The sequence below is a fragment of the Mycolicibacterium sp. XJ870 genome, assembly GCF_053483975.1.
Map to the genome: position 1 here is coordinate 57,672 of NZ_JBEFTI010000002.1, position 57,102 is coordinate 114,773.

Here is a 57,102-nt window from a genome sequence, read left to right on the forward strand (position 1 = left end):
CGACAGGCCGGGGATGTCGCGCAGCATCCGGACCAGATAGGTGGCGGTGGCCTCGCCCTCGGTGTTCGGGTCGGTCGCGATGATGACCTCGGCGACGTCGACGCCGTCGACCCGCTCCCCTATCCGGTTGAGCAGCTCACGGATGCGCAGTTGCTCGGGCCCGATACCGGACAACGGATCCAGTGCGCCGCCGAGCACGTGGTAGCGGCCGCGGAATTCGCGGGTGCGCTCGACGGCCTGAACGTCCTTGGGTTCCTCCACGACGCACACCAGCGACGCGTCGCGACGCGGATCGTTGCAGATCCGGCACCGCTCGTCGTCGGAGACGTTGCCGCACACCGCACAGAACGTGACGCCGTCCCGCACCCGGCCGAGCACGGCCGTCAGCCGGTCGATGTCGGGCGGCTCGACGGAGAGCAGGTGGAAGGCGATGCGCTGCGCGCTCTTGGGCCCGATGCCGGGCAGTTTGCCCAGCTCGTCGATCAGATCCTGGACGGGGCCTTCAAACATTGCGGTACAACTCAGACCCCTGGAATGCCGAAGCCACTGAGCCCGCCGGCCAGCGGACCCAGCCGGCTCTGCGCCAGAATCGTCACCTGTTTCGAGGCGTCGGCCAAGGCTCCGACGATCAGATCCTGCAGGGTTTCGACATCGTCGGGGTCAACGACCTTGGGATCGATCGCGACCGCCACCACCTCGCCGCTGCCCTTCACCGTCACCTGCACCAACCCGCCGCCGGCCTGACCGTGCACTTCAGTGTTGGCCAGCGCCTCCTGCGCCTCCATCAACTGCTGTTGCACCTGCTGCGCCTGTGCGAGCAGGGCGGACATATCGGGCGTGCCTCCGGGTTGCATGACTGGGTCCCTTCACGTACTTGTTGCGGCCGGGTCTCGACTTGGTTGCTCTCGCCCGTCGGTGGCGGTTTGGCCTTTCAGCGTAGTCGGGATGCGGGCTACGGTGGCGGCCGTGCGACTCCCAGCCTGCCTGCGTGTCGGCGCCGCGGTCGTGAGCAGTGTGCTCATCGCGGTACCCCTTGTCGACAGCCCACCCGCCAACGCCGCCCCGAACCTTGCCGGCATGATCGTGTTCCTCGATCCCGGGCACAACGGCGCCAACGACGCCTCGATCAGTAAGCAGGTCCCGACTGGTCGCGGCGGCACCAAGAACTGCCAGGAAAGCGGCACCTCGACCGAGGACGGCTATGCCGAGCACACCTTCACCTGGGACACCACGCTGCGGGTGCGCGCCGCGCTCAACGCGTTGGGGGTCCGCACGGCGATGTCGCGGGGCAATGACAACGCGCTGGGGCCGTGTGTCGACGAACGCGCCGCGATGGCGAACTCGCTACGGCCCAACGCGGTGGTGTCCATCCATGCCGACGGCGGTCCGGCCAACGGCCGCGGATTCCATGTGCTCTACTCGTCGCCGCCGCTGAACAACGCGCAGGCTGGACCGTCAGTGCAGTTCGCAAAAGCCATGCGGGATCAGCTGTCCGCCTCCGGGATTCCGCCGGCCACCTATATCGGTTCGGGTGGGCTGGATGCGCGTTCGGACATCGCGGGGCTCAACTTGGCGCAGTTCCCGTCGATCCTGGTGGAGTGCGGCAACATGAAGAACCCGGTCGATTCCGCCCTGATGAAGTCGCCGGAGGGCCGGCAGAAGTACGCCGACGCGATCGTGCGCGGCGTCGCCGCGTATCTGGGATCCCAGACGGCGACGCCGGCCCGTTAGCTAGCTTGCCTCGACCTGTTTCTTGAGGTTGCCCAGCACCTCGTCCTGGATCTTGCGCAGGCCCAACGGTGCGAATGTCTTCTCGAAGAAGCCCTTCACCCCGCCGGCACCGGTCCAGCTGGTCTTGAGATTGACCGTCGACCCCGTGCCTGCCGGCGCGACCGTCCAGTTCGTGACCAGCGTCGAATTGGCGTCCTTCTCGATGACGGTGTGTCCCGCCACGTCGACAGTCGCCTTGACCTCACGCACGCGGGACTTCGTCGCCTGAAGTTTCCACGTGGCGACGGTGCCCGCACCCTGGCCGCCCTCGAGTACCTGATACCCGCTGTAGTGCGACGAAAGGATCTTCGGGCGCACGGTCTGGTAGTCGGCGATCGCGGCGAGCACGGCGGCCGGCTCGGCGTTGATCAATACGGTGCTGACCGCGCTGACCTGTCCCATTGGTGAAAACTCCTTCAAGTGAACGTTTGAGTGGTTCATCGGTGTATTACCCGTGTCTGCGGTCGCATCCGATGCAACCGCCGACTAGCGTATATGTGTGTCTGTTGTACCGACTGACGCATGGGCTGTACACGCTGCGGGTGTGCAGCGGCTTCTAGATAGTTATCGCGCTATCCCGCCGAGCGCGACGGTGCGCCTTGCCAAACCGACATCCAACCTCTTCCGGGCCCGCGCTCGCAGCACCGCCAAGGGCCTCGACACCTCGGGCCTGACCGGTGTCATCGAGGTCGACGCAGCGGCGGCCACCGCCGACGTCGCCGGCATGTGTACCTACGAGGATCTCGTTGCGGCGACGCTGCCATACGGGTTGGCGCCGCTGGTGGTGCCGCAACTCAAGACCATCACGCTGGGTGGCGCGGTCACCGGCCTGGGCATCGAATCCACGTCGTACCGCAACGGTCTGCCGCACGAAAGCGTGCTGGAGATGGACATTTTGACCGGTACCGGTGAGATCGTCACCGCGAGTCGGGACCAGCACTCGGACCTTTACCATGCGTTCCCGAATTCCTATGGCACCCTTGGCTATTCAACGCGCCTCAAGATCGAGCTCGAACCCGTCACGCCGTTTGTCGCGTTGCGCCATCTACGTTTTCACTCGTTGGGCGACCTGATCGGGGCGATGGACCGCATCATCGAGACCGGCGGGTACATCGACGAACCGGTCGACTACCTCGACGGCGTGGTGTTCAGCGCCGACGAGAGCTACCTGTGTGTCGGGATCAAGACGAAAACCGCCGGCCCGGTCAGCGATTACACCGGCCGACAGATCTACTACCGCTCCATCCAGCATCCCGAGGGTGAGAAGCACGACCGCCTGACCATTCACGATTATCTCTGGCGTTGGGACACCGACTGGTTCTGGTGCTCACGAGCGTTCGGCGCACAGCATCCGGCGATCCGCCGGTTGTGGCCCCGTCGCTACCGGCGCAGCAGCTTCTACTGGAAACTCATCGGTTACGACCAACGGTTCAACATCGCCGACCGGATCGAGAAGCGCAATCTTCGTTCGGCCGGCCGCCCACTGCGGGAGCGGGTGGTCCAGGACGTCGAGGTACCGATAGAGCGTTGCGGGGAATTCCTCGATTGGTTCTTGACCAATGTGCCGATCGAACCCATCTGGTTGTGCCCCTTGCGTTTGCGTGATGACAGCAACAAGGGGTCGGCCTGGCCGCTGTATCCGCTGCGCGCTCACCACACCTACGTCAACATCGGCTTCTGGTCGTCGGTGCCCGTCGGCCCCGAGGAGGGCCACACGAACCGCCTGATCGAACGAAAGGTCGCCGAACTCGACGGTCACAAATCGCTCTACTCCGACGCGTACTACTCGCGCGAAGACTTCGACGATCTGTACGGCGGCGAGGCCTACAAGACCGTGAAGAAGATCTACGACCCCGATTCACGTCTGCTTGACCTGTATTCGAAGGCGGTGCAAAGGCGATGACGACGTTCAAGGAAAACCCTACGCATGCCGTGACCGGCAAGCTGAGCCTGGCCGAGATTCTGGAGATCTTGGCAGCAGGCCAACTGCCCCTGAAATTCACTGCGTACGACGGCAGCTCAGCAGGACCAGAGGACGCCACGCTCGGTCTGGACCTGAAAACCCCGCGCGGCACCACGTATCTGGCCACCGCACCGGGCGATCTGGGGCTGGCCCGCGCCTACGTGTCCGGCGATCTCGAAACCCACGGCGTACACCCGGGCGACCCGTACCCGTTGTTGTGCGCGCTGGCCGACAAGATGGCGTTCCGGCGACCTCCGGCGCGGGTGCTCGCCAATATCGTGCGGTCCATCGGTGTCGAGCACCTCGTGCCGATCGCGCCGCCGCCGCAGGAAGCGATGCCGCGGTGGCGCCGGGCGGTGGAAGGGTTGCGGCACAGCAAGGCTCGTGACGCCGAGGCGATCCACCACCACTACGACGTGTCCAACACCTTCTACGAGTGGGTGCTTGGTCCGTCGATGACCTACACCTGCGCCTGCTACGCGACGCCGGACGCCACCCTGCAGGAGGCGCAGGACAACAAGTACCGGCTGGTGTTCGAGAAGCTGCGGCTACAGCCCGGCGACCGGTTGCTCGATGTGGGCTGCGGCTGGGGCAGCATGGTGCGCTACGCGGCCCGGCACGGCGTCAAGGCCATCGGTGTCACGCTGTCGAGGGAGCAGGCGACCTGGGCGCAGAAGGCCATCGCCGAAGAAGGACTCGGCGACGTGGCCGAGGTACGGCACGGGGACTATCGCGATGTCGTCGAAACCGGCTTCGACGCGGTGTCCTCGATCGGGCTGACCGAGCACATCGGCGTACAGAACTACCCGGCCTACTTCCGCTTCCTGAAGTCGAAGATGCGGACCGGGGGGCTGCTGCTCAACCACTGCATCACCCGCCATGACAACCGGTCGACGGCGGTTGCCGGCGGCTTTATCGACCGCTACGTCTTCCCCGACGGGGAGCTCACCGGCTCAGGCCGCATCATCGCAGAGGCCCAGGATGTGGGCCTCGAGGTTCTGCACGAGGAGAACCTGCGCAACCACTACGCGATGACGCTGCGGGATTGGTGCGCCAACCTCGTCGAGCATTGGGACGAGGCGGTCGCCGAAGTCGGGCTGCCCACCGCGAAGGTGTGGGGGCTGTACATGGCCGGCTCCCGGCTGGGCTTCGAGACGAATGTGGTTCAGCTGCACCAGGTTCTGGCGGTCAAGCTCGACGAGCACGGCAACGACGGCGGGCTGCCGCTGCGGCCCTGGTGGAGCGCTTAGATCTGCAGTCACAGCTGCCACACCAGCCCCGCCTAGGGAACATGTAGGCGGTTTGAAAACCTGATACCACCGGCGATACCAGGTTTCGTGATCGACTATGCAACGCGCTGCCTGAAGCGCTAACTGTCGATCTTTCGGGCGCCGAGTTCGCTTTGCAGCAGTTCCAACGCCGCTTCCTCCGGGTCTCGGCGCGGCACCGCTGAAGACGGCTCCGCGGTCGCCTCGGCGAGCATGTCGTCTTCCTCGGCGCGGGCAACCTCGACGGGATCGGGTGCGGTCGGTGCGGGTGCGGCAGCAGGCGGTGGCGGCTCGGCGGCTCCGGTGACGCACCGGACCTTCCAGTTGACCCCGAGCGCATCCTTGAGTGCCTCGCGGATCACCTCAGAGTTGCGTGGCTCGGTCAGCCGTTTGGCCAGCGGACCCGACTCATGGCTGAGCACAAGCGTGTCGCCTTCGACGGCCCTCACAGTCGCACCCGACAGCATGACCTCGGTGGTGCGGCTGCGCTGACGAACCTTTTCCCGGACCGTCGGCCACATGCTGCGCACCGCGGCGGCATTGGGTTCCCCACTGGGGGAAGCGGTTTCGGCCTGGGGCGGAATTGTGGGCGGCAAGGTTTCCGACGGCGGAGCTACGGGCGGCGGAGCTTCCGGTGCCGGCTCCGGTTTGGCAGCGGCAGCCGCGACCGAAGCGGACTGAGGTTTCGGCGCAGGGGTCGGCTCGGGTTCTGCAGGCGCAGGCGGCGGCTCCGGCGGCTCCGCGGCCTGACTGCGCCGCGTGAACGTTTTGCTCGGCTCGGCGGGCCGCACGGCTGCCTGGGCTTCGCCCGCCGGAATCGACATATCCAGCCGGGTTTCGATGCGTTCGATGCGCTGCAGCAAGGCGGATTCGGTGTCATGCGCCGACGGCAGCAGCAGCCGCGCACACACCACCTCCAGCAGCAGCCGTGGTGCGGTGGCCCCGCGCATCTCGCCGAGCCCGGCATGGACCACCTCGGCGTAACGGGCCAGCGTCGCCGAACCCAGCCTGGCCGCCTGATCGCGCATGCGCTCGAGCACGTCGGCGGGGGCATCGACCACGCCGCGGGTGGCAGCGTCGGGCACCGCCTGCAACACGATCAGGTCGCGGAAACGTTCCAGCAGGTCGGTGGCGAACCGTCGCGGATCATGGCCGGCGTCGATCACCGCTTCCACGGCACCGAACAGGGCGGAGGCGTCACCGGCGGCCAACGCTTCGACGGCGTCGTCGATGAGCGCCATGTCGGTGGCGCCGAGCAACGCCAGCGCACGCTGATAGGTGATGTGGTTACCGTCTGCCCCGGCGAGCAGCTGATCGAGGACTGAAAGGGTGTCGCGCGGCGAACCGCCACCCGACCGGATCACCAGCGGGAACACCGCGTCGTCGACGACCACACCTTCTTGTGCGCAGATGCGCTCGACCAGGCCACGCATGGTCTTGGGGGCCAGCAGCCGGAACGGGTAGTGGTGGGTTCGGGACCGGATGGTGGTGAGCACCTTCTCCGGTTCGGTGGTGGCGAACACGAAGATCAGGTGTTCAGGCGGCTCCTCGACGATCTTCAAGAGGGCATTGAACGCCTGGGGCGTCACCATGTGCGCCTCGTCGATGATGAAGATGCGGTAGCGGGACTGCGCCGGCGCGTAGAAAGCGCGATCGCGGAGCTCGCGTGCGTCGTCGACGCCGTTGTGACTGGCCGCGTCGAGTTCGGTGACGTCGAGGTTGCCCGGACCGTTGGGCGCCAGCGATACGCAGGAGTCACACACCCCGCACGGGGTGGGTGTCGGGCCCTGCTCGCAGTTGAGCGATCGCGCCATGATGCGCGCCGAGGAGGTCTTGCCGCAGCCGCGCGGTCCGGAGAACAGGTAGGCGTGGTTGATCCGGCCCGCGGTGAGCGCCGTGGACAACGGCTCGGTGACGTGCTCCTGCCCAACCACTTCCGCGAAGGTTGCCGGGCGATACTTCCGGTAGAGAGCCACGTGAGAAGGCTACCGATCGGCTCCGACTAGCCGGGAACTCAGTCCCCGCTCAGCTGGGACTCGGTCGCCGCCAGCAGCGCACAGGTCGCCAGGCCGTCGATCGCCTCCCGCACGTCGGGCAGTGCCGGGAAGGTCGGGGCGATGCGAATGTTCTTGTCCTCGGGGTCTTTCCGGTACGGGAACGCCGAGCCCGCCTCCGTCACCGCGATGCCGGCGTCCTTGGCCAGCGCGACGGTGCGCTTGGCGGTGCCGGGCCAGACGTCGAGGCTGACGAAGTAGCCGCCCTTGGGATCGGTCCACGACGCGATCTTGGACTCCCCCAGCCGCTCTTCGAGGATCTCGGCCACGAGGGCGAACTTCGGCGCGATCAACTCGCGGTGCCGCTGCATGTGCAGGCGCACGCCGTCGGCGTCGCCGAAGAACCGCAGGTGCCGCAGCTGGTTGACCTTGTCAGGCCCGATCGACTTCTTGCCCGCGTGTTGCAGATACCAGGCGATGTTGCCCAGCGACCCGCCCAGGAAGCTCACGCCTGCGCCGGCGAAGGTGATCTTGGAGGTCGACGCGAACACCAGCGGGCGGTTCGGATTGCCCGCCGCCTCGGCCAGCCCGAGCACGTCGACCTGGCGGGCGAAATCGTGTGTCAACGTGTGCACTGCATACGCGTTGTCCCACATCAACCGGAAATCGTTTGCCGCAGTGCGCATCTGCACCAGCCGGCGGACCGTCTCCCAGGAAAAGGTGGCCCCGGTCGGGTTCGAGTACACCGGTACGCACCACATGCCCTTGATGGCCGGGTCGGCGGCCACCAGCTCCTCGATGAGGTCGACGTCGGGACCGTCCTCGCGCATCGGCACCGGGATCATCTCGATGCCGAACGATTCCGTGATCGCGAAATGCCGGTCGTAGCCGGGCGACGGGCAGAGGAATTTAATGCCGGATCGGCCAGCTTCCTCTATCCACGGCCGCACCGAGTCGACACCGCCGTGAAGCAGCGAGAACACCACCACGTCGTGCATCATCTCGAGGCTCGCGTTGTTGCCCGCGATGAGGTTCTGCACCGGAATTCCGAGCAGTTCGCCAAAGATCGCCCGCAGCTCCGGTAGCCCGTGCAGACCGCCGTAGTTGCGGGTATCGGTGCCGGCACTGTCGCGGTAGTCCTCGCCGGGCAGGCTGAGCAGACCGTTGGACAGATCCAGTTGCGCCGGTGCCGGTTTTCCCCGGGTGAGATCGAGGTTCAACTTCTTGGCCTGCAGCTCCGCATAGTTGCGTAGCTGGAGTTCGTATTGCGCGCGCAGATCGTCGCGCCCGAGGGACTGGAACGACACCGCGCGCCTTTCACGGAAGCTGAACATTAAGGGGACCCCGCGCACCCGCCAGAGCCCGTTGACCCTTGCTGCCTTCCAGCCCTGGGGGAGTTCACAGGTTGGACGCCGCGCGGGGTCCATGGGTGAGTGTAGTACCCCGTTCGGAGGGCAGGAGCGCAGCGACCCGGGAAACAACCCAGCACCCCCGACTTGACGGGAGCGGTTTCGGAGTCGGTTACCATGGCCGACGGAGGATTCGCCTAGTGGCCTATGGCGCTCGCCTGGAACGCGGGTTGGGTTAATAGCCCTCAGGGGTTCAAATCCCCTATCCTCCGCACTCAGGGTCCCGGGGTGCGATCTGCCGATCGCGGCGTATCGCACCCCGGCCCATAGAAGTACCCAAGGAGGAGTATGGGCCGCACCGTCGCGGTGATCTGGCATGCGTCGTTCTCGATCGTCGCTGCAGCCCTCTACTTCTTTTTCGTCCTTCCGCGCCGGCCGGAGCTCATGGGCGAGACGTCATCCACCCTCGGCTTGGTGCTTCGGATCGCCACCGGCGTGCTCATCGCGCTGGCCGCGCTGCCCGTGGTGTTCACCCGATTGCGCACCCAGCGGCCCGAATACGGCACCCCCGAGTTCGCGCTGCGGCTGCGGACCGCCTCGATCGTCCTGCACGTGCTGGCCGGGGTCTTGATCGTCGGCGCCGCGATCTCCGAGATCTGGCTGTCCCTGGACAGCGCCGGGCAGTGGTTGTTCGGCGTCTATGGCGCCGCAGCGGCGATCGCACTGCTCGGAATTTTCGGCTTCTACCTGGCCTTTGTCGCCGAGTTGCCGCCGCCACCGCCCAAACCGCTCAAGGCCCGCGAGAAGAGCACGCGTCGCGGCCGCGGCACGGCCGAAGAAACGGCAGAGGAAGCGGACGAGACCGTGGATGCTACCGAAGCAGAAGCAGAGGCTGAGGCAGAGACCGCCGACGCGGAGGCTGACGACGACGCCGAACCCGAGACAGCGGAATCCGAAACCACGGAATCCGAGACAAAGACCGAGACAGAGACCGAAACCACCGACGACGCACCTGCCCAGGTTGCCGCCGATGAGCCGGACGCCTCGGACAGCAAGCTGCGTAACCGTCGACCCGCGAATAAAGGCGGAATTTCCCGGCTGCGGCGGCGTTCCCGCGGTGGCGTAGCGGTCGAGGACTGACATCCGCGTCGACAGCGGACGTTCTCACAGCCAAGATGGGTTCATGAGCAAACTGCGCTCAAGACCGTTCATGTCAGTAATCCTGGCGGCACTTGCCGCTGCAGCCGTCCTGGTGATCCCGGCGGCGCCGGCCGGTGCCGCACCGGTGGGCGATCCGGTTGCCGCCGCAGCGCAGGTCGAGCCCGCTGTGGCCCGCATCGACACAGTCGTGGACTACCAGCAGGCATATGGCATCGGCACCGGCATCGTGCTGTCCCCCGGCGGTGAGGTGCTCACCAACTACCACGTTGTCCAGGGCGCGAACTCGATCAACGCCACGGTCGCCGGCCAGTCTTTCGCCGCCGATCTGATCGGCTACGACCGCCGCAACGACATCGCGGTGCTGCAGCTGCGTGGCGCGGGCGGACTACCCACCGCGCCGATCGGTGATTCGCGCACGCTGGCCGAGGGCGAACCCGTCGTCGCGCTCGGGAACGCCGGGGGCACCGGCGCCCCGCTCACCCGCGAGGTGGGCACCGTCACGGCCTTCGGCCGCACCGTCAACGCCGAGGACGAGCTGACCGGCAGCACCGACGAGCTCAACGGTCTTATCGAGTTCGCCGCACCGGTCCGGGCCGGCGACTCCGGCGGCCCCGTGGTCAACGGCGCAGGCCAGGTGGTGGGGATGACGACGGCTGCGTCGGTCAACTTCCGGATGGGTCCGGGCGGCAAGGGCTTCGCCATCCCGATCAACGATGCGATGGGAGTCGCCGGGCAGATCCGGTCGCGCGCCCCGTCGGACCTGGTGCATATCGGACCGCCGACGATGCTCGGCGTCGGTGTGCGCACGGCGCAGCGGCAGGAAAGCGGAGTGATCATTCAGGACGTGCTGCGCGGCGGCCCGGCCGAGGCGGCGGGCCTGGCGCCCGGCGACCTGCTGATGGCGATCGACGGCACACCGCTGGATTCCGCGCGCACCCTCACGATGGTGCTGGATCGGCACTATCCGGGTGACGTGATCGACCTCACCTGGCTCGATCGGTCTGGCCAGGAGCGCACCGGCAAGGCCACGCTGACACCCGGACCGTAGGTCTTAGGCTCGGTCCGTGGTCACACTGGACCGGTTGATCAACGTGCTGGGCGGCTACGGCGTACACCTGCGGTACTGCTCGACGCCGCGATCCACCGAGTTGCGCAGCGTGGTGATACACGAGCCCGGCCCGGTGATCGGCGATGTACTGCTGGCGGTCGGCGCCGGCTCGGTCGCCGAAGCGATCGAATGGGCGGTCGCCGCGCGGGCTGTCGTGGTGCTGATTCGCCGGACGGAAGACCAAGTTCCCGGCGAGCCCGATCGGATCGCGGTCATGACGGTGGAGCCGGAAGTGTCGTGGAGCGATCTGGCCGCGGTGGTGTACGGCCTGGTGCTCGAAGGACGTGAGACCGAATCCGGCCGAGGTCCAACGGATTTGTTCGCATTGGCGGACAGCCTTGCCGAGGCGGTCGGCGGTGCGGTCACCATCGAGGACAGACATTCGGCAGTGCTGGCGTATTCGCGGCTGCAACAGCATGCCGATGCCGCGCGGGCCGAGACGATTCTGAGCCGTCAAGCGCCACAACGGCTCCGCGCGGTGTTCACCGACCGCGGCGTGTTCCGGCACCTGGCCGGATCCGACGAACCGCTGTTCGTCGCCGGTCAATCCGACCTCGGCTTGACCGGGCGGACCGTGGTGGCCGCCCGCGCCGGCCGCGAACTGCTCGGGTCGGTGTGGGTGACGTGCGCATCCCCGCTGCCCGACGCGCGACAGGCCGCGTTGGCCGACGGCGCTCGCATGGTGGCCATGCATCTTCTCCGATCGCGGGCCAGCGCCGACTTGGAACGGCAGGTCGAGTCCGAGTCGGTGATCCGGCTGTTGGAGGGCGCGGCCGACGCGACGACGGTGGCCAGCCGGCTGGCCCTGCCCCAGACTCCGTTGCGGGTGATCGCCGTGCGGGCCCACACGTCCGACGAACGGCACGCCGCGCTGCTACTGGCATTCGAGCGGGCCACCGCCGGGTTCGGTTGGTCGCGGCCCGGGCGCAGCGCCCTGGCCGACAACACCGTCTACACAGTCCTGCCCGGCGCCGAAGCCGCCGCTGCCAGGCGTTGGGTGTCCGGGTTGCGCACCGCCCTTCCCGAGCCGATGACTGTCCGGGCCGGGATCAGCGGCCCGGCGACCGTGGCCGAGTTGGTGATGGCCCGCCGCGAGGCCGATGAATGCCTGGCGCTGCATGAGGTGCGCTCAAGCGGTTCGGCGCCCGTTTACGACGAGGCCTGGGACGACATCCTGCTGCAGCGGCTTCGGGTCGCGGCGCAGTCCGGCCGGGCGCCGCAGCGTGGACCGGTCGCCGAGCTTCGCAATCACGACCGGGCGCACGGCACGGAGTATGCGGTGACGCTGCGGGCCTGGCTGGAGGCCCAGGGTGATCTCGGCGAGGCCGGTCAAGCGTTGGGCGTGCACGAGAACACCGTGCGGTACCGACTGCGCAGGATGGCCGAGGTGACGAGCCTCGATCTATCCGACGCGCGCAAGCGGCTCGCGATGATGATCGAGCTTGCCGCCACCGAAGACCTGTCGTAAACCGACAACCACGTACGGCCTGATTGTCGAGCTTCGACAAACCGTGCGCAAGTATCCGGTCGCACCATGGAGGTATCAGGGAACTTCGAGTGTGGAGGTGGCGTCATGGTCGGCGTCGAACGGATTGACGGCGGACCGCGGTCGGCGGTTGTCGTGGGTGCGGGCATCGTCGGCCTGTCGACAGCGTGGTTTCTGCAGGAACGCGGCGTCGAGGTCACCGTGGTCGACCGCACCGGCGTGGCCGCCGGTGCGTCGTGGGGCAACGCGGGCTGGATCGCGCCGACGTTGACGATTCCGCTGAACGACCCCGCGGTGCTGCGTTACGGCCTGCGCTCACTGGCCAGTCCCAACGCCCCGCTGCATATCCCGATGACCGTTGACGTCGGCCTGTGGTCGTTTCTGGCCCGCTTCGCCGCGAACTGCCGGCTGTCGACGTGGACCAGGGCCGCGCGGGCCAACCTGCCGCTCAACGAGGAGTGCCTCGAGGCCTACGACGTGCTCACCGCCAACGGTGTCGAAGCGCCGACCACCGACGGTCCGATCACCGCCCTGTTCGAAACTGCGAGCCAGGCCGAGCACCTCATGACCGAACTGCGCCGGCTCGCTGCGGCCGGGCAGACGGTGACTGTGACGGGCCTGTCCGGCGCCGCGCTGCGCGAGCAGGCACCGCTTGCCTCGCCCGCGATCACCGCGGGCATCAACGTCGAAGGCCAGCGGTTCGTGGATCCCGGCCGGTTCGTACACGCACTGGCTGACGCCGTCGTCGCCCGGGGCGCCACGATCCGTACCGACGAAGTCACCGACGTGCAGCCGTCCGGCACGGGCGTCGCAGTCAAGCTCCACGGCGATTCACTCGGCGCGGACGCCGCGGTGATCGCCACGGGAGCGTGGCTGTCGCGGCTCGTTGGCCGCCGGGTCCACACGCCGGTGCGGGCGGGACGGGGCTACTCGTTCACCGTGCCGGTCGACCGCCCGGTGCCCGGACCGATCTATCTGCCCGACGCCCGGGTGGCGTGCACGCCGTATCAGGGCCAACTGCGGGTCGCCGGGACCATGGAGTTCCGCTCCCCCGACGCGCCGCTGCAGCAGGCCCGGATCGGGGCGATCATCGCGTCGACCGCTCCACTGCTCGAGGGCGTGCGATGGGATGAGCGCACCGACGTCTGGGTCGGGCCGCGTCCGGTCACGCCGGACGGACGTCCGCTGATCGGCGAGGTTGCCCGTGGCGTATACGTCGCGGGTGGGCACGGAATGTGGGGCCTGGCGCACGGCCCGGTTACCGGCCGGCTGCTGGCCGAGCACATCACCACCGGCAAGCAACCCGAAGCTCTGCGCGAATTCAACCCTCTCCGTTAGGGATTCGCTGCACGTCTGGCCCCATGCGGGCCACCGCGTCGTCAGGGGCGGCGCATCGTCCCGCCCCTGACGACAACTCTGCGTCCACTGAGGAGAACGAAAATGACCACCATGCAACGTGTTTGGATGTCACCACAGGCACATGACCGGTTGCAGGACGAGCTGTCCGCCCTGCGCGAATTGCTCACCAGCGAGGCCGCCGAGGACTCCGACGAGAACCAGGTGGCGATCCAACGCGCCCGGCAGGCACGCATCCAGCACATTCACGACCTACTGCTAAACGCCGTCGTGGGCGAGGATCCGCCGGACGACGGCGTGGCCGAGCCCGGCATGGTGCTGACGGTGCGCTACGAGACCGGCGACACCGAGACCTTCCTGCTCGGCGTGCGCGGCGCCGAATACGGCGACATCGAGGTGTACTCGGTGCACTCCCCGCTGGGCGCCGCGATCGTCGGGGCCCGCCCCGGCGAGCAGCGGGACTACCAGGTTCCCAGCGGCGCACTGGTGCCCGTCACGCTGGTCAGCGCGGTTCCGTTCGGCCTGCACGTCACCGGGTGACGAGCAGGTACACGTGCTCGGTTTCGCCGTTGGCCTCGATCAAACGCGACATCCAGCTCGTCGCGCACGGCGATAGGACTAGTTGTCAGTGGTCACCTCTACGGTTGTCGTGTGGGCAAGATCGACCACATGACACCGACGCCCGTTGGGGAGTCGGCGAGTAAGCCCCGTGCGCGTCAGCGCCCGAAGGGCGCTCCCACGCATGTGCGGTCCTGGCCGCTGCGGCCAGATCCCAGTCAGCGTCGCGTGATCGGGATCCGATTCTTTACCGGGATGCGGGTGTATAACGCGGTGCTCGGCGAGTTTATCGCCCGTAGCCGCAAGGTGAAATCGGATCCACAGTGGCAGGCGGCACGAGAAATGCCGCGGCGCACGTCGGCCGACCGCACGCATCGGGGTGCAGCGTTGCAAGCAGTTGAGCAGGCGCATCGTTTCACCGCAAATGCGGCGCAGTCCTACGCGTCGTCACTGCGGAAATCCTGGGTACGGGAACACCTACCGGCCCAGGAGACCCAGAACCTGGGCGCGCGGGCGTTCAATGCCGTCGTGCAGTGGCATTTCGGAAGGAAAGGCAAGCCGCGGTTCAAGTCGAACATGCGGGGCCTACATTCGTTGTCTGCCAACGACAGCAAAGGTGCGCTACGGCCCAAGACCGATCCCGCAGGCCGGTTGGTCGGGTTGCAGTGGGGCGCCGGGTTCGTAGTGCCGATCGCTGCGCCAGCTCATACTGGTCGGCGCGGCGAGGAGCAGCAGGCCGAGCTGGCCGAGATCGAGGAACTGGTCGCGGCCGGGAAAGTGCGCTCCACCCGAATTGTGCGCGCGGTGATCAACGGCCACGACACCTACCGCCTGCAACTGGTTTGCGATGGGCATCCGACACGGCGACACCCGATCGGTGACGGCCGGGTGTCGTTCGACCTAGGGCCAAGTCAGATCGCCGTGGTCGTGACACACGGTGATGGCACTTGGTCGGGTTGGGTCGAGCCGTTAGCCGCGCAGATTCGCCTAGACACCGCGCGGTTGCGCCGCCACCAGCGCCGGCTCGATCGTGCGCACCGCGCCGGCTCACCAGACTGTTTCCACTCTGATGACACCCATAAGTCTGGGCGATGCCGCTGGCGACGTTCGCACGCCGCCGAGCGGACAGCCAATCACGTGGCGGAGCTGTATCGCCGGCTGGCCGCCCACCGCACAACCCTGCACGGGACGCTGGCCAACCGTCTGTTTTGTCACGGCGCCGATATCGCCTGCGAGAAAATCGATTACGTGTCGTGGCAGAAGAACTTCCCGCGCAGTGTGCGCGACCGGGCACCCGGGTTACTGGTCGAGATGATGCGCCGCAAGGCTGAAAGCGCCGGCGGGCAGCGTCTCTACGAGTACAACCTAACTACGACAGCCTTGTCGCAAACCTGCCTGTGTGGGAATCGGGAGAAAAAGCCGCTTTCGCAACGGATCCACCGCTGCGAGTGCGGCATCAAAGAAGATCGGGACCTGTTTTCGGCCTATCTCGGACTGCACGTCCGACCCCAGGTCGATGGGTCTGATCGGCTGGACCTGGAGGCAGCCAACCACGGCTGGCTCCACCATCAGGACGTCGATGGGTCGCCGAAGTCCAGCCGCACTACACGAATCAAGCGGCGAGGCCGCAGACATCCGCCCTCGCGGAGGTCTGTGGCGCGCATCAAGGCCAGGCGCGAAGCCAAAACCGCGATGCGACAGAGCCGCTCGGCGCGAACCTCCACTACCGACCAGCCCACGGCGATAGCCGCATGACCGCGTCTATCGAGACAGCACGCCGGCACGAGGAATCCCGCAATTCATTGCGGAGATGACGTCAAAGGAACTGCCTTCCGTCACAAAAAAAGAAAAGAAGGGGGCCGGCCAACCTCGTAGCTGGTCGGCCGTTACGGCGACCATCCTGCTCTGAATCCCTTCATGGTCAAGCAATTCCGCCTTGTCGATGCCACGCAGATGCGACAAGGCGGAGCGGTGTCGCGGCACTTCACGCACGGTGATCGTGACATAGCCGTGGCCGCGAATGCTGATCGGTACTCGGCGAGGGGGTATCGCAGTCGATCAGGTCGGCCAGTCGGTCGATGACGGTCGTCCCACCCGCCCCCCTGCGGCGATAGCGCGCCCGATCAGGTGTTGGTCCGACAGCGGACTGGCCGGGATGACCAGAGTGGAGATGTCGTATGCAAGGCCCGGCAGGTTGTCGCATGTCCACCGTGTCCGATCAGCAGCGAGCACTTTGGCATCAGTTCGCCGTGGTCGGCATGCCCGAGAACACCGCATGCGGCGCTCGGCAGGGTGTCAGGATCGACCACCCCACCTGTTGTCACCACCGCACGAACCGGCAACGTGGCCAACGCGCCGATCACTCGTTCCAGCGTGCAGCGTTGCCCTCGAAACCCATTGGTGGACATGCTGACCAGTACGAGCGGTAACTCGTCGAACCGCTGCAGATCACTCGCCTGAACGACCGGTCCCACCCACCGGACCTTGTCCGGCTGTGCCTGTCGCGATTCGGGGTCGAGCCATCGCACCGTAGCGACGATATTGAGGCCCGCCGAGTTCCACATTCTGGCGATGCTATAGCCATACAACCGCGCAGCAGTGCCAGCACCGAGTCTCTGTATGCCATTCTTGTAGCCGCGAAACGTATGGGTAAAGACCGCGTGAGGTATGTCGGCCTTCTGCACGGCCCGCAGGGCAGGAAGAAGCATGCAGTCGACCACAGCGACGTCCGGTTTGTCCCACGCACAGACCAGTCGGGATTTCGGCCCCGATGTTCGTGTCATCAAGCTTTGGCATATCTGCGGCACGCTGCCGCCAGCATCCATCGTCACGAACAATACGTCGGCCATCTCGGGACAGGCTATCGCTCCGCTGATCCTGTTACTTGACGGCCGGTGCACCCTACTCTGATCGGATGGCAAGCGAGCGCAGAGACGCGTCCGGCAACTTGACCGCCGACGACTGGCTGCAAGCGGGCTACGAACTACTGGCCACCGACGGCATGCGGGCGCTGAAGATCGAACGGCTCTGCGAGCAGGTCGGCGCGACCCGGGGCAGCTTCTACTGGCACTTCACCGATATGAAGGGCTACCGGGCGGCGCTGGTGGCGTCGTGGAACAGCTTCCTCGAAAACGACCGACGCTCGCTGGCCGAGATCGAGGACCTGCCACCCCGCGAGCGGTTGTCCAAGATGATGGAAGCCCTCGTCAGCCCGCAACACTGGACACTGGAACGCGCGATGCGCGAATGGGCGCGCTCCGACGACGTGGCGGCGGCCAACGTGCGCGCCGCAGATCACCGGGTACTGGTCGCGGTCGGCAAGGCCTACCTCGATTACGGGTTCAGCGCCGAGGAGGCCCGTCTTCGGGCCGAATCGACATTCGCGGCCGGGATCGGGTTATTGCACCTGATCGATTCCACCGCGCAACTCACGACGACGGACCGCCACGAACGCTTCCTCGATCTGATGCTCGGGACATAGTTGCTGATCAATCCTGCGCCGCATATCGCGAAAGCTCAACAAGACTGCGCTCCCGCAAGGGTGCCGTTGCGCTGTCCGGCAGGCCCAGCACGCGCATACAGGCATCGGCAACGTGGTGGGGCAGTTCGGAACGATGGTGCCCGGGGGGCGTGGACCACATGTTGACCAACGACTCCACCAACCGGAACGGCAGGTCGGCGGCCGCCTCGTGCACACCCGAATCGGCGGCGATCGTCTTGCTCAGCGCCAGGTAGTGGAGCCGTAACCGCTCGCGGTCGGCCCAGAAGCTGGACACTCGCGCTTCGCGTAGCTCGGGTTGCAAGTACAGCGCACCCAGGTTCCAGCGCCCGCTGAGCAGCTGATCACCGTCGAACACCGCCAGCGCGTGCAACTGCTCGGCAGCGGTCAGTGCCGGATCGGCCGAAGCCAGGGCGGGGATGAACGCCAACGTCGGCTGCACGGTCTGACCGAGCAGTGCGCACAGGATGTCGTCTTTGGTGTTGAAGTAGTGGTACAGCGAGGCCTGCCGGATGCCCACGGCCTCGGCGATAGTCCTCGTCGAAGTCCGGGTGTAGCCCGCAGTGGTGAAGAGTTCCCCTGCAGCGTCGAGGATTTCGTCGCGTCCGGTGGTGCCCGGCCGTCGTTGGTTGATCAGCCGTGGGCGGCCCGCACGAGTGATCGACATCGTCCCATCGTTGCCCACTGACTGCACGAAACTCCAAGCGGCGCTGTTTCTGTCACGCGACAGAAACGTACGACATCGATCGGTTACGCGCCGAATTGCATTGGTTACTCCAGCGACACCAACGGAGACGCTTCGCGTTGAAAACTGTCAACCGACAGGCCGCCCCAGCAGGAGATTCAGATGAGTAGCGCAATCACCGACGCACCTCGCGTCGCATCGAGCGAGGCACCGGATCGAGTGCCGGTCGCCTCTGTGCGCGACCTGCATGTCAGTTTTCGCCGTGGGGGCCGCGACGTGCGCGCGCTGCGCGGGGTCTCGCTAGACATCCCGCGGGGCGAGATCCTCGGCCTGGTAGGCGAATCCGGTTCCGGCAAGAGCGTGCTCGGTTTCAGCATGCTGGGCCTGTTGCCCGCACGCACCACCACGCATGGTTCGGTTCGGGTGTGTGGAGCCGACATGCTGAGCGGCGACGGAAAGACATTACGGCGAGTGCGGCGGTTGGACCTCGGGGCGATATTCCAGGATCCTATGACGTCGCTGAACCCGACGATGCGGATCGGCAAGCAAGTCGCCGAGGCGGCGGGCAGCACCGAACAAGCGGTTGAACTCCTTGCCGCGGTCGGTATTCCGGATGCGAAACGACGCATGGGAGCTTACCCGCACGAGCTGTCCGGGGGCTTGCGTCAGCGGGTGATGATCGCCATCGCCGTCGCAGGCAACCCGGATCTCATCATCGCGGACGAACCCACCACCGCGCTCGACGTGACCGTGCAGGCGCAGGTGCTGCGGCTACTGCGCAGGCTGCGCGACGACATCGGCTGCAGCATCGTGCTGATCACCCACGATCTCGGGGTGGCAGCGCAGATATCCGACCGCATCGCTGTGCTCTATGCCGGGCGGATCGCCGAAACCGGCTCTACTGCAGCAGTTCTCGACAAACCGGCGCATCCGTACACGTACGGCCTGTTGCGCTCGCGGCTGACCCTGGACACTCCGCGGCATCGTCGGTTGACGTCGCTGCCCGGGGCAGTGCCCAGCCCGGTCGACCCGCTACCCGGCTGTGCCTTCGTGCCGCGTTGTGCACTCGCCACTCCCAGCTGTGACGTATCACCGCCCGACCCGGTGATCGTCGGCTCCGGCCGGGTCAGCGCGTGCCTACTGCCGCTGGAAGCGGTGTCGTCCGAACACGGCGCAGGGCCGGGGTTCGTGGCCGACGAATCGCCACCGCAAGAGAAGCCGTCCGCCGAGGCTGCCGTCGCTCTGAAGGCGGTGACCAAGACGTTCACCGTCAAGCGCCGGGGAAAACTGCATGCGCTGCGCGGTGTTTCGCTCACCGTCGGACAGGGTGAATCCGTCGCCCTGGTCGGTGAGAGCGGGTCCGGCAAGTCGACTCTGCTGCGGGTGATCGCCGGGCTTGAGAAGCAGACAACCGGCACCGTGAAACTGGCCGGCCACATCGGACCGCAGATGGTTTTTCAGGACGCCGGTGCGTCGCTGACCCCGTGGCTATCGGTCGGTGAGCTGATCGCCGAACGCCTACGCGGAAACTCCCTGTCCCGCAAGGCCCGTCACGTCAAGGTGGCCGACGTGCTGGAGCGGGTCGGCCTGCCCGCCGACATCGCGAAGTCACGAGCCGGCCAACTTTCCGGTGGGCAGCGGCAGCGGGTTTCGCTGGCCCGTGCCACGGTGGTGCCGCCGCCGGTACTGCTGTGCGACGAGCCGACGAGCGCGCTCGACGTCTCCCTCGCCGCCTCGGTTCTGAACCTGATCGGTGAGCTGCGCCAAACCCTCGATATGTCGGTGGTTTTCGTGACCCACGATCTGTCGGTGGCCCGGGTGGTCGCGGACCGGATCGCGGTGATGTATCTGGGCCGGATCGTCGAGATCGGCCCGGCAGACGACGTCATCAACCGTCCTGCACACCCGTACACCCGTGCACTGGTCGACGCCATACCCGACCTCGGTCGGGACACACCGGTGCTCGCGGGCGAACCCGCGAGCCCGTTGTCGCCGCCGGACGGCTGCGCCTTCCACCCACGCTGCCCGATCGCGATCGACACGTGCGCAGACCGCCTACTCGATGTCCGATTGGCAGGCACCCCCGGCGGGCCGCACCAGGTGGCATGTATCGAGCGGAAGGTGAACTGATGTCGATTGCGATACCGGCAGGCACCTGGCAGCGGACCGGACAGCGACGCCTGACTGCCCCGAGTATGCCTGTCGGACTCTGGAATTGGGTAGCCGTCGCGTCGATTCTGATCGTCACCGTCGTGGCGGTGGCAGTGCCGGTCATCGCGCCGCACGATCCCCTGGTTCCGGCGGGCGTGCCGTTGCAGGCACCGGGCTCGAGCGGATTCCTGCTCGGCAGCGACAGCATCGGCCGCGACGTGCTCTCGCGGGTGCTCTACGGTGCCCGCGCGAGTTGGTTCGCGGCGCTGGCGGTCGTGGCGGTCGGGTTGCTCATCGGCGGGCTGATCGGGCTCATCGCCGGATCGGTCGGCGGCTGGGTCGACGCGCTGCTGATGCGGATCACCGACGCCTTCCTGTCCTTACCGGCCCCAGTGTTGGCGATCGCCGTGGTCGCCGCGCTCGGCCCCGGCTTCGTCCACACGCTGATCGCGGTGTCGATCGTCTGGTGGCCCTTCTACGCCCGCCTGGTGCGCGGCGAGGTGGCCCGCCTCGCGGCCCGCCCGCACATCGAAGCGGCCAAACTTGCCGGAGTCGGCCCATTGCGGCTGGCGCGTCGACACCTACTGCCCGGGGCCCTTCCCAACGCGCTGGTGGCTGCCAGCCTGGACATCGGAACCCTCATCCTGACCCTGGCCGCCCTGTCGTTCCTCGGACTCGGACAGGCCGCGCCGGCGCCGGAACTGGGTGCCGATGCCGCGAGGAATCTCAGTTACTTCCTGCAGCAGTGGTGGATTCCCGTCATGCCGGGCCTCGGTGTCATGGTGCTGGCGCTCGTCGCCAACATCGCCGGAGACGGCCTGCGCAATTTGATGAAGACGAGCTGAGGTGGCAGGGATGCGAGCGTTCGTCCTATCCCGGCTGGCTGCCATGGTGGCGATCCTGGTGGCGCTGACGGCAGTGCTCTTCGTGTTGCAACATGTCTCGCCGCTGGACCCGGTGAAAGCGCAGTTGGGTGCACAAGCCTCGGCGTCGGCCGTAGCTGAGCGCCGCGAGGCGCTGGGCCTCGACGACCCGGTCCTGGTGCAGTTCTGGCATTACCTGTCCGGCGCCGTACAAGGCGATCTCGGCACGTCCTACCGCACCCGCCACGATGTCGCCTCAGACCTCGGAACGTTCTTCCCCGCCACCCTCGAACTGGCGCTGTTCGGGATCATCATCGCGCTGATCCTGGGCGCATTGTTGGCGGTGGGAACGACGCTGAAGTGGCGCGGTTCCGGTGTACTCCGCGCGGTGCTGTTCGCCGGGGCCGCCGCGCCGATGTTCCTGCTCGGCATCGTCGGGCTCATCGTGTTCTACCAGCAGCTGGGATGGGTGCCGGCCAACGGCCGCAGCGCCGTCGCCAACCCACCGACCGGGCCGACCGGACTGCTGACGGTCGACGGCCTGCTGCGCCTGAGGTTCGACGTCATCGGTGACGCCCTGCACCATCTGCTGTTGCCGGCGACAGTGATCGCCCTCGGCCCGGCGGTCGCGATCGGCCGGGTGCTGCGCTCGAGCCTGGTGACGGACATCGACAGCGACTACGCGAGAACCGCACGGGCCAAAGGGCTTTCCGAACCATGCATCGTGCTCGGCCACGTGCTGCGCAACTGTGTCGGCGCCACGCTGTCCATGACCGGCCTGCAGATCTGCCTGATGCTCTCGGGCGTGCTGGTCGTCGAGCAGGTCTTCGGCTGGCCCGGTATCGGGCAATACATCGCACAGAGCATCCCGGTGGCCGACTTCCCGGCCATCGCCGGGGTGACGCTCGTGCTCGGCGCGCTTTACGTCGCCATCAACACCGCAGTCGACCTGCTGCAGGCAGCAGCAGATCCCCGCATCGCAATAGCAGGAGGTTAGGTGCCGTGCCAACACAACCAATAATCGTCGGTAACCCCGTGCTTGTCGTCGTCGACATGCAAGAAGGCGGCGCCATGACCGCCGACCAGGCGGGCATCCCGATGATGCCCGGACACGCCGAACGCGTCCATATCGCCGAACAACTCGTCGCCGCAGCCCGAGCCGTAGACATACCGGTCATCTTCTTCCAAGAGGTGCACCGACCCAGTGGAGTGGACTTCGGGCGGGAACTGGACGGCACCGAAGGTGTGCACTGCGTGGAAGGCCTGCCGGGCACTGATCTGGAGCCGTCGTTACGGCCGGAACCCGGCGAGATACACATCGTCAAGCGGCGCTACTCGGGTTTCATCGGAACCGATTTCGAAATCGTGCTGCGGGGTTTGGACGCGTCGACGCTGATTCTGATCGGCGGGCTCACCGACGTGTGCGTGCACTACACCTTCGCCGACGCGCATCAACGCGACTACTACGTGCGGGTGGTCTCGGACTGCGTGGGCGGCTCGTCGCAGTACCGCCACGACGCGGCGCTGGACGCCATGGAGTACCTGCAGACCGGCGCGATGCGCACCAGCGACGAAATCCTTGCGGCCTTCCGCGCCGCCGCCAACCCTGTCCTCGAAGGAGCCGTACTGTGACCCGTCGCTTAAAAGCCTCCAAAGTCGTTGCGGCCATTGGCGCTGTGGCAGCCCTGGCGCTGAGCGCCTGCGGCGGGTCCGACTCGTCCAACGGCGCACCCAGCGCGGCGCCCACCGACAAAGTGCTGCACCTGTCGTTCCTGCAAGACCCCGGCCAGCCGCCGGACCCCGACATCTTCTACGCCAGTCAGGGTCTGCTGCTCACCACCAACACGTACGAGGGGCTGCTGCAGTACAAGGCCGGCACCAACAAAGCCGAACTGGAACCGTTGCTGGCCACCGAGTGGACCGCATCGCCGGACAACAAGGTCTACACCTTCAAACTCCGGGAAGGCGTCAAGTTCCATGACGGCACGCCGTTCACGGCGGCAGCGGTGAAGGCGTCGTTCGACCGTCGGCTCGCGGTCAACCAAGGCCCCGCATACATGGTCCAGGATGTGGATTCCGTTACCGCACAGGGTGATTACGATGTTACGGTCACACTGAAGGAGCCCAACTCGGCATTTCTGGACTACCTCGCGTCGCCGTACGGGCCGCGTATGCTCAGCCCAACCGGACTGCAGCAGAATGCCGGAAGCGATCATGCTCAGGCATATTTGACGAGCCATGATCTGGGCACCGGTCCGTACGTGCTGACCGATGCTGCGGTCGGCTCGCACTACGGACTCGCCGCGTTCCCCGACTACTGGGGCGCCAAACCGTATTTCGAGAAGGTCGAGATCCCGGTCATCACCGACGTCTCGGCGCAGCAGCTGCAGTTCAACAATGGCCAGATCGCCGCGATCCTGCACAATCTGCCGTCCTCGGCAGTGGAGTCCTACCTGAACAACCCCAGTTTCGCGCACTATTCGCTGCCCACGATGATGTCCAACTACCTCTACGTCAACCCGCACAAGGGCGCTCTGACCGATCCGAAGAACCGGACTGCCCTACTGCAGGCCATAAATGTCGACGAACTCGTCAAGCAGACCTACTTCGGCCGCGGTAAGGTCGCCGGCCAGCTGTACCCGGCGAACGTGATTTCGGCCGAATACGCCAAACAAGCAGTGACACACGATCCGTCGGTGCTCAGCGGAGTGGCGTCGGGCTGGCCCGCGGAGCAGAAGGCCCTGACCATAGGCTATGACTCCAGCAACCCGGACAACCAGTTGATCAGCAACCTGATTCAGACGCAGCTGGCTGCCGCTGGCCTGACCGCCAAGGTGCAGAGCTATCCCACCTCGGAGATCTACGGCTGGATCGGCGGCGACGGCCAGGCCGCACCCGACGTGTTCACCGCAACGGCATGGCCGGACGCCCCTTCTCCCTACACCTGGGGACACATCTCGTGGGACTCCGACGGCGGGCTCAACTACCTTGGCTGCTCCGCACCACCGATCGCCTCCGCACTCGCCAGGGGACTGGAATCCGGTGCTGACCAGCCATTCTCAGACGCCGCGGGTGAGGCCAAGCAGACGGGGTGCTGGATGAACCTCGCCGATGTGGACGATTTCATGGTCGCGCAACCCTGGTTGAAGGGAATCGAGCAGGCACATGTCGTCACCAACCCGAACTCGCTGCGCATCGCGGCACTGACGGTGGGCTGAACATGGGTGTGACCAACGGAAAAGTCCGTCGCATCGTGCTTCTCACACTGGGTTGGGAGGAACTGCCGAAATCGGTGTCAGTCTACGGGTCGAACCCAGACCTACGGATGCGCGAACCTGTGCCCGGAGTGCTGCTGCAGACCGACGGTGGCTGGGTGTTGCTCGACACGGGATTCAACACCGCGCTCATCCGTGACCCGGCTCTGTACCGCAGATTCTTCCCGACTGTCGAGTACAGGCCGGTGCTGCCGGGCCCGGGCGAACCCATCGAGCAGTCCCTGCTCGATATCGGTGTCGACATCGACGACATCCACGTCGTAGCGGTGAGCCATCTTCACCACGACCATGCCGGCGGGTTGAAGCTGTTCGCCGGCAAGGTGCCGGTACACGCCCAACGTCGCGAGCTGGAGTATGGACTGTCCAATCACCCAGAGCCGCAACACAATGCGATCAACAGGATCGACTTCGACGATCCGCGCATCGACTGGCAGCTCGCCGACGGCGAAGCCGAGATCGCGCCCGGCATCACCGCGATCCCGACCTACGGACACACGCCAGGGCATCAGAGCTTCATGGTCGAGCTCGACAAGTCGGTCGGCGGTGACGGATTCGTGTTCGCATTCGACGCCGCAGATCTCACCGAGAACATCGAGCACGAGTTGGCCATCGGCGGCTACATCGACGTCGACCCGGCCGAGACCGTCGAACCCATTCGACGGCTCAAGAAACTCGCGAAGGAGAGAGGCTACCAACTCATTCCGGGGCACGATCCGCACGTGTGGCCCGAATTGACCAGTCATTTCCACGAACGCTTCGGGACGGTGACGGGGCGGTGAGCACCGTCCTGATGGCCGACTGCACCGGACTGTGGCGTCGTACCTTGCTGATCGAATCGGACGGGTCCACTGACACCACCGCGGACGTCCGCTGGTTGCAGGGCGCCACCGGGTACGTGGACAGCCGAGGCTTCGCCGGGGTGCTCGAACAGCACGGCGACGTGTTCGAGTGGCAGCGACTGGTGGCGACCGAACCGTCCGACTCACCCGACGCAGGCCGAATGAGTTGGGACGCCGACATATTGGTCGAGGTCGGGGTTCATGCCGACTACGTGGAGCACTGGGTTCGTGACGAGCCGGCTGGATCACCGTGCTGGTCGCTGGTGCTGCAGTCGGCAGCGGGCCAGACCGCGGTGCTGGTGCGGGTGGGCGACGAGTTCGGCTGGACGGACGAGGACGGCGCCGTGTTGGGCACGGTAGGCGGATCCCAGTGGGCGGCGCTGGCGCCGTGCCGGGATGGGAAGGAACTGTTGATCAATGGCGTGCGGTGGCACGCCAAGAGGACCGAAGGAGAAGTGGAATTGTGAGCGGTGCAACATCTTTCACTGAGGTACCGATCATCGATATCAGCCGGCTGGCGTCGGCGGACCGTGAGGCACAAGAACGTGCGGCCGCCGAGCTCGGTAAGGCCGCGCGCGAAGTCGGATTCTTCTACATCACCGGAACCGGTATGGCCGAACTACTTTTCGAGCGCATGCTGTCGGCGACCCAAGAGTTTTTCGCGCTGCCGTTCGAGGAGAAGATGCGCTCCTACATCGGACTGTCGCGGTGCCACCGTGGGTACGTTCCCGTCGGTGAAGAGGGCATGGAGAGTGGACCGCCCGACCTCAAAGAGGCTTTCGACACCGCGCTGGACCTTCCTGCCGACGACCCGGACTATCTGGCCGACAATCCGATGCTCGGCCCGAACACCTGGCCCGAGCTGCCCGGGTTCGCCGAATCGGTGACCGCGTACTACGAGGCGGTGCTGGATGTCGGGCACCGGCTCCTGTGGGCGTTCGCAGTCGCGTTGGGCGAGGATCCCGACACGTTCGCGCGGCACGCCACCAAGACCCCCAGCCAACTCCGGCTGATCCACTATCCGTACAACGCCGACGCCGAGGATTCCCAGGGCATCGGCGCGCACACCGACTACGAGTGCTTCACCCTGCTCAAACCCACCGCACCGGGCCTGGAAGTGATGAACGGGGCCGGTGAGTGGATCGACGTGCCGCCCATTCCCGGCACGTTCGTGGTGAACATCGGCGACATGCTCGAACTGTGGACCAACGGCACGTTCATCGCGACCAGCCATCGGGTGCGACGCGTGAAGGAAGAGCGGTACTCATTCCCGCTGTTCTTCAACGTCGACTACCACACCGAGGTGAAACCGTTGCGGCAGTTCGTCACCGGGGACCGTCCGACCCGACCGCCACTGCGCGCCGGCGAGCATCTATTCGCCCAGACCGCACAGACTTTCGCATACCTGCGGACGAGAATGCAGCGCGGTGAGCTGGTGCTGCCCGACGGGTCGCTCGGACTCAACACGTTCGGGCAGCAGGCTTTGCATTCCGCCGGCTGAGCGGGCCTACCGTCCCGCGTTGCGGACCAGATCCTTCGCGTACTGGCTGACAAACGTGCCCGCCGAGGCTTCTCCGCTGCCGCACGCGCCGTCGGACTCACCGGGGCGCTTGACCCACAGGAAGGCGTCGACGTTGCCGTTGCCGGTCGCCGTGGTCGGCGGCACACCGAGCGCCCGACCGGGCGGGTTGCACCAAGAGTCGCTGTCGACGGGTCCAAGGCCGTTGCGCGACGTGTCGATGACGTAATGCGATCCGCCCGTCATGCCGGAAATGGCGTCGCCGTAACCCATTTGCTCTTCGGACGTGAAGAAGTTGGCGGTGTTGAGGCTGAAACCGCGCGCCTTCGCCACCCCAACCTGGTTGAGCCTGTTTGCCATTTCGTCGGCGGCCACCCATCGGGAGTGGCCCGCATCGACGTAGACGGCCGTGGCCGGGTTGCGGGTCAGTGTGTCGACGGCATAGCGCATCAGATCGAAGCGTTCTTGGCGCTGATCGGCCGACAGGCAGTCGGCCATGGCGAGCGCATCGGGCTCGAGGATGATCGCTGCCGGTCCGCCGCCAATGGCGGATGCGACGCCGTCGATCCAGCCTCGGTAGGCATCGCCCGACCCGAACCCACCCGCAGCGAAGCTGCCGCAGTCGCGGTTCGGGATGGCATAGAGCGCCAGAATCGGCATCGTGCCGGCAGCCTGCGCCGTGGCGATGTATTTCGCGTCCACGGCCGGCGTGGATATGTGGTCCATCCAGTACGCCGTCGGGGTGTTCGCGATGGCGGTCAACTCGGGGCTCGGGTCACTCTGCGCCGCGCGCATGGCCTTCGACGAGGGATTGACGTAGAAGGTTTGTCCGGCCAGCGGGTTGCCTTCGCTGGCCAGGCGCACCGTCGGGGCCTGCACCGGCTCGTTGACGAGACCGATGCCGACAACGGCCGCAACTGTCAGAAAAGGGGCGATACACCGCGCGACTGCACCAGCAGCTGAGGACATCACCCCAGGAAAATTAGTGGTTCAAAGCTTCGAGCGCCAATCATTGGTGATGGAGCGAGGCGTTAGGGTGCTTTGGTCGGCCTCAGCGAACAAGCCGATAGGAAAGTTGAGCATCTTCATGACCGCAGCAGCAGAAGCGTCCGCGCTCGAATCGAGAGTCGGGCACTACTACCAGATGGACGAGACCTACCTGGTGGGCCGCGAGAAGGTCCGCGAATTCGCCCGGGCCGTGCAGGACTACCACCCCGCACACTGGAATGTCGCCGCCGCCGCGGAGCTCGGATTCTCGGACCTGGTGGCGCCGCTGACCTTCACGTCGACACCGGCCATGGCCTGCAACCAGCGCATGTTCGAATCCGTGGTCGTCGGCTACGACATGTACCTGCAGACCGAAGAGGTCTTCGAGCAGCACCGTCCCATCGTGGCGGGAGACGAACTGCGCATCGACGTCGAGCTCACGTCGGTCCGCAGAATCGCCGGCCGGGACCTGATCACCGTCACCAACACCTTCACCGACGCTGCCGGCGAGCGGGTGCACACCCTGCACACCACAGTCGTGGGCGTGACCGGCGACGATGTCGATCCGGCGATCAGAACAGCCGTGCAGGACGTGATGATGCACGACGTGAATCTGCTCGGTGTCGACGCCAACGCGGTGTACGAGAAGACGGTGCGCCCCGAGGGCGAGATTCGGATCGCCGAGGCGGGCGCGACCCGCACGCCGGCGTCGCCGTCCTTCGACGACGTGAAGGTCGGCGACGAGCTACCGGTGCATCACACCCGACTGTCCCGTGGCGACCTGGTGAACTACGCCGGTGTGTCCGGAGACGCCAACCCGCTGCACTGGGACGAGAACATCGCCAAGCTGGCCGGGCAGCCCGATGTGATCGCCCACGGAATGCTCACGATGGGGTTGGGTGCCAGCTTCGGCTCCTCATGGACGGGCGACCCCGGTTCGGTCACCCGCTACGCGGTGCGCCTCTCGCAGCCCGCGGTCGTGCCGGCCACCGGCGGGGCGGACATCGAGTACAGCGGCCGGATCAAATCACTGGACCCCGCGACCCGCACCGGTGTGGTCATCGTCGGCGCGAAGTCCGGTGGGCGGAAGATCTTCGGCCTGGCGACGTTGAATGTCCGCTTCCGCTGACCTGGTCAGCCTGGCCGCCATTGTGGCTGCAGCTCGAGCCTAAGAAGGCCAGTTGAGTTGCCCGCTGGAACTGAGCCGTCCGACCGGATTCGCAGCACCTTGCCATTGAGCGACTCGGGGTCTTGCGCATACGAACCGTCGAACGCGTCCCCGGTGCCGATCCACAGGTTGCCCTCGGTGTCGAACACGAGCCTGCCGCCGTGGTGGCGATTGTCCGTCGTGATCCCCTCGACGAGAGTCCGTCCGACGACAAACGACGTGGCGTCCTCGTTGAATTGCAATACGACCACACGATTCGTGGGCTGACCTGACACATAGGCGAACACGGCGCGGTCAACGGCGAAGTCCGGCGACGCCGCGAGGCCCAGCAGTCCACCTTCTGCGGTGTCTGAAACCCCGTCGACCGTGCCGACGAGCGTGGGGACGCCGCCGCTCGCGGACACGCGATGGATGGCTCCGGTATCGCGGCTGGAGATCAGGGCTGAACCGTCTGGCAGGAACGTGAGTCCCCAGGGCATACGCAGGCCGGTGGCCAACTCGCCGACCTGCCCCGGGGCAACTTTCGCCGCTTGGGGTTCGTCGGCGATCGTTGCCACTACGACGGACGTCTCCTGAGTCGAGTTCGGGGTTGCCGCCTCGGTGCATGCGGCAAGGGCGAACGCTGCCGCGGTGATGACCATAACCTTTACAGGCCACTGGATTTGGACCATGACATCACTCTGTCTGCTCGTGCTCAACCATCGCCTCAGTCAGACGATGCCGCCGTTGGCAAACACCGTTTGCCCGTTCACCCACGCTCCGCTGGAGCCGCAGAGGGCTGAAATCGTGTCAGCGATGTCGGTGGGTTCGCCGAGGCGGCCATGCGGCGTGCGTTCGACGAATCCGGCGATCTGCTGCGGAGTCTTTCCATCGGTGAACAGCGGCGTGTTGACGACACCGGGCGCTATCGCGTTGACCGAGATCCGTTGACCTTCGAGCTCTTTGGCGAGGATGCTCGCATACATGTCCTGTGCCATCTTGGTCGCTGCGTACGGGCCGTAGGTCGGGCTACGCAACTGGGTGATGCTCGACGACAGTGTGATGATGCGACCGCCGTCGCGCACGCGTTTCGCAGCCTCCCGCAGCGTGTTGAAGCTGCCTTTGGCGTTGACCGCGAACATGCGGTCGAAGTCCGCGTCGGCCATGCTGCCGAAAGGCGCCAACCGCATGATGCCGGCGTTCGCCACCACCACATCGACGCCGTCGAAGGCACGTTGATGTTCGTCGAACAGCCGGCGTACCGCGGACGGGTCGCTGACGTCGGCCTGCACCCAGATTGCGCGCCCGCCGGCCGACTCGATCTCACGGGCCACACCGGCCGCCAAGTCCCGATTCACGACGCAGTTGACGGTCACTGCATATCCGTCGCGCGCCAAGCGCTTGGCAGTGGCCGCGCCGATTCCCCGCGATGAACCGGTGACCAGCGCAGACATGCCGTTCGCCTGATACCCGCCTTCCTGCGCCACGGCGATTCCGGCAATTCCGGCCGCGCCCGCGGCAGTGGCGGCCGTGGCGGCCAGCATCGAGCGGCGTGACAGGACTCTGCCGGGGCCCTGCGCTGGTGAATTCGTATCTGCCATGTCTCTCACTCCATCGGTGTGTTGTCAGCGCTACCATTTTATTGATAGCACTGCCACGGTGGCATTGCAAACATCGATCTGTTATCAATGACAAGTGCCTCGTACAGACGGACCCGACGCGGGCGAACGAATCGTGTGCGCTGCAGCCGTACTGCTGAACAAGGGCGGTCGTGAAGCAGTCACAACCCGTGCCGTCAGCGCGGCGGCAGGCGTGCAGTCGCCGACGATCTACCGTCACTTCGGCGATATGCGCGGGTTGCTGGACGCCGCGGCGAGCCGGGGTTTCGCCGATTATCTGCAGACGAAGAAGTCGCGGCCGCGCGAGGCCGATCCCGTCGACGATCTACGCCGCGGCTGGGATCTGAGCGTCGAGTTCGGCCTGGCCCACCCGGCCGTGTACGCGATCCTCTACGGCGATCCACGCCCTGATGCGCGGCCTGAAGCGGTGGTGGAGGCACATGCGGTGCTACACAGGATCATTCACCGGATCGCACAGGCAGGTCGCCTACAAGTCAGCGTCGACCGCGCGGCAGACATGATGCACTCGGCCTGTCGCGGCGTGACCCTCAATCTCATTTCGATGCCCCCTGATGAGCGCGACAGCGGCCTCTCGGAAGCATTGCGCGAGGCGGTGTTGTCGGTGATAACAACCGACGTCGCCGTCGACCGGGATGCTGGAGACGATCTGCTTGCCCGGCGGGCCATAGCCCTCAAGGCCGTGCTGCCGGAGTCGCGCGCGCTGATGCCATCGGAGGCCGCATTGCTCTCCGACTGGCTGGACCGCATTGCTTCAGGACCCGCTTAGAACAGCGGGTAGCCGACCTAGTCCGAGATCAGGTGGCGCAGCACATACGGCATGACTCCACCGTGGCGGATGTAGTCGGCTTCGCGTGGAGTGTCCAGCCGGGGCACCGCGGCGAAGCGGGCGTGCCCGTTGTCGACGACGACCCTCGCGGGCACCTCACCGGTGTTCATGGTTTCGAGCCCGGTGATGCTGATGCGTTCGGCGCCCGTGGGTGCGACGTCGTCAGGCCCGGCGTCGACGAGTTCTATCGGAATGATGCCCATCGCAATGAGGTTGGAGCGGTGGATGCGCTCGAAGGATCGGGCGACCACAGCTCGAACGCCAAGTAGTGCCGGCCCTTTCGCGGCCCAGTCCCGCGACGACCCACCTCCGTAATCTCGACCGGCCACGACGACCATCGGAACGCCCGCGGCCCGGTACGCTGCGGCAGCGTCGAAGATCGTCGTCTCATCACCCCCAGCGAGAAAGTTGAGGGTACGGCCACCGCGCGTACCCGGTGCGACGCCGTTCTGCAGTCGCACATTGGCAAACGCCCCGCGCATCATCACCTCGTGATTGCCTCGCCGCGATGCGTAGGTGTTGACGTCACGACGGCTGACGCCGTGCGCGGCCAGGTAGTCCCACGCGGGCGTTCCGGACGTGATCGCCCCGGCGGGCGATATGTGGTCGGTGGTGACCAGATCTCCGAGTTTGACGAGCACCCGAGCGTCGCGGATGTCGTCGACCGGGCTCGGTTGCCGGTTCAGGCCGTCGAGGTAGGGGGGCCTGCGGACGTAGGTCGACGATGCGTCCCACGGGAACAGTTCACTGTTGGCGACGTCGATTCGTCGCCATCGATCGTCCCCGGAGAAGACATCGTCGTAGGCGTCGACGAACAGGTCAGTAGTCACGTTCCCGGCGATGATGTCGCGTACTTCTGTTGGCTGCGGCCATAAGTCGGCGAGATACACCGGATGTCCATCGACTCCGTGTCCAAGGGGCTCAGTGGTCAGATCGATGTCCATGGTGCCCGCAAGCGCATACGCGATGACCAACGGCGGAGACGCGAGATAGTTCATCGCCACTTCGGGCTGGATACGTCCCTCGAAGTTGCGGTTACCGGATAAGACCGATACCGCCACCACTCCGTCGCGGACCGCGCGGGACACCTCGTCGATCAACGGACCCGAGGCGCCAATGCATGTCATGCAGCCGTAGCCGGTAAGGAAGAAGCCCAGGCTCTCAAGGTCCTCGACCAACCCGGCGCGAGAGTAATAGTCCATCACCACCCGAGATCCCGGGCTCAGCGTCGTCTTGACCCAAGGCTTGCTGCGCAAGCCTGCGCGCATGGCGTTGCGCGCCAGTAGGCCTGCGGTGACCATCACCTCCGGGTTGGAGGTGTTGGTGCACGACGTGATCGCCGCGATGGCCACCGCGCCGTCGCGGATCTCGTAGTCGTCCTCCCCTAGCCGCACCGTCGCGGTCGTTGGGGTGCCTTGAGTGCCATTGACGTTCTGAACAGCATCGGAGAATCGCTGTCTGGCCTCGTCCAGCGGCACCCGGTCCTCGGGGCGCGACGGGCCGGCAAGCACGGGCACCACGCGGCCGAGGTCTAGCTCGACGGTGGCATCGAACCGCAGTTGGCGGTCGGGATCATGCCAAAGCCCTTGCGCCTTAGCGTATTTCTCCACCAGCTCGATCTGAATTTCGGCGCGTCCGCTCAGCCTCAAATATCGCAATGTCTCTGCGTCGATGGGGAAAAGTGCGCACGTGGAACCGAACTCCGGGCTCATGTTGGCTATCGTCGCGCGGTCGGTCAACGGAAGGTTTGCCACGCCAGGTCCGAAGAACTCGACGAACTTGCCGATGACGCCATGGCTGCGGAGTAGTTCGGTAATGGTGAGTACGAGGTCGGTCGCCGTCGACCCCGGCGGCAGCACGCCGTGCAGTGACACCCCGACGACTTCCGGCACGTTGATCGATACCGACTGCCCCAGCAGAGCCGCTTCTGCTTCGATCCCCCCAATGCCCCAGCCGAGGACACCGAGGCCGTTGACCATCGTGGTGTGGGAGTCGGTTCCCAGACATACGTCGGGAATGGCCCAGCCGGATTCCGGGATCACCACGCGGGCAAGCCGTTCCAGATTGACCTGATGCATGATGCCGGTTCCGGGGGGCACCACGGCGAAGTCCTTCAGCGACTTCTGGCCCCATCGCAGGAAGCGGTATCGCTCCTCGTTGCGGGTGTATTCAAGCTCCACGTTGCGTTGACGCGCATCGGGCGTACCGAAGGCGTCGGCGATGACGGAATGGTCGACCACCAGTTCGCCGGGGATCATCGGGTTGACGCGTCCCGGATCCCCGCCCCACGCGGCCATCGCATCGCGTAGGGCAGCCAGATCCACCAGTGCCGGAACGCCGTTGGTGTCGTGCAGGAACACCCGTGAGGGGAACAGGTCCACCGCCGAACCGCCGCCTTCGATGACGGCCGCGACCTGGTCATCGCCACGGGACGTGCCGTCGTGGAAGCGCAGAGTGTTCTCGAGCAGGATGCGACGCGTGACGGGCATGGTGCTCGGCGCGACGGCGGCGACGCTGTGATAGCGCAGCCGCCCGCCCACCACGGCGAGATCGCGTTGAGTTCCCAACGTGTCACGCTGTGTGCCGGTCAGGTGCGCTGCGGCGGTCACGGTTTTTTGACGGCGGCCGCGACCGCTTCACTGAACTCGCGACATCCGACGTTGCCACCCATGTCGCCGGTGCAGATGCCCTGGGCCACAGTCGCTTCGACGCTTCGCTCGATCAACGCCGCTGCCTGGGTGAGCGCACTGTCATCGTGTCGTGCGCCAAGCCAATCGAACAGCATTGCGGTGGAAAGCATCATCGCGATCGGGTTGGCGCGGTCCTGGCCGGCGATGTCGGGCGCCGACCCGTGCGCTGCCTGTGCCATGGCTCGGTCCTGGGATGCGTTCAGCGATGGGGCGATACCGAGTGATCCGGCCAGTTCTCCAGCGAGATCGGACAGAATGTCGCCGAACATGTTCTCGGTGACCAGTACATCGAATTCGTTGGCGCGCCGCACGAGGTGCACCGTCATGGCGTCGATGTGGTAGTCATCCACCTCGATCTCGGGATAGTTTTGCGCGACCTCCCGGCAGACGTCGCGAAACAGTCCCGTGGTCATCTTCAGCACATTGGCCTTGTGCACGATGGTGACGCGCTTGCGGCGCCGCGATGCCAACTCGAACGCCTCGCGCGCGATTCGTTCGCACGCGCTGCGCGTGATGATGCCCATCGCGATTGCAACGTCGGGGGTGGGCATGAATTCTCCCGTGCCTCGGTAGGTGTTGCGGTCGGCGTAGAAGCCCTCGGTGTTCTCGCGCATGATAACGAGGTCGGTGTTAGCGACCACGGCGTTCCCGCCGTGAAACGCTTTCGCCGGGCGAACATTCGCGTAGAGGTCAAAGTGCTTGCGGATCGTGCCGCTGGGGTTGAGCTGCGAGCGGAACGGCTCCGGGTAAGCCGCACTGTCGTGGGGCCCGAGTAGCCAGCCGTCGGTCTCCGCCAGCGCGGCCAGTGTGCTTGCCGGTGTCGCTTCGTTGAGCCCTTCGATGGCCTTGAAGCCCAGCGGCAGTTCGCGCCATTGGATGGCTGGGATGCCGATCTCAGCGACGGCCGCATCGGCTACCAGAACCGCCGCGGGCACGATCTCCGGGCCGATTCCGTCGCCGGGCAGAACGCCGAGGGCGTAGGTGCGTGAAGCGGAAGTTGTCACAGAAGTTGTCCTTCTTCGTTTCAAGGTGCGACGGTCAGCAGTTCTTGGACGTCGGCTGACAGAACGTCGGCCTCGCGGTACAGCAGGCAGGCTTCCGGTTCGACGCTGAGACGAACGGGACCCTTGAGCCCGCCGCGGTCACATACAACCTGAACCACCTGGTCACCGAGCTTCACGTCGTACTCATAGCGGGAGCCGAGATAGGACACGGTGAGCACCTCGGTGTCCAGAGCGTTGTCGCCTGATCCCGAGGAGGTTCCGGGTGGGCACAACCGCAGCCGCTCCGGCCGGATGGCAACCGTCACCGGTTGTCCTACCGGAATCGACTGGTCTGTCTTGACTTTCAGTGGCTGCCCATTGGCTGCCAGTCTGACGACCGCATCAAAGGCAGTCGACTCGGTGATTTCGGCCTGCAGGAAGTTGCACCGGCCCACGAAGGCGGCGACCTCGGCAGTGGCCGGCGTCTCGTAGATCTCCGCGGGGCTTGCGACCTGGAGCATCCGGCCGGCGGACATGACCGCGATCCGGTCGGACAAGGCAAGCGCCTCATCTTGATCGTGCGTGACGTAGACAGTGGTGATGCCGAGGTCTTCCTGCAGTCGCTTGAGCCAGGCCCGCGCCTGTTCGCGCAGCTTGGCATCGAGGTTCGACAGTGGTTCGTCGAGCAGCAGGACCGTGGGTGAATAGACCAATGCCCGGGCCAGCGCGACACGCTGCTGCTGTCCGCCGGACAGCTGGTGCGGGTAGCGGTCCCGCAGATGCAGAAGTCCTACCTTGTCCAGGGCGTCGTCGATGAGCCGGCGCTGCTCGTCCCTGCTGATCTTGCGGATTTGCAACGGCATTGCGAGGTTGTCGTTGATCGTCTTGTGCGGCCACAACGCGTAGGACTGAAACACCATGCCAAGGTTCCGTCCTTCCGGTGGGACGAACACCTTCTGGGCGGTGTCGACGAAGGTGTTGTCGCCCACGGCGATCGTGCCGCTGTCCGGCTGCTCGAGCCCGGCGATGCAGTTGAGCGTGGTGGACTTGCCGCACCCGCTAGGCCCGAGCAGCGTGAAGAATTCACCGTCGCGGATGGTGAAGTCGATGTCGTCGAGAACGATGTTGTCCCCGAAGTGCTTCTGCAGGTGGCTGACTGTGACGTCAGGCATCGGTTTTACGTCCCTTCAGGAGGAGCCCGGCAAGCGCAACGAACGCTGCGGTGATGGCGATTTGGATGGTGGCCAACGCGGCGACCGACCCGGTGTTGCCCTGAACCCAGAGTTCGAGCATCGTCGTGCCGATGATGTTGGTGTTTGCAGAGCCGAGGAACACCGCGGGCGAATATTCCTTGAGCATGGTGACGAAGGTGAGGATGAGCGCCCCAGCGAACGCTGGACTGAGCAGGCGCACGAGAATGCGGAAGAAGGTTTTCACCCAGTCAGCGCCGGCGACACGGGCTGCGTTGTCGAGCTCTTGTCCGATCTGCATGATCGACGGCGCCAGGGATCCGAAACCGCTTGGCAATGCACGCAACCCGAAACCGATGATCAGCGCCCACAGGGTGCCCTGCACTAGCTGACCGGACCCGAATGGTGCGTAGGCGAAGGCCCAGAAGAAGCCGATGCCGACGATGAGGCCCGGCATAGCCTGGGGCGCCAAGGCCAGGTACTCCACAGTGCGGCGGAACCGGAACGTGGACCGCCTGGCGACCATGACGGCCAGAAGAGCGACGAACGTGACCAGCACCGCGCCGAGCGACGCGACGATGAGACTGTTCTTGATCGACTGGACGTAGGCCGCATAGGTGAAGACGCGGTCGTAGTTGTTCATCGTCAAACTCTTCAACGGTGACTGCAGCGGGCTGAACACCAGCGTGAACGATCGGAAGATCAGTCCGGCAATGGGAATCAGCGCACCCATGACGACGTAGAAGACGATGACGCACAAGCTGATCCACTTCAGCCAGCCCAGGTCCAGAAGCCGGGGCCGGGTGGCCTTACCCCGCACCGAGACGAACCGTTGAGCGTCCTTGAGGAGCTTGGCCTGCAACGCCACCAAGCCGACCGTGACCACCAGGATGATCGCCGACGCCGCGCCGAGCACCCCGTAGTCCGGGTTGATCGATTGCAGCCCGTTCTTGAACAGGAATGTCGAGAACACTTGGATGTTCACCGGCTGGCCGTACAACAGCGGCACGCTGAGGGTCTCCACCGACATGGAGATCACCAGGATGGAGCTGTAAACGATCGGCGGGCGCAGCATCGGAAGGATGACCTGGAAGATGATGCGCACAGGACCCGCGCCGCAGACTTGTGCGGCAGATTCCAGCGACGCGTCACTCTGCCGTAAGGCGTTGGCACAGAACGTATAAACGATGGGCGCGAGCGCCACGGCTTCGGTGAGTGCCATGCCCGGGATGGAGTAGAGGTTCCACGGCAGATGCCCCAGAACCTGCTGGATCTTGATGCTCACGAACCCTGACGGGCCGTACATCATGATCCAGCCGAAACCCAGGATGAGAGAGGAGATGAAGAACGGCCACTGCATGGCCGCAGCGAGGACGCCGCCTCCTGGCAGCTTGGTCCTCACGACGACGATCGCCATCGGGACGGCCAACACGAGCGTCAGAAGTGTTGTGAGACCTGCGAAGTAGATCGTGTTGAGGGCAACCTCGCCAAATCCCGCCTCCGCGAAGAGTCGGACGTAGTTGTCGAGGCTGAGCACTCCGCCGGCCTCGTAGAGCGGCCGATCCAGGAACGACTGATACAAGGTCGGAACGACGGGAGCCAGCACCAGGATCGCGAGAAAGATGATGACTGCGTACTGCAACCACAGTTCGCGTCCCAGTCCGAGAAACTTCCGATAGCGGGGGGCCGGATGGCCCCCCTCCTTGGAACCCCGGACGGTCGGCGGCGGAGCTGTCGTCGTCGTCATGACAGTTACATTCCTTTGTTTCGGTAGCTCATCGGCCGAGCAGTCCGTCCCAGCGAGTGGTGAATGCATTTACCTGGTTCTCGGGGACCATCACGTAGGGCACGTCGATCACGTTGGCTTCACCGACGGCTTGCACGAGCTCTTGGTAGGTATGCCTGCCGTCCGTTGCCTCGATGCCGTCACGGTAGGAAGTCAGACCGCCCTCGGCGACCGCGCGCTGACCTTCCTCTGACATGACGAAGTCGGTGAAGAGCTTGGCCGTGGCGGGATGCGGGGCCCCGGCCGGGATGGCGATACCGCGCGGCAGCACGACAGTTCCGTCGTCATAGAAGGTCTGACCCAGCAGGCCGCCGCTGTCGGCAACCTTCGGATATGCGGGGGCGGCGCTGATGAAGATTCCCGCCAGGTACTCACCGGAGGTGATTTTCTCGAGCTGCGTGCCCGAGGACGTCTCGGCCTTGGCCATGGGCAGCACCTTCTCCAAGGTGGACCAGGCATCGGGGCGCGCCTCGGTGAATGCGTGTGACACGGTGAAACCGAAGGCGCCGTTGACGTCACGGCTGGTGATCTTGCCCTCGTACTTGCCCGGATCCTTGGCAATGATGTCGGCCAAGCTCTTCAGGCCGGTCGGTTTGTCCGTCATCAAAGAGGCGTTGTAGATGATCGACAGTGGGTCAAGGGACATCGCATAGACGTTGGGCATCAGCGTCGCCTGTTTGGGCAGCTTGGCGACCTCTGGCGACTTGTACTCCAACAGCGTTGCCGGGCGCGCGGCGAAGTCGGCCCATGCCTGAGCGGCGTTCGAGACGACGATGTCGGCTGCTGAGCCTGCCGTGGCCTGCTCACTGAGGACCCGCTGGAAAACCTCGTCGCTGTCCAGATTGTTGGCCGCGATCTCGGTAACCCACGGGTACTTCTTCTTGAAGTCCCGGAAGATCGGGGCCCAGTTCTCCTGGTCGGTGTTCGAGTAGATCGTCATCGTCCCGCCTTCGTTCTTCGAGGCGGCGATGACGTCCTTGTACTCAGCCGGGTAATAGTCGGGAGCTTCACCGGTCTTCACGGTGTTGTTGGCGCCGGGTTCGGTGGATTCGCCGGACCCACACGCGGTGAGAGCCATCGAGATGGCCACGCCGAAGACCGCGGCGAGGCGGATGGCGCGGCCCCCCGCACGAACCCCTGACGGGACTGATTTCATGCTCTTCCTCCTTGAAGATGAGACGTCGAACTCATGGGCGACCTTGTGTGTGCCCGGTCACCGTAAGTGGTTATAACCTATGACGTCAACCCGCCAAGCCCGTCATATTTCGGAATAACCAGCTTGTGCACGTTATCGCGGCTATAACTGCGCAAACGTGAGAACCGGGACGACCCGACGATCCCCTAGCATCCCGCCCGACTGCTGCTGTACGTTATAACCACCCTGGAAGAGAGGTGGCCGATGTCGCAGCCCGCGGAGTTGTTCGAAACCAAGAGCGACTTTGCGTACCGACAGGTGCGCGATCGCATCCTGTCAGGCGAATTGCCGCCCGGCGCCGTCATCCAGCAGCGCGAGCTCGCCGGCCAGATCGGCATCAGCACCACTCCGTTGCGCGAGGCGCTGAGGCGGCTCAAGAGCGAGGGCCTGGTCGAACTCGATGCGCACCGGGACGCCCGCATTTCGTCGCTGCGCGCGGAGGAAGCCAGAGATCTGTTGGAATTGCGGAAATCGCTGGATCCGTTGGCTGCGGGCCTGGCGGCCCAGCGCAGAACCAACGCCGACATCCAGGCTATGCGGGCGGCCCTCGCCCTCATCGAGCCTCTTCCGACCCGCCCGGCCGTCAGCCAACTCGTCGCACACCGCAATTTTCACGCCGCGGTTTATCGGGCCAGCCACAACGATCTACTCATCGATGCCCTGGAAGGCTTGTGGGACAAGGCCGATCGATATCGGCGCATGGCGCTGCAGACCGAACGCACCCAGGCAGCCCGTGACCAAAAGGCACACGAACACCAGCTGCTGATCGACTTGATTGCCGCGGGCGACACCGACGCGGCAGCCAGCCTGATGCGCGAGCACATCGACACAAGTCTTGGAGCCACTGCAGTCTGGCGGCTCGGGCATGAAACCCCGGGAGAGTAGCGGCTCTGTGAGAGACCGTCCACTGATCGCCGCCGTGCACAACACCACCGCCTCGATCGCGCCGCTTCGCGCGGCGCTTGCGCAAGAACTTCCCGACGCCGTGTTGTGGAATTTGATGGACGACCGGCTAGGGATAGACGCCGACGCCGCAGGCGGTGCGCTCAGCCCGAATCTGCGCGACCGCATGCTGGACTTGATCCGCCACGGAGTCACCGGTGGGGCCGACGCTGTGGTGATCGCCTGTTCGATGTACGGCGAGGTGCGCGCAATCGCCGAAAAGTTGTTCGTTACACCAGTTTTCACCTCTGACGCCGACATGGTCTCGGACATCGCAGCCTTGGCACCTCGGTGCGTGGCGGTGTTGGCCTCGCTACAGGCATCCGCGGCCGACTCCTCGGCGCGCATCACCGCGGCGCTGACCTGCACCAACTCGCCTTCCGCGGAGGTGGTACCGGTGTTCTGTCGAAGCGCCGCCGAGGCGGCTGAGCGGGCCGACATACCTGCACTAGCCGATGCCTTCGCCACCGAACTCGACGGCACCGGCCGCGAATTCGATCTGGTCTGCATCGCTCAGTACTCGTTGAGTCCCGCCGCCGCGGCACTGGCCGACATGATCACCGTGCCCGTGATCAGCCCGCCCCGATCGGCGGCCCGCGCGATCGCACACCGGTTGGCGGCATCGTGAGCCGGGGACCGAAGATCGGCTGCATCGCCGACGATTACACCGGTGGCACGGACGTCGCCGCCGCACTGCGGCGGCAGGGGCTCCGCACCGTGCTGCTGTTTGGTGCGCCGGGCGAGGGGGCGCTCGTCCAGGAATGCGACGCCGTGGTGGTGGCGCTGAAGTCCCGGGCGCTCGACGCCGAGGCTGCCGTCACGATGTCCCTTGCCGCACACCACTGGTTGACCTCCGTGGCCGGCGCGCCCACTGTCTACTTCAAGTACTGCTCCACATTCGACTCGACCGCCGCAGGCAACATCGGACCCGTCGCAGATGCCCTGCTCGACGCCGCCGGTACGACCATGACGATCGTCTGCCCCGCTACTCCCGAGCACGGTCGCACCGTCTATCAAGGCCATCTGTTCGTCGCTGATCAGCTGCTCTCGGAATCGTCGATGCGCCATCATCCCCTGACCCCGATGACAGACTCAAGCCTGCCACGATTGATGGCCGGCCAGAGTCCACATCCGGTGAGACTGCTTGGCTGGCAGGAGGTCCGACGAGGCGGCGCGGTCGTCGCCGACGCCTTGCGCCGAGCCGCCGACGACGGCATCCGTCATGTCGTGTTCGACGCGCTCGACGACGAGGACCTGCTCACCATCGTCGGCGCTATCGCGGACATGCCGGTGATCACCGGCGCCGCAGGGCTGGCCGGCGCAATCGGTCGTGTCATCGCCGATCACGATCAGACCGAGGCCGCATCTGAACCCCTGCTGGCGCCGGCCGGCGCCAGCGTCGTTTTTGCCGGCAGTTGCTCGAAGACCACTCTGGAACAGGTCGCCCAGGCCCGAGCGCGCTTCGCCTCACTGCGGTTGGACCCTCGCGCCGCCGCCACGCCCGCCGACCTGTTCGAGCCGGCTCGAGCGTGGCTGCTCGAACACCTCGGCGACGAACCGGTGATGATCTATTCGTCAGCGCCTGCCACCGAACGCGGTCCCGCCGACCCCGGCATCGCCGATCAGCTCGAAGCCACAATGGGCGCGCTGGCCAAGGCCGCCGTCGCCGCCGGGGCACGCCGCGTCGTGGTCGCCGGAGGAGAGACATCCGGCGCCGTTGTCGACGCGCTCGACGTGAAGTCCGTCGTAGTCGATGCCGAAGCCGACCGTGGAGTGCCGTGGTGCAGCACGTCCGATCACCGCATCTCGCTGCTGCTGAAATCCGGTAACTTCGGACAACCGGACCTACTCGTCCGCGCCGCTACCAGCCCGACACTGTCATGACCGTCGCCAGCGACATCGTCGACCTTGGTGCGTCTTTCTTCCGGCGTGGCCTGACTTTCGGACGCACCGGCAACCTGAGCGCAGTCGATGACGACGGGACGATTCTCATGACCCCGACGGGGGTCAGCCTGGACCGCCTGCGCGCCACATCGTTGTCCCGGGTCACCCCCGATGGCGAACACCTCGGCGGGCAACCGCCGACCAAGGAGGCGTTCCTACACTTGGCTCTCTACCGCGCTCGTCCCAATGCCAGAGCCGTCGTACATACCCACAGCACCCACTCGGTCGCGGTCTCCTGTATACGAGACATCAACCGCGACAACGCGTTGCCAGTCCTGACCGCCTACTACGCCATGCGAGTCGGCACGCTGCCCATCCTGCCGTACCACGCCCCCGGAGATTCCTCGCTGGGCCCAGCCGCGGAACTGGCGGCCGCCGAGCATCACGCCCTGCTGTTGGCCAACCATGGGCCCATCGTCGCCGGGATCGACTTGGCCGCTGCCGCAGACGCTCTCGAAGAGATCGAAGAGACGGCAAAGCTCTTTCTGCTCCTGCAGGGACAAAATGTCCAACCGGTCCCCGACCAGGAAGTCCGACGCCTGAACGGACTGCACAGATGAACACCTCCTCGTCTCAGGACGTCGAAGATTGCTTCGTTGCACACCATCTCGTCGAGATGGGTACGAACGTCCTCGTCCACAAGGGCGTTCCAGAGCCCGACGCACGCCTCGTGGCTGAGTCACTGGTGACCGCAGACATGTGGGGCCACCCTTCACACGGCATGCTCCGGCTGCCGTGGTACGTCGCGCGCATCGAAAGCGGAGCCATGCGCGCGGTGACCCACGTCGAGACGATCAGTTCGCATGCCGCGGTCTCGGTGCTCGACGGAGATGACGGAATCGGCCAGGTCGTCACCCATCACGCGATCACCGCGGCGGGCAACGCAGCCACCGTCTATGGAGTCGGCGTGGCGGCCGTCCGAAATAGCAACCACTTCGGCACCGCGGCCTACTGGACCCGGATCCTCGCCGATCGGAATTGCGTCGGCATCCTCACCACAAACGGCAGCCCGGCGATGGCGCCCTGGGGTGGAGTCGAGAAACTCATCGGCGCCAACCCGTGGTCCATCGCAGTCCCCGGCGGCCGTCATGGCACCGTCGTCCTCGACATCGCCAACATCGGGGTCGCACGCGGCAAGGTGTACGCCGCACGACAACGCGGACAACGCCTGCCTGACGGATGGGCGATCGACGCCAGCGGCTTGCCGACCAGCGATCCGCAGGCTGCTCTTGACGGTCTTCTCCTGCCGATGGCCGGACACAAGGGCTACGCGGTGTCATTCATGATGGATGTCCTCTCGGGCGTGCTGACCGGAAGCTCGTTCGGCCGCAACGTCGTCGGCCCGTATGTGCCGAACCAGCGCAGTGGCTGCGGCCACCTCGTCATCGCCATCGATATCGCGGCCATCATGGCGCCGGAGCAGTTCAACGAACGCATGGACGAGTTCATCACCTCAGTCAAGTCCTCTCGTCCCGCGCCGGGCCGGGAGATCGTGGTGCCGGGCGAGCTGGAGAACCGCGCTGTTGCCGAGGCCGACGGCGTCGTGACACTGCCCGCCAAGACCGTCGACGAGCTCAATGCCCTGGCAGCGGCTTGTGGTGTTGAACCGGTGGCACCGGGGCGATGATGTACACGTTGTTCGTCACCCTGGACGTTCACGCCGACAAGGTCGATGACTTCCTCGACGCCATCCAAACCAACTCCGCGGCGTCACTGCGCGACGAGCCTGGCTGCCTGGCGTTCGACATCCATGAAGACATCGACGTGCCGGGGCGCTTCTACCTTTACGAAATCTACGCGGACGAAGAGGCTTTCAGAATCGCCCACCGCAGCGCGCCTCACTACGCCCAGTGGCAGCAGGCCGCCCAGACCTGCATTGTGGCCGGAAGCCACAGGAACACCTTTGCCCGTCCCATCATGGTGCAGGGCATTGCCGCATCTAAATCCAAACCATTGGAAGACAACCGCATCACGTGACCACGGAATCGTTGCGATGAAGTACGCCCGCGTCGAGCACGAGGGACTCGCCCATTGGGCAGTCCTGCGGAGCAACACCTTTCACCTACTCGACGGACCGCCGTACGACGAAGGTCGCCCCACGGGAACCGAGGTCGCCGCTGCGGATGTGCGACTCTTGGCGCCGGTCACTCCGTCGAAGATCTTCTGCGTAGGCCGGAATTACTCAGATCACCGTACTGAGATGGGATACGGGCACGACGGATCGCCTTCGGTGTTCATGAAGGGACCCTCGACCATCATCGGCCCTGGCGACGATATCGTCCTACCCCCGACGAGCATGAGCAACCACGTCGAACATGAAGCTGAGTTGGCGATCATCATCGGTAAACCCGCCCGGTTCGTCACGGCCGCCGAGGCCACGGACTACATCTTTGGATACACGTGTGCCAATGACGTGAGTGCCCGTGATCTCCAACGCAGCGACCCACAGTTGACGCGCGGCAAGGGATTTGACACATTTTGCCCGGTCGGCCCGTGGATCGAAACGGAACTGAGCCCCACGACCGGAGTTCGCTTGCGCTGCAGTGTGAACGCGCAGGTGCGCCAGGACGGGTCGACAGCCGACATGACCTATGACATCCCGTTCCTGATCGAGTACCTCACCGGCTTTGCGACCCTCGAACCCGGTGACCTCGTCTTGACCGGGTCTCCCGGAGGTACCGCCGCTATCCAACCGGGAGACACCATCGATATCGACATCGACGGCATTGGCGTACTTACGACCGGGGTCGTTAGCGCCCTCCGATAAAGCTGCACAAGTGTTGCGACATTACTTGGCATCGAGCCTTACGATCCGGTTAAGTTGGCTCATGACGTAGACGTTGCCGTCTGCGTCAACGGTGATGTCGGTCGGGCTCTGGAGTCCGCTGAACGGCAACTGGGTCCAATCGCCTCCGCCGGCAGGCATCCGGGAAACGGTGTTCGCCTTCACGTCGGTGGCATACAGATTGCCCGCGGCGTCGACCGCCAGGCCGCCTACATCGTCAGTCACGCCGACGACCGGCTCAGCAGCCGTTGCGCCCTTCGCGATCTTCACGGTCTTGCCCCTCCTGGATACGAACAGGTTGCCGGCGGCGTCGGTCACCATGTGTCCGACCCCGTCGACATCGTTGACCGTGAGTTCAGTCGGCTCGGTCGCACCGGGAGCGAGCTTCAACAGCTTGTTGTGCTGGTTGTCGCCGAGGTAGACCGTGCCGTCCTGCGCTACTGCGATGTCGCTGAATTTCTGGAGCTTGCCGAACGGTAGCGGTTTCGGGGTGGCAGATCCGGGTGCCAGGGACTCGACGACACCGTCGAGGGTGACGAAGTACACCGTGCCGTCCGGCGCGACCGCCAACGTGGCCACGGTGCGATAACCGCTGAGTTTCAACGGGGTTGGTTGGGCGGCGCCTGCTGCCAGTGTCGCGATCCCGGAGCCACCGCCCAGGTAGAGCACGTTGTTTGCGTCGGCACCCATCTCCCTAAACCCCAGAGTGTTGAACGGGAGCGTGGTCTGCTTGCCCGTCTGCAACGGCACGTCCATCGTCCGAGCGGTGGGCGCAGAGCCGGAAGAGCACGCCACCAACACACTCGCAACGGCAATGGTTGCTAGGCCGAGGAGGAATCTGAGTAACCCTGTCGCCCGCGCGCGCAGTCTTGCCTTCTCCGTCTCCACGCCTCGGATCGTAGATGCTGCCCAAGATCAAATCTGTCGCGTGCACAGTTCGCCAAAACTGTCTACTGAAGCGTGTGGGTGCCTTACCGTGACGTCCAACAATCAAATGGCATCTCGGGCAGGAGACACTGTGGCGCGACTATCGGTATGGATGGGAGCGGGCGCGGTTGCCGCAGGCGTTTCTGCCGCAATGATCGCCGGGGCCGACGTGGCGAGCGCCGACACCGGGTCAGGCTCGGAGGGCTCAAAGTCCGACACCAGCGCGAGTTCGTCGGACAAGGGTGACCGGCCGGGCCCCCGTCGGCACTCTGGCCGCACACGTGATTCCTCCACCGCCAATGACACGAACGACAAAGCCGGCAAGGTGACCAAGGTCGACAAGGCTGACAAGGCTGACAAGCTGACCAACGCCCGCAAACGGGTACGCGATGCCCGCGCCGCGCAGCGGCGGGAGACTACTGCCGACGACGCATCGCAGGAGGAGCCGAGCACTCCGCCCGCCGCGGGCGTCGACGACAGTCAAGGTTCCGACGCCGTTGCCCCTCAGGGGCCCGATGATGCTTCAGTTCAGCCAGAGTCCGACCCGGCTGAGGCGCCCTTGGAGACCGCTGCCAGCGATCCAGAACCGGTGACTGCCGAATCTGATGAGAGACAATCAAAGTCACCTCTGCAGCGCCGCGTTTTTGGGCGTGCCGCAGCGTCTGGGGAAGCTCCTGCGTCGCAATTGATCTCAGCGATCCAGACATCATCGCCTTTGGCGACCGCACCGAAGCTGCCGTCGCTGCCCGAGCTGGTCCAATCAGTTGTCTTCGACTTCATCGGGGTGGCCGTCACGGCCATTTCGGGTCCGCCCGTGGTACCTGCCGGGAGCAACGTCACCGTGCGAAGCTCCGACCTGGAGATCACGGAGGGACGCACCGTACCCGCCGATTGGTATTACCCCGAAGGCGACGAACCGCCGGAGCGGATGATCCTGCTGCAGCACGGCTTCCTCGGTGTGAGCTCGATGTACAGCTACACCGCCGCCAACCTGGCCGAGCAGACCAACAGCATCGTCGTCGTGCCGACCTACTCCTCGAACCGCTTTGTCCGGGATGGGTTTTGGCTGGGCGATGATCAGGTGTACCGCGCTACAGCCGAGTTGTTCCTCGGCGATCGCGACGCATTGACGGCCAGCGCACTGGCGGCGGGCTATGCCCAGCAGTACGGCGCCGGTGTTGCCTTGCCGGACACATTCGTCTTGGTCGGGCACTCTCTTGGCGCCGGCGTGGTGGCGGGTGCCGCGGGATATTACGCGGATGCTGTCATCTCGAGTGGAGAAGAAAATCATCTGGCCGGAGTGGTGCTCCTCGACGGGGCGCCGCCGGCGAACACGCTGCCTGACGCGCTGGACAAGCTGGACGGGCTCGGCACCTACGTCCCGGTGCTGGAACTGGGTGCGCCCAAAGAATCACGCAGAGTCGACGCGGCGTTGACCGAACACCGGCCAGGCATGTTCAACGGCGTTGTGCTGACAGAAGGTAAGCACCTGGATGCCATGCAGGGCGGAAGCCCACTCATCCAGCTCATGTCATACCTCTACCAAGGCTTCCCGACACCGCAGAACAAGTCGGCCTCACAGACGCTCATCACCGGCTGGGTCAACGACATGTTCGCCGACCGGATCGATCCGTCCACCGGAATGTGCGAAGGCGTCGACTGTGCAGGCATCTACGGGGAGCCGGGGGAAACCATCGTCCTCCCGACACCGGCTGGGTCCACCAGCGCGGTCGTGATCGGCGGAGCAGGCCCCGCACTGATCACAACCGAATTTCAGCCGATGCTAGCCAACGCTCTCGTGGCTTCGAGGCCGTCCGCAGGCTTGCTCCGTCTCGTGTGACGGCGGGGCGACGCGTACCGCATCAGTCCACGTCCCCGAACCTGTAGCGCAGAACTGTCGTCGCTACGAAGCGTGCCAGCCCGCGGCCGCGTCCAGCCAGGCGGTGGATGGCGCGGTTGAAGGGCGGCAGTCGGTCCACTTCGGGGGCCCGCGCGATCGCGATCTCCTCCACCAGGCGCAGGCCGACACCCCACCGCTCCGGTGCCCGCGGATCGAAGAACCCCGAGTTGAGTAGCGCATCCGTGTCGATCGAACCAGCCAGCCGCAGCTTTTTGAGGGCGAAGACGGCGAGCGGTGTGTATCCGTTGAAGGCGAATTCACCGTGCGGAAGGTGGCTGGCCAACTTCCGCAGCAGGGAGGTCAGCATTGTCGCCGACAGGAACGGGATCAGCCCGTCGGCGACGATGACCGACGGCCGGCTGGGAAGCTGCTCGATCCATGCGGTCTCGGTTCGCAGATCGGCGCTGATGATCTGCGCGCCGATCCGCGGCGGCACAGCATCGCGACGGAGCGCGGCCACCTCGGGCAGGTCTACGTCGTACCAGGAAACACCCTGCGGTGGACCGATGCGGTGCATCCGGCCGTCAAGCCCGGCACCGAGATCCAACACCACCGCGTTCTGGTGGCGGTCGGTGAAATTGCGGACGATCTCATCGAGCCGCTTGGCTCGCACCGCAATCTCGAAGACCTTGTTCCGCGGGTTCCGCAGATCGGTGCTCAGGATCGGAAACCTCGCGATGTCGTAGCCGAGGTCGGTGATGACCTCGTCCGCGAGTGTGTCGCCGAGAAACGGCTCTGGAAGACGGCTGTCGAGGGCTCGGCCGGCCATGGTCAGGAAGAGACTCTCCTGCGCCGGCGGAAGGCTCCGCAAGTCGATGCTCATGAACACTCCAGTCGTGACCACTCGAATTCATGCAGTGCCTTCCACTAATACCGGAGCGCGGGCTACCACTTCCCGTCGACGACCGCATCGGGGCTGACCCCGCCGAGTGCGATCACCTTGTCCCGGTCGACGGGCACGAACGGAACCTCCTCGGCGCCAAGCTTTTTGCCGACACTCTCAACTTGCGACAAGATCTCGGAGGGGGCGAGGTCGCTGGCGTCGGCGTGATAAAAATCGAACCACGGCAGGCCGGCGTCCACGTAGGCGTCCCGGTCGACCGGCGTCGGAGGCGGCACCTCTCCGGTGATGGCAGTCCACTGCGCGGCCGAGCACAAGTGGACGAACACCCTCGAGGCACTGCTTTGGTCGTAGTCGGCAAGCGGCCGGCGATCGGCGTACACCTCCTGCCGCATCCGGCCACCGGCACCCAGTCCCATGCCCGCCGACGCCGCCGCGGGCGGGGCGCCCATCACCGGGTCCCCGTCGCACGCCCGCCGCAACTCCTGCGCCGCACACCACTGCGCAAGCGCCTGTTCGGTGAGACCGACGGCACGGAGTTGCACTCCGCCATGGGTCTCCTCCCCGGTGACCTGTCCTTCGACAGTGGCGCCCAAACCCAGTGGCACGGCAACGAACTGGCGGATGAATCCCTCGCCGGCGTTGATGCCGTCGAGCCACGGCTGATGGGGCAGCGCAACGTAATTCTGCGGGTCACCAGTGAGGTGCTCGATCCAGGGCAGGCCGCTGACCGCGCACACTTTGCCTACGCCGACCTGCAGTGCAGTGGGTTCGGAAGCATGGAATGACAGCCACATTGCCTCGCGCTGATAGATCGGCAGCATGACGCCGCCACGAGACAGCCACTCGGCTGGTGCGGTGTCGGGGTAGGCCGCGACCTTCCGCAGTGGAAACCGGCCCAGACCGGGCGGCAGCGGATGCAGCCCCGTCTCGGGGATTCGCAGCGTCCGCTGAAACGACACGCTCACCGGACCCAACTCCAGCTGGTCCCTGACGATCTTTACCGGCGCCATGCCCGTCATAACTACCTCCATGTCGGCGTACTGCCGATATGGATAACACCGGGCACCGACACATCAGGATCGCGCCGAAGGGATTCCAGTAGGTCAGGCCGTGCAGCGCAGTGTCAACAGAGTGATCTCGCTGGGCGCGAAGACCCGGAACGGCGGACCCCAGAATCCGGTGCCGCGACTCGTGTAGAGCTGTGTGCGGTCGCCGTGTCTGCTCAGCCCCTGCACAACAGGCTGGTCGAGTCTGACCAGGAAATTGAACGGCCAGATCTGCCCGCCGTGAGTGTGCCCGGAGATCTGCAGATCCACCCCCGCCGCGACCGCTTTCACTACTTGCTTGGGCTGATGTGCGAGAAGCATCACTGGCAGCGCCCGATCGCTATCGGCAAGCGCCGCTTCGAGATTCGCCCCATGCCCGGCTACGCCGGAGGCGCGGGCGGTCGCGTCGTCAATGCCCGCGATGATCAGCTTGTCCCTGTTGTGTTCGACGACGATGTGCCGGTTGTGCAGGGCGTCCCAGCCGATGCCGTCGATGTAGTCGAGCCAGCCTTGCGCCTCGCTGAAGTATTCGTGGTTGCCGGTGACGTACACGCGGGCGTGCCGCGCCCGCACCGCGGCAAGCGGTCGGGCCTGCGCCTCACGCACGTCCACTGTGCCGTCGGCGATGTCACCGACATGGCACACGACGTCGGCGTCGAGCTCGTTCACGCGGTCCACCACCGCTGCCGACCAGCGGGCGCGGTCGATCGGCCCGTAGTGGGTGTCGGTGATGACCGCGACCCGCAGTCCGTCGAGGCCGGCCCCCAGTGTGGCGATGTCCACGTCGACGCGTCTGATGCGCGGCACCCGCATCGCTTCGGCATAACCCCACGTCAACAGGACGACGACGACGGCCACCACCACACCCGCAACTACGCGTGAACGCTCGGGATCCCCTACCCCCAGTGCGAACAACGCCAGCCGAAGCAATTGGCCCAGCACCGACCAGACGAACAGCACCCACGTCACGCCGAGCAGCGCGTCGCCGGCGGCAGCGACCCAGTCCCGGTGCCGACGGCCATGCCCCAGCATCATCATCGTCGGCAACCCGACGAACGCTGCTGCGAATACGACTGTGCCCGCGACGATTACGGCGGTCGGCCATTGCGTGCCCGCCGACAATAGCGTCCACCAGGGCACCCCCAGCAGGAGCAACATGATGGCCGACACGACAAGCAGCCGACGCCACTGGCGACGGGGTCGTGCACGTGCGACAGTTTCGACCTCGGCGGCCGGGGTGTCTTGCATTAGATCGACGGTACCGGTGGCGCCCTGAATCCCTTTGTTGGTCGCGGCACCAGCACTGGCTCAGGCGTGCGGTGTCGTCGCCCTGATGCCGGCGAGCACCACGTCGACGATGCGCTCCGCGTCCATGCGGGTGAACTGGCGCATGCCGCGATTGACGATGAGGCGCACCGGTCCGGAAATCATCTCGCCGAGGAAAGCGCTGTCGATCGGCGGCAGTTCGCCACGGTCGACTGCGAGGTCGACCCTCCGCTGTGTGGCAGCTCCGCGTTGCTCGAGGATCCTGGCGACCGTCTGCCGGACAGCGGCGTTCTCGTGAGTGGGCTGGATGGCCAGTTCGAGTGCCTGGCCGAACGGCGTGTCCAGACCACTGGCGAGGCCCACCAGATAGTCCACCAAGTCGCGGTGGAGGTCACCGGTGTCGGCGATGGACGCGAGACTCTCGGCGTACTGCAGCAGGGCCTCGGCGACCAGCTCCTCACGGTCCGGCCAGTTGCGGTACACGCTGGTCTTGTGCACGCCTGCCAGCTCGGCGACCTCGTCGTAGCGAAAGCCCACGATGCCGTCCCGCGCCACGAGGTCGGCGGTCGCCGCGAGTACTTGTGCGCGCACCCGCGCGTTGCGGCCACCGGGACGTCTCGCCGACGGCTGATTCGCGGTCCCGTCGGTCATCCCGGAGTCCACCTTCCGTTGCGGTGCCAGCCGAACGTGACTAGCCTACCTTAAAGCAACAATTAGTTGCTTTAATAGCCGCCCTACCGTTCGCCGTAGGTCTCGTTGCCCACCCCACAACCTGGAGCATGCGCCTGCAAGCCGCTGCGCCGGAAGGAATTCCGAGTGAACGACACGTGGAGTCGACGACTCATCCTCTGGGTGACGGTCCTGATCCTCGCCAACGTCCTGGCCGACGTGGTCATCGGGTCGCCGATGATGGTCCTGCCCCAATTGATGGAGCACTTCGACACCGACCAGGCCGCGTGGCTGAATACAAGCGCAATGCTGGCCGGAGCCATCTGGTCACCGTTGCTCGCGAAGAGCTCCGACCTCTTCGGCAAGCGCCGGATGCTCATCGTCACACTGATGCTCGCAGGCGCAGGAGCACTTGTGTGTCTCGCCGCCCCCAACCTCTGGACCTTCCTGGCGGGGCGCTTCCTCCAAGGTGCCGCCTTCGCCGCGGTCTTCATCACCGTGGCGCTCGCGCGCCAGATCTGCACCCCTGCGGCGGCGATGGCCGTGGTCGGGCTCGTTACGTCGGGCTCGTCGATCGTCGGAATCATCGAGCCGTTCCTGATGAAGCCGATCATCGATGTGTTCGGCTACCGGAGCGTGTTCATTGCCGCGGCGCTGCTCGCCGTGGCGGCAGCGCTCTGCGTGCGTTCCTTCATTCCGGAGTCGCCGATCCGCAGCACCGGACGGATCGACGTCGGCGGGGCGCTCCTGCTCGGCAGCGGCCTCGCCGCGGTACTCGCCTACATCAGCCTCGGGCGAGATTTCGGATGGCTGTCCGGGGGCATGATCGCGCTCCTGGCCACCGGTGCCGCCGCGTTGGCCGGCTGGGCGTTTCTCGCGCTCCGGGTCGACGAACCCATCATCGACATCCGGGCGCTGCGCGGCCCGATTCTGCTGACGCTGCTGGCCCTGGCACTGGCAGCGGGCGCCTTCCGGAGCATGCTGCAACTGACCAGCATCATCGCCCAGGTGCCCCGAGACCGGGGGCTCGGTTACGGGCTGGGCGACGGGGAAGCGATCGCACTGCTTCTCGCGACGCCCAATATCGGCATCGTCATCGGAGGCGTCTGCGCGGGATGGATCGCGGGCCGGATCGGCCCTCGGGGTCCCCTCCTCGGCGGCATCGCGATCGGGACAGCGGGCACCTTTGCGATGCTCGTGGGCGTTTCGGTGCTGCCGCTGGCGATCGCCTGCGGAATCATGCTGGGTGTGGCGGCCGGGGCGATCGGCGCGTCCGGCTACAACCTGGCGACCGATCTCGTAGCGCCCGAGCGGCAGGGCACGATCGCCGGCCTCGTCTCGGTCGTGCTCGCCCTCGGATCCGTGGTCGTCAACGTCGCCGGCGGCGAAGTACTCAAGGCCACCCACATCCCCGGCACTGACGGGCCCCCGCTGAGCAGCATGACCGGCATTCAGCTCTACGTGCTAATGGCCGGAGTGCTGTTCGTGCTCTCCGCTGTACCCGCGATCACCCTGACTCGAAACCGGCGTGCTGCAGACCCAACCCCCGATTGCGTTGCCGGCGTGTAGAAATCACCCGCTGATCCTGTCGACGATTGCCCTTCTCATCCCACTGGCGGAATCCAATCTGTCTCAGTTCGACCGTGAATCGGTCAGGATTTCGACCAGCGCCGGCCCAGAGGAGTGGGCGAGCGCCTCTGCGATAGCGGAATTCAGTTCGGCGGGGCTGCTGACTTGTTTGCCGTATGCGCCGCAGTTCCGCGCATACGCGGCGAAATCGGGGTTGTGTAGCGAGGTCTGCCATACCTCGTACTCCGAGCTGCGTTGCTCCTGGGTGATCTTGCCAAGTTCGCCATTGTTGAGCAGGATGTGGGTGATGTTCATGCCGTACTTGACTGCCGTGGTGAAGTCGGCGAGATACTGACCGAAGCCGCCGTCGCCGGTGACCGCGATAACGGGGCGGTCGGGCGCGGCAGCCCAAGCCCCCATCGCAGCGGGGAAGCCGAAGCCGATGGAGCCAAGGTAGCCCGACATCAACACGGACTGTTGGTCTTTGGTCTCGAAGTATCGCCCGAACGAGTAGGCATGGTTGCCCACGTCGACGGCGAGCACGGCGTTGGCCGGGGCGAGGTGGCTGAGTTCGGCGAAAACCGTCGCGGCAGCGATCCGCCCGCTGGGGAGTTTCGCGGCCCGGCGGGCTTTCTCGGTGCGCCACACCGACCACCGGTCGGCCACTTCGGCGCGTTGGTCGACCAGATCCGGATGCGTGCGCAACCGCTGCATCAGGACCGACGCCGTCACCCCCACATCACCGAGCACCGGCACCGCCACCGGGTTGAATCGGCCCAGCGCCAGCGGGTCGGTATCGATCTGGACGATGGGCTTGTACGGCGATATGCCCGTGTGATTCGAGAATGACGCGCCGAACACCACCAGCAGGTCGGCCTTGTTCATCATCCAGGACGCGACCGGGGTGCCCGAACGGCCCAGTGCGCCGCAGGCCAGCGGATGCTCATCGGAGATCTGGCCTTTGGCTTTGAAGGTGGTCAGCACCGGCGCCTGCAGGCGCTCGGCGAACGCGACGACGGCCGGCATGTCGAACTTTGCGCCGGCTCCGACGATGATCACCGGGCGAGTCGCCGCCGCGATGCGGTCGAGTGCCTGCTCCAGCGCAGCCACAGGCGGGGCGACCCGCAGATCGGGCATCCGGCCCTCAGGCCCAGAGGGCCGTTGGTCCGGGTCCTCGACGATCTGCACCTCATCGGGCACCACCAGGTGGGCGACGCCGCGTTCGAGGATGGCGTGTTTGAGCGCCAGGGTCATCAGCTCGGCGTGTTCCGAACCGGCGCGCACCATCTCCGAGTAGACGGCGACATCGGCAAACGCCGCCAACAGGTCGATATCTTGGAACGCCCCTTTGCCGGCCACCGCGGAATCGACATTGCCGGACAGTGCCAGGACCGGTGCCCGGTCGGCCTTGGCATCATAGAGCCCGGTCAGCAGGTTCGTCGAACCCGGTCCTGCGATACCGAAGCAGGCCGCGGGGCGTCCGGTGAGTTTTCCGTAGGCGGATGCCGCAAACGCCGCCGCCCCTTCATGGCGGATGCCGAAATACCGTAGCTTTCCGGAGCTTTCGGCGCGGTGCATGGCCTCGGCGATGCCGAGGTTGGAGTGACCGACCATCCCGAAAACGGTGTCGACACCCCAATTGGTCATCGTCTCGATCAAGACATCGCTGACAGTTCGTTTCGCGGGGGCACGCGTCGGTGTGCCGACGTAGATTCCGTCGTCTCGCACTTGCACCGGGTAGGTTGCGACATCGAAATCTGGTCCGCCCGCAGCGCGGCCGGTGAACGGGTCGAAGTCGAAACCATGCCAAGGGCAGCGGATCTTGTCATTCTCGACGGTGCCCTGCCCAAGCGGGCCGCCCTGATGGGGGCAGCGATTGTCGATGGCGCCGTAGCGTCCGTTCAGCTTGGTCAACGCCACCGTCTTGAGGCCGACAGGGCACGCGGATACCTGGCCATCGTCGAGTTCGCCAGGGTCGGCTGCTTTGTGCCAGTCAAGTTCTTGGCCGTGCCTGCCGGTGTTTTCGTCGATGGTCACAGTGGCGTCACTCCTGCGTAGGGGACTCCACTGAGGTAGGCGAAGTCGCGGTCGAACGTCGTCAGGTCATCGAGGGCGAAATCAGCGAGGCGCCGGTGCCCGCAGGCCCGGGCGAGCACCACCATCAGATCCACCGCAGAGCGCAGGTACCGGTCCAACCGTTCGGCAGCCTGCCGCACTGGCAGCCGAGCCCGAAGGTGGGGGTCTTGGGTGGCGATGCCGACCGGGCACGTGTTGGTGTGGCAGGCGCGCATGCCGACGCAGCCGATGGCCTGAATCGCGCTGTTGGCAATGCCGATCGCGTCGGCCCCCAGACCCAGGGCTTTGACCATGTCGGCGGGGGTGCGGATGCCGCCGGTGATGGCCAGCGTGACCCGGCTTTGACTCCGGTCCAGGTGTCGCCGGGCCCGGGCCAGCGCCGGAATGGTGGGTACCGAGATGTTGTCGCGGAAAATCGTTGGTGCGGACCCTGTTCCGCCACCGCGGCCGTCGAGGATGACGTAGTCGACACCGATCTCGAGTGCGGCATCGAGGTCGCGCTCGATGTTTTGGGCACTGAGCTTGTAGCCGACGGGGATCCCGCCCGAGACGTCGCGGACCTGCGCGGCAAAGTCTTTGAACTCCTCCAGGGAGGACCATTGGGGGAACCGTGCCGGAGAGATCGCCGCCGTGCCCGGAGGTAAGCCGCGCACTTCAGCGATCTTTCCCACCACCTTGTTCCCGGGAAGATGTCCGCCGGTACCCGTTTTGGCGCCCTGCCCGCCTTTGAAATGAAACGCCTGGACCTTGTTCAGGTGTTCGAGGCTCCACCCGAACCGGCCGGAGGCCAGTTCGTAGAAGTACCTCGAGTTCTCCTGTTGTTCTTCGGGAAGCATGCCGCCTTCGCCGGAGCAGATCCCCGTTCCGGCGAGTTCCGCACCGGCCGCAAGGGCCGTCTTGGCCTCCTGGGACAACGCACCGAAGCTCATATCGCTGACGAAGAGCGGAATGCCGAGCACCAGTGGGCGTCTCGCGTCTGGGCCGATGACTGTCTCGGTGCTGACCGGCTCCTCATCGAGGAGCGGTAGTCGTGCCAGCTGCGCGGTGACCAGCTGGATCGAATCCCATGAGGGCAGCTCGGAGCGCGAAACACCCATCGCCGCTGAGGGCCCGTGCTTACCGGTCTTGCTCAGTCCGTTGGCGGCAAGCTCATGGATCTGGGTATTGAACGGTTCTTCCTCAGTGTCGGCAGGCTTGATCCACCTGCCCTGATAGCCGTCGTCGCCGTGGGGTTGCGGGTTGGCCCGGGCGAACTCGGCAATCGCGGATTGATCGACGTACACGACGCCGTTCCGGACCCAGACCGGAAACGTCGCCAACGCCACCGATGGATTGACCGGCGAGACGCCGGAGTCAACGTTGTAACGCCAGCCGTGCACGTCGCACACGACAGCATCGCCGTCGACGTGCCCGTCGGCCAGCAGCGCACCGCGATGTGCGCAGCGCCCATACAACGCAGAGACGTCCTCGCCGCGCCTGATGAGCACAAGGTCCACACCCGCAGCGTTCACGGCGAACGGAGCGTTGTCGGGCAGGTCGGAAAGGGATGCCACCTTCACGCCGGTTGTCGATTCTGATGTCAGTGTCATTGGCTGCTCCTCGGGGTTAGTCAGGGTCGTCGGCGTCGTCCAACAGATGGGCCCGGATCTCGGCATAGGCGTGCGTGAACAACCTGACATCGCGGGGGCTGAGCAGGTCGAATACGTTGCGCCGCACCGCCGCCACATGCCCCGGCGCGGCCGATCGCAATTTCGCAAGCCCGGCTTCGGTGAGTTCTGCGAACAGGCCACGCTTGTCATCCGGGCACGGGACGCGGCGCAACCACCCGACGTCCGCAAGCCTGTTC

General features: G+C 65.6%; 52 protein-coding genes, 1 tRNA gene and 1 other RNA gene (2 of these 54 running past the window's edge). 30 read left to right on the top strand and 24 right to left on the bottom strand.

All coding sequences use genetic code 11. The annotated features are described in order from the left end of the window. Both recR and ABQF30_RS11640 read right to left on the bottom strand, forming a co-directional pair. On the bottom strand, nt 1-510 hold the 5' portion of the coding sequence (gene recR, locus ABQF30_RS11635) for a recombination mediator RecR (protein ID WP_448463737.1). It extends 102 nt beyond the left edge of the window; only the first 510 of its 612 coding nucleotides appear in the window; it begins with the start codon at nt 508-510; the stop codon falls past the left edge of the window. Between the two features lie 11 nt (nt 511-521). After that, nucleotides 522-854 (bottom strand): YbaB/EbfC family nucleoid-associated protein, encoded by a 333-nt coding sequence (locus ABQF30_RS11640; RefSeq protein WP_448463739.1) that lies wholly within the window; start codon nt 852-854, stop codon nt 522-524. Between the two features lie 91 nt (nt 855-945). On the opposite strand from ABQF30_RS11640, the gene ABQF30_RS11645 reads away from it, so the two are divergent. Beyond that, a complete protein-coding gene (locus tag ABQF30_RS11645) occupies nt 946-1,731 on the top strand; it encodes an Rv3717 family N-acetylmuramoyl-L-alanine amidase (RefSeq protein ID WP_448463741.1) in 786 nt (261 codons plus the stop codon). On the opposite strand, the gene ABQF30_RS11650 is transcribed toward ABQF30_RS11645, so the two are convergent. Beyond that, on the bottom strand, nt 1,732-2,172 hold the full coding sequence (locus tag ABQF30_RS11650) for an SRPBCC family protein (protein WP_448463743.1): 441 nt from the start codon (nt 2,170-2,172) through the stop codon (nt 1,732-1,734). Between the two features lie 97 nt (nt 2,173-2,269). On the opposite strand from ABQF30_RS11650, the gene ABQF30_RS11655 reads away from it, so the two are divergent. Together ABQF30_RS11655 and ABQF30_RS11660 are read left to right on the top strand one after the other, a co-directional pair. Continuing rightward, entirely contained in the window at nt 2,270-3,673 is a 1,404-nt protein-coding gene (locus ABQF30_RS11655; protein ID WP_448463745.1) for an FAD-binding protein, read from the top strand. Continuing rightward, nucleotides 3,670-4,983, top strand: a complete 1,314-nt coding sequence (locus ABQF30_RS11660) for a class I SAM-dependent methyltransferase (protein WP_448463747.1) — start codon at nt 3,670-3,672, stop codon at nt 4,981-4,983. The genes ABQF30_RS11655 and ABQF30_RS11660 overlap by 4 nt, the downstream gene beginning before the upstream one ends. Before the next feature lie 119 nt (nt 4,984-5,102). Here ABQF30_RS11660 and ABQF30_RS11665 read toward each other — a convergent pair whose 3' ends face one another. From ABQF30_RS11665 to ffs, 3 genes are all read right to left on the bottom strand, one after another. Continuing rightward, complete coding sequence (locus ABQF30_RS11665) at nt 5,103-6,977, bottom strand: DNA polymerase III subunits gamma/tau (RefSeq protein ID WP_448463749.1); 1,875 nt, start codon at nt 6,975-6,977, stop codon at nt 5,103-5,105. Between the two features lie 38 nt (nt 6,978-7,015). After that, nucleotides 7,016-8,302: an aspartate aminotransferase type Ic gene (locus ABQF30_RS11670; protein ID WP_448463751.1), complete on the bottom strand. Its 1,287-nt coding sequence runs from the start codon at nt 8,300-8,302 to the stop codon at nt 7,016-7,018. 26 nt (nt 8,303-8,328) lie between these two features. Continuing rightward, an RNA gene (gene ffs, locus ABQF30_RS11675) (signal recognition particle sRNA small type) lies at nt 8,329-8,423 on the bottom strand. 107 nt (nt 8,424-8,530) lie between these two features. Between ffs and ABQF30_RS11680 the strand changes: the two genes are divergently transcribed. The 7 genes from ABQF30_RS11680 (at nt 8,531) to ABQF30_RS11710 (ending at nt 15,768) form a co-directional block, all read left to right on the top strand. Next, nucleotides 8,531-8,616, top strand: a tRNA-Ser gene (locus ABQF30_RS11680). Between the two features lie 76 nt (nt 8,617-8,692). Further along, nucleotides 8,693-9,484 carry a lipid uptake coordinator LucA gene (locus ABQF30_RS11685; protein WP_448463753.1) on the top strand — a complete coding sequence of 264 codons (792 nt, stop codon included), beginning with the start codon at nt 8,693-8,695 and terminating at the stop codon, nt 9,482-9,484. 43 nt (nt 9,485-9,527) lie between these two features. Next, nucleotides 9,528-10,553, top strand: a complete 1,026-nt coding sequence (locus ABQF30_RS11690) for a S1C family serine protease (protein WP_448463755.1) — start codon at nt 9,528-9,530, stop codon at nt 10,551-10,553. Nucleotides 10,554-10,569: 16 nt separating this feature from the next. Beyond that, complete coding sequence (locus ABQF30_RS11695; RefSeq protein ID WP_448463757.1) at nt 10,570-12,081, top strand: PucR family transcriptional regulator; 1,512 nt, start codon at nt 10,570-10,572, stop codon at nt 12,079-12,081. Nucleotides 12,082-12,186: 105 nt separating this feature from the next. Beyond that, entirely contained in the window at nt 12,187-13,437 is a 1,251-nt protein-coding gene (locus ABQF30_RS11700; protein ID WP_448463759.1) for an NAD(P)/FAD-dependent oxidoreductase, read from the top strand. A 102-nt stretch (nt 13,438-13,539) separates the two neighbouring features. After that, the gene (locus tag ABQF30_RS11705) at nt 13,540-13,995 is read left to right on the top strand and encodes a GreA/GreB family elongation factor (RefSeq protein ID WP_448463761.1); all 456 of its coding nucleotides are present in this window, start codon (nt 13,540-13,542) and stop codon (nt 13,993-13,995) included. A 111-nt stretch (nt 13,996-14,106) separates the two neighbouring features. Beyond that, a complete protein-coding gene (locus ABQF30_RS11710) occupies nt 14,107-15,768 on the top strand; it encodes a transposase (protein WP_448463763.1) in 1,662 nt (553 codons plus the stop codon). Between the two features lie 368 nt (nt 15,769-16,136). Here the strand turns inward: ABQF30_RS11710 and ABQF30_RS11715 are convergent, their stop codons facing one another. Then, nucleotides 16,137-16,862 (bottom strand): glycosyltransferase, encoded by a 726-nt coding sequence (locus tag ABQF30_RS11715; RefSeq protein WP_448463765.1) that lies wholly within the window; start codon nt 16,860-16,862, stop codon nt 16,137-16,139. 65 nt (nt 16,863-16,927) lie between these two features. Between ABQF30_RS11715 and ABQF30_RS11720 the strand changes: the two genes are divergently transcribed. Beyond that, nucleotides 16,928-17,494, top strand: a complete 567-nt coding sequence (locus tag ABQF30_RS11720; RefSeq protein ID WP_448463767.1) for a TetR/AcrR family transcriptional regulator — start codon at nt 16,928-16,930, stop codon at nt 17,492-17,494. 7 nt (nt 17,495-17,501) lie between these two features. Here the strand turns inward: ABQF30_RS11720 and ABQF30_RS11725 are convergent, their stop codons facing one another. Continuing rightward, the gene (locus ABQF30_RS11725) at nt 17,502-18,179 is read right to left on the bottom strand and encodes a TetR/AcrR family transcriptional regulator (RefSeq protein ID WP_448463769.1); all 678 of its coding nucleotides are present in this window, start codon (nt 18,177-18,179) and stop codon (nt 17,502-17,504) included. A gap of 180 nt (nt 18,180-18,359) precedes the next feature. On the opposite strand from ABQF30_RS11725, the gene ABQF30_RS11730 reads away from it, so the two are divergent. The 8 genes from ABQF30_RS11730 to ABQF30_RS11765 are packed head-to-tail and all read left to right on the top strand — an operon-like array spanning nt 18,360 to nt 26,826. Then, nucleotides 18,360-20,327, top strand: coding sequence for a dipeptide ABC transporter ATP-binding protein (locus ABQF30_RS11730; protein WP_448463771.1), 1,968 nt, complete (start codon nt 18,360-18,362; stop codon nt 20,325-20,327). Then, complete coding sequence (locus ABQF30_RS11735) at nt 20,327-21,193, top strand: ABC transporter permease (RefSeq protein WP_448463773.1); 867 nt, start codon at nt 20,327-20,329, stop codon at nt 21,191-21,193. Before ABQF30_RS11730 ends, ABQF30_RS11735 begins: the two co-directional genes overlap by 1 nt. A 10-nt stretch (nt 21,194-21,203) precedes the next feature. Then, nucleotides 21,204-22,208: an ABC transporter permease gene (locus tag ABQF30_RS11740; RefSeq protein WP_448463775.1), complete on the top strand. Its 1,005-nt coding sequence runs from the start codon at nt 21,204-21,206 to the stop codon at nt 22,206-22,208. Between the two features lie 5 nt (nt 22,209-22,213). Beyond that, nucleotides 22,214-22,843 carry a cysteine hydrolase family protein gene (locus ABQF30_RS11745; RefSeq protein ID WP_448463777.1) on the top strand — a complete coding sequence of 210 codons (630 nt, stop codon included), beginning with the start codon at nt 22,214-22,216 and terminating at the stop codon, nt 22,841-22,843. Further along, nucleotides 22,840-24,429: an ABC transporter substrate-binding protein gene (locus ABQF30_RS11750; protein WP_448463779.1), complete on the top strand. Its 1,590-nt coding sequence runs from the start codon at nt 22,840-22,842 to the stop codon at nt 24,427-24,429. The genes ABQF30_RS11745 and ABQF30_RS11750 overlap by 4 nt, the downstream gene beginning before the upstream one ends. 2 nt (nt 24,430-24,431) lie before the next feature. Next, a complete protein-coding gene (locus tag ABQF30_RS11755) occupies nt 24,432-25,265 on the top strand; it encodes an N-acyl homoserine lactonase family protein (protein WP_448463781.1) in 834 nt (277 codons plus the stop codon). Further along, on the top strand, nt 25,262-25,792 hold the full coding sequence (locus tag ABQF30_RS11760) for a hypothetical protein (protein WP_448463783.1): 531 nt from the start codon (nt 25,262-25,264) through the stop codon (nt 25,790-25,792). Before ABQF30_RS11755 ends, ABQF30_RS11760 begins: the two co-directional genes overlap by 4 nt. Beyond that, entirely contained in the window at nt 25,789-26,826 is a 1,038-nt protein-coding gene (locus ABQF30_RS11765) for an isopenicillin N synthase family dioxygenase (protein WP_448463785.1), read from the top strand. The genes ABQF30_RS11760 and ABQF30_RS11765 overlap by 4 nt, the downstream gene beginning before the upstream one ends. 6 nt (nt 26,827-26,832) lie before the next feature. Here ABQF30_RS11765 and ABQF30_RS11770 read toward each other — a convergent pair whose 3' ends face one another. Next, nucleotides 26,833-27,813 carry a glycoside hydrolase family 6 protein gene (locus ABQF30_RS11770; RefSeq protein ID WP_448463787.1) on the bottom strand — a complete coding sequence of 327 codons (981 nt, stop codon included), beginning with the start codon at nt 27,811-27,813 and terminating at the stop codon, nt 26,833-26,835. Nucleotides 27,814-27,931: 118 nt separating this feature from the next. On the opposite strand from ABQF30_RS11770, the gene ABQF30_RS11775 reads away from it, so the two are divergent. Then, a complete protein-coding gene (locus ABQF30_RS11775; protein WP_448463789.1) occupies nt 27,932-28,960 on the top strand; it encodes a fused (3R)-hydroxyacyl-ACP dehydratase subunits HadA/HadB in 1,029 nt (342 codons plus the stop codon). 5 nt (nt 28,961-28,965) lie between these two features. On the opposite strand, the gene ABQF30_RS11780 is transcribed toward ABQF30_RS11775, so the two are convergent. Together ABQF30_RS11780 and ABQF30_RS11785 are read right to left on the bottom strand one after the other, a co-directional pair. Further along, nucleotides 28,966-29,670 (bottom strand): PQQ-dependent sugar dehydrogenase, encoded by a 705-nt coding sequence (locus ABQF30_RS11780; RefSeq protein ID WP_448463791.1) that lies wholly within the window; start codon nt 29,668-29,670, stop codon nt 28,966-28,968. Nucleotides 29,671-29,709: 39 nt separating this feature from the next. Beyond that, on the bottom strand, nt 29,710-30,579 hold the full coding sequence (locus ABQF30_RS11785; RefSeq protein ID WP_448463793.1) for an SDR family oxidoreductase: 870 nt from the start codon (nt 30,577-30,579) through the stop codon (nt 29,710-29,712). A 94-nt stretch (nt 30,580-30,673) separates the two neighbouring features. On the opposite strand from ABQF30_RS11785, the gene ABQF30_RS11790 reads away from it, so the two are divergent. Next, nucleotides 30,674-31,384 carry a TetR/AcrR family transcriptional regulator gene (locus ABQF30_RS11790; protein WP_448463795.1) on the top strand — a complete coding sequence of 237 codons (711 nt, stop codon included), beginning with the start codon at nt 30,674-30,676 and terminating at the stop codon, nt 31,382-31,384. Between the two features lie 17 nt (nt 31,385-31,401). Here the strand turns inward: ABQF30_RS11790 and acnA are convergent, their stop codons facing one another. Genes acnA through ABQF30_RS11815 form a run of 5 tightly spaced genes read right to left on the bottom strand, consistent with a single transcriptional unit; the run spans nt 31,402 to nt 39,249 of the window. Next, nucleotides 31,402-34,053, bottom strand: a complete 2,652-nt coding sequence (gene acnA, locus ABQF30_RS11795; protein ID WP_448463797.1) for an aconitate hydratase AcnA — start codon at nt 34,051-34,053, stop codon at nt 31,402-31,404. After that, nucleotides 34,050-35,138, bottom strand: a complete 1,089-nt coding sequence (locus ABQF30_RS11800; protein WP_448463799.1) for an isocitrate/isopropylmalate dehydrogenase family protein — start codon at nt 35,136-35,138, stop codon at nt 34,050-34,052. The genes acnA and ABQF30_RS11800 overlap by 4 nt, the downstream gene beginning before the upstream one ends. A 20-nt stretch (nt 35,139-35,158) precedes the next feature. Continuing rightward, nucleotides 35,159-36,289, bottom strand: a complete 1,131-nt coding sequence (locus ABQF30_RS11805) for an ABC transporter ATP-binding protein (RefSeq protein WP_448463801.1) — start codon at nt 36,287-36,289, stop codon at nt 35,159-35,161. Further along, nucleotides 36,282-38,054 carry an ABC transporter permease gene (locus tag ABQF30_RS11810; RefSeq protein ID WP_448463803.1) on the bottom strand — a complete coding sequence of 591 codons (1,773 nt, stop codon included), beginning with the start codon at nt 38,052-38,054 and terminating at the stop codon, nt 36,282-36,284. Before ABQF30_RS11810 ends, ABQF30_RS11805 begins: the two co-directional genes overlap by 8 nt. A 28-nt stretch (nt 38,055-38,082) precedes the next feature. Then, complete coding sequence (locus ABQF30_RS11815) at nt 38,083-39,249, bottom strand: ABC transporter substrate-binding protein (protein WP_448463805.1); 1,167 nt, start codon at nt 39,247-39,249, stop codon at nt 38,083-38,085. 243 nt (nt 39,250-39,492) lie between these two features. Here ABQF30_RS11815 and ABQF30_RS11820 point away from each other — a divergent pair, with 243 nt between their 5' ends. The 7 genes from ABQF30_RS11820 to ABQF30_RS11850 are packed head-to-tail and all read left to right on the top strand — an operon-like array spanning nt 39,493 to nt 44,941. Beyond that, complete coding sequence (locus tag ABQF30_RS11820) at nt 39,493-40,173, top strand: GntR family transcriptional regulator (protein WP_448463807.1); 681 nt, start codon at nt 39,493-39,495, stop codon at nt 40,171-40,173. 7 nt (nt 40,174-40,180) lie between these two features. Then, nucleotides 40,181-40,858, top strand: a complete 678-nt coding sequence (locus ABQF30_RS11825; RefSeq protein ID WP_448463809.1) for a hypothetical protein — start codon at nt 40,181-40,183, stop codon at nt 40,856-40,858. Beyond that, nucleotides 40,855-42,114, top strand: coding sequence for a 3-oxo-tetronate kinase (gene otnK / locus ABQF30_RS11830; protein ID WP_448463811.1), 1,260 nt, complete (start codon nt 40,855-40,857; stop codon nt 42,112-42,114). Before ABQF30_RS11825 ends, otnK begins: the two co-directional genes overlap by 4 nt. After that, the gene (gene otnC, locus ABQF30_RS11835; protein WP_448463813.1) at nt 42,111-42,734 is read left to right on the top strand and encodes a 3-oxo-tetronate 4-phosphate decarboxylase; all 624 of its coding nucleotides are present in this window, start codon (nt 42,111-42,113) and stop codon (nt 42,732-42,734) included. Before otnK ends, otnC begins: the two co-directional genes overlap by 4 nt. Continuing rightward, a complete protein-coding gene (locus tag ABQF30_RS11840; protein WP_448463815.1) occupies nt 42,731-43,801 on the top strand; it encodes an Ldh family oxidoreductase in 1,071 nt (356 codons plus the stop codon). The genes otnC and ABQF30_RS11840 overlap by 4 nt, the downstream gene beginning before the upstream one ends. An 8-nt stretch (nt 43,802-43,809) precedes the next feature. Beyond that, nucleotides 43,810-44,151, top strand: a complete 342-nt coding sequence (locus tag ABQF30_RS11845) for a putative quinol monooxygenase (RefSeq protein ID WP_448463817.1) — start codon at nt 43,810-43,812, stop codon at nt 44,149-44,151. A gap of 16 nt (nt 44,152-44,167) precedes the next feature. Next, the gene (locus ABQF30_RS11850) at nt 44,168-44,941 is read left to right on the top strand and encodes a fumarylacetoacetate hydrolase family protein (protein ID WP_448463819.1); all 774 of its coding nucleotides are present in this window, start codon (nt 44,168-44,170) and stop codon (nt 44,939-44,941) included. Nucleotides 44,942-44,962: 21 nt separating this feature from the next. On the opposite strand, the gene ABQF30_RS11855 is transcribed toward ABQF30_RS11850, so the two are convergent. Next, entirely contained in the window at nt 44,963-45,715 is a 753-nt protein-coding gene (locus ABQF30_RS11855; RefSeq protein ID WP_448463821.1) for an NHL repeat-containing protein, read from the bottom strand. Nucleotides 45,716-45,977: 262 nt separating this feature from the next. Here ABQF30_RS11855 and ABQF30_RS11860 point away from each other — a divergent pair, with 262 nt between their 5' ends. Beyond that, nucleotides 45,978-47,726 carry an alpha/beta fold hydrolase gene (locus ABQF30_RS11860; protein ID WP_448463823.1) on the top strand — a complete coding sequence of 583 codons (1,749 nt, stop codon included), beginning with the start codon at nt 45,978-45,980 and terminating at the stop codon, nt 47,724-47,726. Nucleotides 47,727-47,748: 22 nt separating this feature from the next. Here ABQF30_RS11860 and ABQF30_RS11865 read toward each other — a convergent pair whose 3' ends face one another. The 4 genes from ABQF30_RS11865 to ABQF30_RS11880 form a co-directional block, all read right to left on the bottom strand. Continuing rightward, complete coding sequence (locus ABQF30_RS11865; RefSeq protein WP_448463825.1) at nt 47,749-48,609, bottom strand: class I SAM-dependent methyltransferase; 861 nt, start codon at nt 48,607-48,609, stop codon at nt 47,749-47,751. Between the two features lie 62 nt (nt 48,610-48,671). Continuing rightward, on the bottom strand, nt 48,672-49,649 hold the full coding sequence (locus ABQF30_RS11870) for a hypothetical protein (RefSeq protein ID WP_448463827.1): 978 nt from the start codon (nt 49,647-49,649) through the stop codon (nt 48,672-48,674). An 84-nt stretch (nt 49,650-49,733) separates the two neighbouring features. Then, a complete protein-coding gene (locus ABQF30_RS11875) occupies nt 49,734-50,924 on the bottom strand; it encodes a metallophosphoesterase (RefSeq protein ID WP_448463829.1) in 1,191 nt (396 codons plus the stop codon). 60 nt (nt 50,925-50,984) lie between these two features. Next, on the bottom strand, nt 50,985-51,593 hold the full coding sequence (locus ABQF30_RS11880; RefSeq protein WP_448463831.1) for a TetR/AcrR family transcriptional regulator: 609 nt from the start codon (nt 51,591-51,593) through the stop codon (nt 50,985-50,987). Between the two features lie 165 nt (nt 51,594-51,758). On the opposite strand from ABQF30_RS11880, the gene ABQF30_RS11885 reads away from it, so the two are divergent. Then, nucleotides 51,759-53,180, top strand: a complete 1,422-nt coding sequence (locus ABQF30_RS11885; RefSeq protein WP_448463833.1) for an MFS transporter — start codon at nt 51,759-51,761, stop codon at nt 53,178-53,180. A gap of 63 nt (nt 53,181-53,243) precedes the next feature. Here the strand turns inward: ABQF30_RS11885 and ABQF30_RS11890 are convergent, their stop codons facing one another. The 3 genes in view from ABQF30_RS11890 to ABQF30_RS11900 are tightly spaced (at most 16 nt apart) and all read right to left on the bottom strand, a layout consistent with a single transcriptional unit that may run on beyond the window. Next, nucleotides 53,244-55,217, bottom strand: a complete 1,974-nt coding sequence (locus tag ABQF30_RS11890; protein ID WP_448463835.1) for a thiamine pyrophosphate-dependent enzyme — start codon at nt 55,215-55,217, stop codon at nt 53,244-53,246. Further along, on the bottom strand, nt 55,214-56,845 hold the full coding sequence (locus ABQF30_RS11895; protein ID WP_448463837.1) for a glutamate synthase-related protein: 1,632 nt from the start codon (nt 56,843-56,845) through the stop codon (nt 55,214-55,216). Before ABQF30_RS11895 ends, ABQF30_RS11890 begins: the two co-directional genes overlap by 4 nt. A 16-nt stretch (nt 56,846-56,861) precedes the next feature. After that, nucleotides 56,862-57,102 carry the 3' portion of a MarR family winged helix-turn-helix transcriptional regulator gene (locus ABQF30_RS11900; protein WP_448463839.1) on the bottom strand. It continues 233 nt past the right edge of the window, so the window shows 241 of its 474 coding nt (coding positions 234-474); its start codon lies beyond the right edge, outside the window; its stop codon occupies nt 56,862-56,864.

Excerpts from the sequence above, each read along its gene's own strand:
- ABQF30_RS11740 (WP_448463775.1), top strand. The coding sequence starts at position 21,204 with ATGCGAGCGTTCGTCCTATCCCGGCTGGCTGCCATGGTGGCGATCCTG.
- ABQF30_RS11645 (WP_448463741.1), top strand. The coding sequence starts at position 946 with ATGCGGGCTACGGTGGCGGCCGTGCGACTCCCAGCCTGCCTGCGTGTC.
- ABQF30_RS11815 (WP_448463805.1), bottom strand. The coding sequence starts at position 39,249 with ATGAAATCAGTCCCGTCAGGGGTTCGTGCGGGGGGCCGCGCCATCCGC.
- ABQF30_RS11875 (WP_448463829.1), bottom strand. The coding sequence starts at position 50,924 with ATGCAAGACACCCCGGCCGCCGAGGTCGAAACTGTCGCACGTGCACGA.
- ABQF30_RS11660 (WP_448463747.1), top strand. The coding sequence starts at position 3,670 with ATGACGACGTTCAAGGAAAACCCTACGCATGCCGTGACCGGCAAGCTG.
- ABQF30_RS11785 (WP_448463793.1), bottom strand. The coding sequence starts at position 30,579 with ATGGCAGATACGAATTCACCAGCGCAGGGCCCCGGCAGAGTCCTGTCA.
- ABQF30_RS11780 (WP_448463791.1), bottom strand. The coding sequence starts at position 29,670 with ATGGTCCAAATCCAGTGGCCTGTAAAGGTTATGGTCATCACCGCGGCA.
- ABQF30_RS11855 (WP_448463821.1), bottom strand. The coding sequence starts at position 45,715 with ATGGACGTGCCGTTGCAGACGGGCAAGCAGACCACGCTCCCGTTCAAC.
- ABQF30_RS11775 (WP_448463789.1), top strand. The coding sequence starts at position 27,932 with ATGACCGCAGCAGCAGAAGCGTCCGCGCTCGAATCGAGAGTCGGGCAC.
- otnC (WP_448463813.1), top strand. The coding sequence starts at position 42,111 with ATGACCGTCGCCAGCGACATCGTCGACCTTGGTGCGTCTTTCTTCCGG.
- ABQF30_RS11685 (WP_448463753.1), top strand. The coding sequence starts at position 8,693 with ATGGGCCGCACCGTCGCGGTGATCTGGCATGCGTCGTTCTCGATCGTC.
- ABQF30_RS11870 (WP_448463827.1), bottom strand. The coding sequence starts at position 49,649 with ATGACGGGCATGGCGCCGGTAAAGATCGTCAGGGACCAGCTGGAGTTG.
- ABQF30_RS11805 (WP_448463801.1), bottom strand. The coding sequence starts at position 36,289 with ATGCCTGACGTCACAGTCAGCCACCTGCAGAAGCACTTCGGGGACAAC.
- ABQF30_RS11895 (WP_448463837.1), bottom strand. The coding sequence starts at position 56,845 with ATGACACTGACATCAGAATCGACAACCGGCGTGAAGGTGGCATCCCTT.
- ABQF30_RS11880 (WP_448463831.1), bottom strand. The coding sequence starts at position 51,593 with ATGACCGACGGGACCGCGAATCAGCCGTCGGCGAGACGTCCCGGTGGC.
- ABQF30_RS11725 (WP_448463769.1), bottom strand. The coding sequence starts at position 18,179 with ATGTCGATCACTCGTGCGGGCCGCCCACGGCTGATCAACCAACGACGG.
- ABQF30_RS11715 (WP_448463765.1), bottom strand. The coding sequence starts at position 16,862 with ATGGCCGACGTATTGTTCGTGACGATGGATGCTGGCGGCAGCGTGCCG.
- ABQF30_RS11640 (WP_448463739.1), bottom strand. The coding sequence starts at position 854 with ATGCAACCCGGAGGCACGCCCGATATGTCCGCCCTGCTCGCACAGGCG.
- ABQF30_RS11735 (WP_448463773.1), top strand. The coding sequence starts at position 20,327 with ATGTCGATTGCGATACCGGCAGGCACCTGGCAGCGGACCGGACAGCGA.
- ABQF30_RS11865 (WP_448463825.1), bottom strand. The coding sequence starts at position 48,609 with ATGAGCATCGACTTGCGGAGCCTTCCGCCGGCGCAGGAGAGTCTCTTC.
- ABQF30_RS11650 (WP_448463743.1), bottom strand. The coding sequence starts at position 2,172 with ATGGGACAGGTCAGCGCGGTCAGCACCGTATTGATCAACGCCGAGCCG.
- ABQF30_RS11840 (WP_448463815.1), top strand. The coding sequence starts at position 42,731 with ATGAACACCTCCTCGTCTCAGGACGTCGAAGATTGCTTCGTTGCACAC.
- ABQF30_RS11690 (WP_448463755.1), top strand. The coding sequence starts at position 9,528 with ATGAGCAAACTGCGCTCAAGACCGTTCATGTCAGTAATCCTGGCGGCA.
- ABQF30_RS11810 (WP_448463803.1), bottom strand. The coding sequence starts at position 38,054 with ATGACGACGACGACAGCTCCGCCGCCGACCGTCCGGGGTTCCAAGGAG.
- ABQF30_RS11820 (WP_448463807.1), top strand. The coding sequence starts at position 39,493 with ATGTCGCAGCCCGCGGAGTTGTTCGAAACCAAGAGCGACTTTGCGTAC.
- ABQF30_RS11770 (WP_448463787.1), bottom strand. The coding sequence starts at position 27,813 with ATGTCCTCAGCTGCTGGTGCAGTCGCGCGGTGTATCGCCCCTTTTCTG.
- ABQF30_RS11730 (WP_448463771.1), top strand. The coding sequence starts at position 18,360 with ATGAGTAGCGCAATCACCGACGCACCTCGCGTCGCATCGAGCGAGGCA.
- ABQF30_RS11755 (WP_448463781.1), top strand. The coding sequence starts at position 24,432 with ATGGGTGTGACCAACGGAAAAGTCCGTCGCATCGTGCTTCTCACACTG.
- ABQF30_RS11720 (WP_448463767.1), top strand. The coding sequence starts at position 16,928 with ATGGCAAGCGAGCGCAGAGACGCGTCCGGCAACTTGACCGCCGACGAC.
- ABQF30_RS11850 (WP_448463819.1), top strand. The coding sequence starts at position 44,168 with ATGAAGTACGCCCGCGTCGAGCACGAGGGACTCGCCCATTGGGCAGTC.
- ABQF30_RS11705 (WP_448463761.1), top strand. The coding sequence starts at position 13,540 with ATGACCACCATGCAACGTGTTTGGATGTCACCACAGGCACATGACCGG.
- ABQF30_RS11700 (WP_448463759.1), top strand. The coding sequence starts at position 12,187 with ATGGTCGGCGTCGAACGGATTGACGGCGGACCGCGGTCGGCGGTTGTC.